Raw genomic sequence first — 57,671 nt, 5'->3', positions numbered from 1 at the left:
ATATGTTACTCCTTCTTGTAAAAGTTGTGAGCTAGACAAAAGATTACCTGCAGTTAATGCATCATACCAAACAACAGTTGTAGAAGCATTTGTATTATCTGATAAATCTTGGATTGTTGGATTATCAGTACCACAAAATTGTTCTCCTCCAGATGTTAAAACTGGAGCTGGTATTTGGTCAACTGTAACAACAATCATTGACTTTGTCGACTCACAACCATTAGCATTAATTTCAGAAACATAATAATCCCCTCCTGAAACTAATGGAGTATCTGAACTTAAAGGCACTGTTGAACTAGCGGTATCATACCAAAAATATTGGGAACCACTAGGTACTAAGTTAGCAACAGTTGGATTGTTTGACTCACAAAAAGTCTGATCCGTTGACAAAGGTGCAACTGGTAAACTGTTTATAAGAAAGACATCTGAAACATTACTTACTATTACTCCACAACTATTTACATTATTAGCCAATCCAGTTATAGTTATTGTTGTATTTCCTGTATTTGTCAAAAGTCCTTGAGGAATTGTAAAAGTAGCCCCACCACCAACTAATGTTAAATTTTCCACATTACCAGTTGAATTATTTGCTCCCGATAAATCGTAATTAATAGTAACGTTAGTCAATGTACCTAAACCTGATATTGAAACCACAACTGGCTGATTGAGACAGACTGAATTAGGAGCAGAAACATTCATTGCTATTGCTGTTGGCAATGGATTAACCATAAAAGATACTGCAACACTACTAGGCGCACTACATCCTGAAGTTCCATTTTGTATAGCGGTTATTGTTATTGAAGTAGTGCCTGAATTGGGCAATAAACTTCCCGGGATTGAAAAAGCTGAACTTCCTCCTGAAACAACAATTGTAGTAGTTTGACTAGAAGCTGTATTTGAACCTGATAAATCATAAGTAATTATGTATGTACCATCTGCTAAACCAACTAAATTGTTTAATTGAGCTATAGTTGAATTATTTTGACAAACATCATCAACCGCTAAATTTGAATTAGCAAGAGTTGGAACAGGATAAATAGTCAAATTATCTTGTATTGTTGGAATTGGATTAACACAAATCCCTAAACTATTTGTAGCTACAATATTAGTAACATTAATAGAATAAGTAACTACTGAAGGAAAATTTGCACTTGGGATATTAAAAGTCGCTATTCCGTTATTAAATGTAACAGTAATTGTAACTGGAGTAGCTTGCCCAGAAACTGTGTAAGTGACATCATAAGTTCCATTTGGTACCAAAACTGGGGATTGTGTAAGAACTCCTGTAAATGTTGATGAAGCCACTTGATTTTGACAAACATCAGTATCTACTTGGAGTAAAATACCCGAATAATCTATGGGATCTTCGATAGTAATTCTTACAACTGAAGTTTTAAAGTCACAAATAGGACTAATTGGTAAAACTTTATATGTAAATGAATAAGTTCCAGCTCCAAAATTGTTATAAATATTTTGAATATTTATAAAAGAATCTGAAGGATTAGACAATTCACCGGTTCCATTGTTATCAGTCCAAGTCCCTCCAGAATCTTCACCAGTCAACAAATTATACAAATTTACATTTGTATATAATGACAAATCGGCGTTACTACAAAGATTAATATCTTGAGGGGTTCCTGCATCAACAGGCGGAACCAAAGTCAAATTCACGCTTATTGAACTCTCTGGACAAGGCCCTAGTGCTGGTATAGTGTAAGTTAAATTGTAAACCGTAATTGCCGTAACATTAAAACTACTTGGATTAATTGTATAGCCTGCAATAGGCGTTCCAGTAGTATTATTGAACCAGTATCCATTTGTTTGAGGAGGAACATTTCCAAATTGGTAATTAAATAATTCAAATAAGTTCAATTCTGTATCATCCCCACATCGAGACCCATCTTCTCCCACACCTGCATATGGTCCAACAAGAACGGTAACCGTTGCAGTATTATCAACACATCCAGGAATTCCAGTTACCATATATGTATAAGTAAAAATTCCACTTTCTCTAATTTGATGTACATTTAGAATCCCTGTAGTTGAGTTCAATCCACCAGAACCCAAATCATCTATCCAAAAACCACCGGGTGTTGGCGTTCCTCCTAAAAGTGTAAATAGATTTAAAGATTGGTTAGTTGGATTTGTAATATCACATATAGTGATATTAGCGTCATTACCTGCGCATTGAGAATGTACAACATTTGAAGTAAAAAAAAGAGCAAGCGCAATTATTGTAGCAAAAAAATACTTTTTGCTTAGTTTGAGTATTTTTATATCCATATACAGCTGTTAACACTTACAAAAGTAATGTTAAAAAAAATAGATTAGGAAAAACCTTGATAAAAAGAAGTATAGCTGAAGACAAAAAATCGGTGAAACACCAAAAAAGAACGACAAAATAACATTTATCAATAACTTAGCAGGAGAAATTACCTACAATTATAAATCATAAAATTAAAAAAAGCCCCACAAAGTGGGGCTTAACAGTATCTAAAAAATATTTTTATGGTTTTACTACTTTACTTTTTACAGCAACTGCTTTACTTGTTGTAGTTGAAGGTTTTTTAATATCTCCTAAAATATTAATTGCTTCGTCAACATAAGCATCTTTAGAAAGCGACTCATGCCAATCTTTACGTTTTAAACCAAGAGTTGAATCTTTTGCAATTAGAGCAACTTCATCAGGTAAAGACTCAAACTTCATATTGTTTGTATAACTTGTAATAGCTTTAAACTTTTTAGTAGCTTCTTCAATGTCTGATTGTTCATGTTTGAATTTATCTATATTCAAACTTACAACGTTATTTTCTTTACGGCTATTAATCCATTTAGCATTTTCGTCAATCAATCTAAATTGCTCACTTGCTTGAATCCTTTTTTGGCTATTAAAAATCACAGCCTCAAGATTACTTATCGAACGAACTTCTTCATATTGAGCTCTATCAATTCTATCCCATTCAATTGCATTTTTTTCATCACGCTCACCTATCTTAATGTATGAATAACGATCTGGCATTGCAATATCACTAGCAACTCCTTCTAATTGGGTTGAACCTCCATTAATTCTATAGAATTTTTGTGTTGTAGTTTTTAATGCTCCGAAATCGCCTAAAGGAGAATTTCTCACAAACTGATTTAAATCTATAACATTTTGAACAGTACCCTTGCCATAAGATTGCTTACTGCCTATAACCACACCTCTCTTGTAATCTTGAATTGCTGCAGCAAAAATTTCAGAGGCTGAAGCAGAAAAATTATTAATTAAAACAACTAGTGGCCCGTCCCATTGAACTTTAGGATTATGATCATACAATACTTCTTTTTTAGAAGATGCTGATTTAATTTGAACTACGGGACCTTCTTTAATAAACAAACCAGTAATATCAACTACAGTTTTTAAAGACCCTCCTCCATTGTCTCTCAAATCCATCACAATTCCTTTAACTCCTGCTTTTTTAAGCTTTTCAACTTCAGCAGCCACATCTTTAGCAGCATCTCTATTATCGTCATTTTCAAAATCGATGTAGAACTTAGGCAGATAAATCACCCCATATTTTACACCATTTTTATTAACAACACTTGATTTTGCATAGGTTTCTTCAATTTCAACAATGTCTCGAATAATTGTGATTATTTTTATTGAACCATCAACTTTTTTAACTGTTAGAGCAACTTTAGTACCCTTAGGCCCTTTGATTTTTTTAACAACATCATCAAGTCTCATACCAACAACCTCAACTGGGTCTGCAGAACCTTGACCTACTTTCAAAATAACATCTCCAGGTTCAAGCTCTTTATTTCTCCATGCTGGCCCACCAGAAATAAGCTCTGAAATTTCAGTAAAATCTCCTTTTTTCTGTAATCTAGCACCAATTCCTTCTAGCTTACCACTAATACTAATGTCAAATCTTTCTTTTTGCTCTGGCGCAAAATAAAAAGTATGAGGGTCATATTGTGTTACAATAGAATTAATAAAAATTTCAAACCAATCATCTCTTTCTAGTTCTTCAACAAACTCAAAATAATCGTTTAAAGATTTCAAAGTTGATTCACGAGCTTCTTTTTCAAGCTGAGAAAAACTTTTTGGTGAATAATTAGGATCTTTAGCCTTTTTATCATCTTCTATTTTTTGCTTATCAACTACAGAAGCTAAAACAGAAAGTTTCATTTGAAGTCTCCATCTGTTTTTCAATTCAGAATAATTCTTAGCAAACTCATTTTTATCTGAATCAATATTGATACTTTCGTCTGAACTAAAACTAATCGATTTATCGCTTAAAGCCTTATAAACTACTTTAGATTCTGACATACGTTTTTGCAATCTTTCGTAAACCAGATTAAAAAACGATAAATCTCTAGATTTGATTAAATCATCAATTTTTGTTTCATAAACTTTAAATTCTTTGATGTCAGATTCCATAAAGAAACGCTTTGATGGATCAATTGCATCAAGGAAATCGTTATAAACACCTTTCGAAAATTCGTCATCCATTTTTTCTGGCGCATAATGCCCTTTCTCAATGACAAATTCAATAAGCTCTAGCAACATTTTATCTTTTTCAGGATCATACTGAACTTTTGGTCTAAAACTCCACAGAGTAGCTGAGATTGCTACTACAACCAACATTAGTTTATAGTTCTTTTTCATAAAAGTTAAAATTGCATTCATAATTATGACTAAAGTACATAAAAAACTATGCCAAGATATTCTTTCTTACATAATTTTTTGTTAAAGATGTAAATTTAATCAGAAGCGCATAAAAATGCTTATTTTAGCGGTACTTTTTTATGTTAAATTTTAAGCCAAAACTGTGAATAAACCTCTTATTTTAGTAACTAACGACGATAGTATTGTTGCTCCTGGAATCAGAACACTTATAGATATTGCAAAACAAATTGGAACCGTAATTGTTGTAGCTCCAGACAGTCCGCAAAGTGGCATGGGACATGCTATAACAGTCAACAATACTCTTCAAATAAATAAAATCTCTGAAGACGGATCTGAAGTTACAGAATATACTTGTTCAGGAACTCCTGCAGATTGTGTAAAAATTGCAAAAAATGAGATTCTTAAACAAAAACCTGACCTTTGTCTTTCGGGAATAAATCATGGGTCAAATTCTTCAATTAATGTAATTTATTCAGGAACGATGAGTGCCGCTGTAGAAGCTGGTATCGAAGGAATTCCCTCTATTGGATTTTCATTAGCTGACTTTAGCTGGAAAGCTGATTTTGAACCCATTAAAGATTATGCTAAAAAAATTATTGAAGAAGTATTAAATAAAGGACTACCTCAAAACGTTGTTCTTAATGTAAACTTCCCTAAATTAAAAAAAGAAGAAATTAAAGGTATCAAAATCTGCAGACAAGCCAATGCGAAATATGAAGAAAAGTTTGACAAGAGAATATCACCTTTTGGAAAAGAATACTATTGGCTTTCGGGAGAATTTGTAAATAATGACAAAGGAGAAGATACAGATGAGTGGGCACTTAAAAATGGTTATATTTCAATTGTACCAGTTCAGTTTGACTTAACTGCTCATCATGCTATCCAACAACTTAACACTTGGAATTTATGAAAAAAACAGATCTTTTAATTGGTGCATTAATTGGTTTACTCACCACTTTTATCGGTGTTTTTATTTATTTAAAACTAACAACAGATTTAGGTTTTATCGAAGCAATTCAAACTATGAAAAGCCAAGGACTTCTGGGTAAAGTAATAACCCTGGGAGCTATTTTAAACATTATAGCCTTTTTTGTTTTGCTAAAATTAAATAAAGAACTCATGGCAAGAGGTGTTGTAATGGCAACTATTTTACTAACTGTTTTCACATTATTAGTTTAAAAATGAAATACTATATAATTGCTGGTGAAGCTTCGGGAGATTTACACGGATCGAACCTGATGAAAAATATTTTCAAAGAAGATCCAAACGCAGAAATTCGCTTTTGGGGAGGTGACTTGATGCAGCAAGCAGGAGGAACACTTGTTAAACACTACCGCGACTTAGCATTTATGGGTTTTATTGAGGTTGTCGCTAATTTAAAGACAATTCTAAATAACATTAAAATTTGCAAGTCAGACATTTTGAAATTCAATCCTGATGTTATCATTTTTATAGACTATCCGGGCTTTAACATGAGAATTGCTAAATGGGCCAAGAATCTAAATATTAAAACACACTATTATATTTCACCTCAAATATGGGCATGGAAAGAAAACAGGATTAAATCGATTAAGAGAGACATTGATAAGATGTATGTTATTCTTCCTTTTGAAAAAGATTTTTATGAAAAAAAACATAATTATCCTGTAGAGTTTGTAGGACACCCGCTTATAGATGCTATTCATAACAGATCGAAAACAGACCCTTTACTTTTTAAAAAAGAAAACAATTTAGAAGAAAAGCCAATTATAGCATTATTACCTGGAAGTAGAAAACAAGAAATTTCAAAAATGCTTTCCGAAATGCTTTCTGTTGTTGAAGATTTTAGCGACTATCAATTTGTAATTGCTGGAGCTCCAAGTCAAGATTATGAATTTTACAAGCAATTTTTGACCAATAAAAATGTTCGTTTTATTTCAAATAAAACATATGATTTGTTAAGCGTTTCTCATGCTGCATTAGTAACTTCCGGTACAGCTACACTAGAAACTGCATTATTTAAAGTCCCTGAAGTAGTATTGTATAAAGGAAGTTGGGCTTCTTATCAAATCGCTAAAAGAATTATTACTTTAAAGTATATTTCTTTAGTTAACCTCATTATGGATAAAGAAGTTGTTACTGAGTTAATTCAGGATAACTGCAACAAGAAACAAATTAAAAAAGAACTTAACAAAATACTTACTGAAGACCACAGAAAAGTTTTACTTGAAGAATATAATTTATTAGAAGAAAAATTAGGAGGTGAAGGGGCAAGCTCTAAAACAGCCCACTTAATTTACTCTCAAATAAAATAATTTTTAAGTTTTTTCTTACATTTTTGTATTTTCGATTTATGAAAATACAAGATTTCCCTATTGCAAAAATAACTGCTTCTTTTATTCTTGGAATATTAATATCCAACTATCTAGAAATTGGATTAGAATACTATCTGGTTTCTACAATATTTTGTTTGACACTCTTTTATTTTTCCTTTTATAAATCAAATAAGAAAATTCGCCAAACAAATACTTTTGGTATTATTACGATACTTTTATTTTTTTCAATTGGTGCATTAACTACAGTTTTACATGATGACAGAAACAATAAAAACCATTACAGCCATATTAACAACTTAGAAGATAAACATAAAATAGTCCTCATTACAAGAGAAAAACTAAAATCAACTACAAAAAGCCATCGCTACTACGCAGATGTTATAAAAATTGGCACAAAAAACTGTTTCGGAAAAGTAATACTAAATTTAAAAAAGGATAAAAATGAGTCCACAATTGTTTCTGGAAGCAAAATATATGTTCTTGGAACTTTAACCGAAATTCAAAAACCAAACAATCCTAATCAATTCGACTACTCAAACTATCTTAAACATAAAAACATATATGCTCAGATTTACAGCTCAACAAACGATATTAAAGTTGACAAACAATTATATAAAGATATTTATCATTATGTTTTTGAGTTAAGAGAAAATATAATTCAAAGACTTAAAATCAACGGTTTTCAACAAGAAGAATTAGCAGTATTAAATGCTTTAATTCTAGGTCAAAAGCAAGACATTTCTCCAGACACTCAAAAAGATTATCAGAATGCAGGAGCAGTGCATATTTTATCAGTTTCTGGAATGCATGTAGGTTTTATTATGTTGTTTATTACTTTTTTACTTAAGCCTTTACCTAACAATAAAAAGTCAAACTTATGTAGAATTTTCATAATTCTTATTTCGTTATGGATATTTGCCTTTATCGCGGGGCTTTCTCCTTCTGTAGTAAGATCCGTTACAATGTTCAGTTTTATAACATTTGGCTCATTAATTAACAGACAGAACAACATGTTCCATACTATTATTGTTTCATTATTTATTATTCTACTAATTGAGCCTGGATTTCTATTTGACATCGGATTTCAACTAAGTTATCTAGCCTTATTTTTTATAATTTGGTTTCAACCTATGTTGAAAAATTTATGGAGTCCTAAACAAAAAATCAATATTTATCTTTGGGATATATTAACCGTTTCCACTGCAGCCCAAATAGGCACTCTGCCTCTAAGTATTTATTATTTCCATCAATTTCCTGGATTATTCTTTGTGACAAATTTAGTTTTAGTTCCAATGATTTTTATAATAATGATTCTAGGAAGTCTATTAATGATTTTTTCACTTTTTGATTACCTTCCAATTATACTTTTAAAGTTAGTTGAGGGATTAATATATTGTATGAATGTATTTATAAACAAAATAGCATCAGTTGAACTATTTGTTTTAAAAAATATACCGCTTAGTGTTGCAATGCTTATTACATCCTATATAATTGCAATAACAATTATAAATCTCTTGAAAAAATTCAACTATGTAAGGTTTGCATTAACACTTTCATTTTTAATCCTATTTCAAATTTTACTAATTCAGAAAAATTGGGAGACCAAAAAGGGAAATAACTTAATTGTATTCAGCTCCAGAAATAAGACTATCATAGGGTTTAAAAAAGGAGAAACGCTAGAAATTGCCAGCAATTCAAAAATAGAAAATAATAGCTTTGAAAAAAATACCATTGACTCTTATGTTATTGCGAATTTTATCACTAATACAAAAACAGAAAATCTTAAAAATTTCTATTATTTCGATGACAAAAAAATAGTTGTACTAGATTCGAATATACCTCATGAGACAATTAAAGCATCAGAAGTTATTATTTTACGAAACTCACCTAAAATCAACTTGGAACGGTTACTGGAAAATTCAAACCCAAAAATTATAATAGCTGATGGATCAAACTATAAAAGCTATATAAAATTATGGGCAGAAACTTGTAGAAATAAAAATATCCCTTTTCATAGTACCTACGAAAAGGGATATTATAAATTATAAAGAGTTTATGACTTTGTTTTTAAGTTTTTACTCATTGCTTTTTTCTCTTCTTTAGTATAAGGTATAAATTTAGCTATGATTTGATTTGCACCTGACAACCAAGCCGAAGGTCCTCCAGCCACATAGCCAGTACTACCCAATTGCTCGAAATTAATTTTACCTTCTTTATCAGTTGCTTTTACAAACCAAACCGTAGGAAAACCTCTAATAGCAAACATTTGTTGTAATTGAGCATTTTGTATTTTTACTTCTTCTGTTTGAGGCACTCTTTTTGGATAATCAAGTTCTACTAAAACAACTTTTTCTTTGGCCCAAGCTTCAAATTCAGGTGTTTTAAAAACTTCTTTTTGTAAACGAATACACCAACCACACCAATCACTTCCAGTGAAAAACATGAAAATTGGTTTATTTTCTTTATTTGCTATTTCTACAGCTTCTTTGACATTTGTATGCCATTTTAAAGATTCCCCATTAGTGTTTTTTTGATTAAAACTAAAAATCAAAAAAAGAGGCAATACAAACAGTAAATATTTTATTTTTTTCATAGCCTTATCTTAAAAACCTTAATAACTCTTCTGGAGTCTTAAATCCAGTTGTTTTTTCTTGAACTTCTCCGTTACGATTAAGTATGTAAATAGAAGGATACCCTTCAACCTTTAAAAATGATGTTAATTGATGAGCGCTATTTCTACCTTTTCTATTAGGATCAAAGTTTGGATTATTAAAACTAGTCCCCTTGTAATTTACTACAGAATTACCTTCAGCATTAAACTTAACAGCATAATAATTTCTGTTAATTAAATCTGAAACCTCAGGATTTTGCAAAGTATTTGTTTCAAACATTTTGCATTGAGAATACCAATCAGTATAAACTTCCATGAAAATAGGCTTTGGATTCTTTTTTTGTTTAGCCAATGCCTCTTCTAACGACATCCATCGTATTTCTTGAGCTTGAATACTAAGTGATCCAAAAATTAAAAACAATGCTAAAAGTAGCTTTTTCATCATGTGCATTTTATTTTTTTCAATATCTCAAAAACAATGCCGAAGTTACAAATTATTTTACATCTTGCATTAATTTTCTAACTAATGGTGAAATTGCAATTAAAACTACACCTGCAATCAATGCATACAAACCTAATTGTTGGTATCCATCTGCATAAGTATTTAACTTTTCAAGGTTTGATGCGTTCTCTGAAGCCTCTGCAATTCCTGCACCCAACAAACCTGCAAAATATTGACCATAAGCACTAGCTAAGAACCACATACCCATAATAACTGCTTGAGTCTTTTGCGGTGATAACTTGGTCATAGCACTCATTCCAATTGGAGACAAACATAATTCTCCAAAGGTGATAATAAACCATCCGAAAGTAAACAAGTCTAAAGAAGTCTTTCCGTCTGACCCGGCAAAGAATTTAGTGTAATAAAAAACCCAAAATCCTCCTGCTAAGAATAAAAATCCTAAACCAAACTTAACAACAGTATTAGGTTCTATCTTCTTTTTAGCCATCCACAACCAAACCATACCTACTAGAGCAGCAAAGGCTATAACAAATAATGAATTAGCTGAATTATTCACCCCATTAGGATCTAATCTAATTCCTAGAACATTATTATTCAAATTATCCGCAGCAAAGGCACTCAAGGAACCACCGCTTTGTTCAAAAAAAGCCCAAAACCCGATAGAAAACAACATGAAAATTACAGCTGCCACTAATTTTTTATTTTCCGCAATTGAAAAATTTTTCATTTCATAAATCAAATACAAAAGAGAGGCTGGCCCTATAATATACATAAACCAGTCCGTATATACAGTATTTGAAACCATTATCATAATAATCGGTATAATCAAAATGGAAGCAATGTAGGTAGCAACTTCATAAGTTCTTCTTTTAGAGACATCAATTGCTAAAAGCGGAGACAATCCAATTTCTCCTAAACTTTTTTGCGTTTGAGTGAATGTCAATAAACTTATAATCATAACTATAGAAGCAAAACCGAATGCAGCATTCCAACGTAAATTTTCTGGAATAAATGACGACCATAATTCACCTTTAGCCACAGCAATACAAATATACCCACCTATTAATGCTCCTAAATTAACCCCTGCATAAAACAATGAGAATCCAGCATCTGTTCGCGGATCACCTTCTTTATATAACTTTCCAACCATTGACGAAATGTTTGGTTTAAAGAAACCTGTCCCAACGATAGTGAAACTAACTCCTACAAAAAAGAAATTCTTAGGATCGACAGAAAGAATAACACTTCCAACAATCATCAATAATCCTCCCCAAAAAAGAGATTTTCTAAAGCCGAAAATTTTATCAGCAAACAGTCCACCAATAAATGTAAAAGCGTATACCCAAGCTTGAGTTGCACCATATTGCAAATTTGCTACAGTATCTTTCATTAGTAATTCATTTACCATAAAGTAATATAGCATTCCTCTCATTCCGTAGAAACTGAAACGCTCCCACATTTCACTAAAAAATAAATACCAAAGTTGTTTTGGATACTTTCCTTTAAAATTTTGAATTTCTTCTATAGTTGTAGCCATACTAATTGATTCCTTTTTCTTTCATTACTTTATTCAACTGTTTCAATAAGGCAAACATCAATAAAGTCGCAAACATTAATAATCCAAAATTTACCCAAAAGAAATCTGCTTTATCGTCGTATTTATCCCACATCGAAGCTAATACTCCAGATAATTTATTCCCTATAGATGTTGCTAAAAACCACCCTCCCATCATTAATGAAGTAATGTTCACTGGGCTTAATTTAGACACAACAGAAAGTCCCATTGGTGACAATAACAACTCTCCAATTGTGATTACTCCGTAATTAGCAAATAACCACAAAACAGAAACTTTTTCTGAACCATTTTGTCCAGCTTTTACAGCCAACACCATAACTAAAACTGATAATGCAGAGATTAACAATCCAAAAGCGATTTTTGTAGGTGTCGAAGGTTCTTTTTTACGACTTCTTAAATAAGTAAAGAAGGCTACTATTAGTGGTGTTAGAGCAATTACCCAGAAAGGATTTATGGACTGACTCAAGTTAGAGGCCCAGACCGAAACTTTTCCACCTTCTTTTGGTAATTTCTCTTTAGCTACATTTCTAAAATACAATGGATAATTAACCTCTTTAATAACTTCTCCATTCTTCTTTTGAATTCTAAAAGCATTATCATACAATGCAACTGAATCTTTTTTGTACTCCAATTCTTTAGTTAAATAAACATTATCTGTCACGGTTTTAGCAATACCAGTAACTTCTCTATCTGTATACTTATCTCCCCAGTTATTTAATGCCGAACCGTTTAATTTAAAAACAGCCCAAAATAAAATCACAACTGCAAAAATTGCCAATAACGCACCAATAGGTCTTTTGTCTTCAGCTTTAGCTTTAAAGTATAAGCTTGAATAGAATAAAACAACCGGAATACATGCAAAAATAAAAGCATCGGTACTATCAGAACCAAAAATTGCACTATCTAGATTGGTATCCGAAGCTACCCCTTTAATTAACCAACCAATAATTCCAAAAACTACTGACGGTACTAATATGAACATTACAATTTTCCAAAATGGCATATCTCCTTCTTGTGTACCTTTTTTAGCAGTTTTATCTCCGTAGTGTTTTGTTCCTAAAACAAACACTATCACCCCGATAAACATTCCAACTCCAGCAACTGAGAAAGCCGCAGCCCATCCAAATAAGTTCTCAAAAACTGCCCCAAAGAAATTACAAATAAAGGCTCCTACATTGATTCCCATATAGAAGATATTGTAACCTTCATCCTTTTTGGCTTTGTATTGCTCGTCATTATAAAAGTTTCCTAATAAAGTAGAAATATTAGGTTTAAAAAATCCGTTACCAACAATTACAAGAGTCATCGCTACATATAACATTGGTAAACTATGAATTCCCATCATTAAATAACCAGCACCCATCATTAATCCACCAGCAACAATAGAAGATTTATATCCTAAATATCTATCTGCAACTAATCCTCCAATAAATGGAGTTAAGAAAACCAAAGCAATAAAAGTTCCATATAAGTCAGACGCTTCGCTTTCGGTCATTGCAAAACCAGTTTCAACGTCTTTTAAATAAAGGGTAAAAATCCCAATCATTAGATAATAACCGAAACGCTCCCACATTTCAGACAAAAACAAAAAAGGCAGAGCCTTAGGATGTGATTTCCACATAATCTGTATTCTATTTGGTAGTTATAAAAAAAGCCTGCAACACTTGTTTACAGGCTTGAAAGATATAAAAATATTTTTTAATGGAATTATCTTACTCCGTGCATCATTTTTTTCAATTTTGGAGTCAATGCAAACAAAATGATAGATGCAATACCACACAATACAACAAATACCATAAAGAATTCATATAAATTATGAATTTCAAAACCTGCAAACACAGGGTTTTCAGCACTGATTTGATTATCTGATAATAACTTCAATTGCTCAGCTGTTGGAGTAACAGTTTTATCTAACACACCTTGTAAATCAATTCCAAGTTCTTCCGCTTTTTTAAACTTATCTCCTGTTGCAGGTAAAATAGAACCTAAAGTTCCTGATAACGCATAACCCGCTGCATTTGATATGAAGAATACTCCATAAGCTAAAGAAGCAAAACGTTTAGGAGATAATTTACCAACTAAAGATAATCCGATTGGTGACAAACATAACTCTCCAAAAGTTTGAATTAAGTATAATAAGATTAACCAATAGATTGCTAATAATCCGCTATTTCCTAAATCTTTTACATTGTGTGCAATAATGAAATAACTCAAAGCGATTAACGCTAAACCAAACGCTTGTTTCACAGTTGAAATTGGTTCTTTCCCAGCAGCTCTTAATTTATCCCATAAGATACTGAATGGAAAAGCAAACATTACAACGAATAAACCATTGAAAATTTGAACCATTGAAGGTGGCATATTCCAACCAAAGAAATTACGATCTGTTTGGTTATCTGCTATGAAAGTCAATGAAGATCCTGCTTGTTCAAAAGCAGCCCAAAAGAAAATAATAAAGAATGACATGATATAGATTACCCAAATACGTTGAGTCTCTACTTTTGTCAATGTTTTATCTAAAAGAATTAATAACGCTAATGAGATACCACTAGAATAAATAATAGGGTAAATAATTGTTTTAACAACATTATCTCCTTCAGTTGTGTAATGGAATGCTAAAAATAACGCTACAAATACTCCAATAGCAGTAAAAATAGAAGTCATAGTAAAATGAGCTTTTTGAGACTCACCTTCTTCATAATCAGCAGCATCATTTCCTGATGGCAATCCACCAATTGGTTTTCCTTCTGGAGTTACTACATATTTGTTTTTTAACACAAAGAAAACCGCAGTTCCTATCATCATAGCAATTGCAGCAGCTAAGAATCCCCATTTAAAAGCATGGATATCTCTAATACCTCCTGCATCTTTAACATCTCCTACAAAAGGACAAATAAATTGACCTAAGAAAGCACCAATGTTAATTCCCATGTAGAAAATTGTAAAGGCTGTATCCAATTTAGTTTTTTCTTGTTTTGGATACAAACTTCCTACCATTGAAGAAATATTTGGTTTGAAGAAACCATTACCAAAAATAATAATTCCTAATGCTGACCACATTAAAGTATTAGCAAGACTCAAGTTAGAACCAAAAACACTTGCACTAAAAAACAACAATAACTGGCCTATCGCCATCATTGTTCCTCCTAATAAGATACAATTTCTATTTCCGAAAAAACGATCAGAAATAAATCCTCCCAATAATGGAGTTAGATAACATAATCCTAAGAAACCCCCGTAGATTAATGAAGCATCTGCTTCTTTCATCATTAGTGAATTTACCATGAACAATGTTAAAATTGCTCTCATCCCGTAGAAGTTGAAACGCTCCCACATTTCGGTTCCAAATAACACCCACAATCCTTTAGGATGTCCTTGTTTTGCTGTTTCGCTCATTTTATAGTTTTTGGTTAGTAATATTTAAATTAAAGTTTCTCTTTAATAAAATTCGTCATCTTAGTATACAATTGTAAACGTGTTTTCCCTCCAAAAATACCATGATTTTTATCTGGATAAATTGCCCAATCAAATTGTTTATTAGCTTGAACTAAAGCTTCAACCATTTTCATGGTATTTTGCACATGTACATTATCATCAGCCGTTCCGTGAATTAATAAAAAGTTTCCTTTTAATTTACCCACATGTGTTATAGGCGAGTTATTGTCATAACCACTTGCATTCTCCTGAGGTGTTTGCATATAACGCTCAGTATAAATACTATCATAATATCTCCAAGAGGTTACTGGTGCAACTGCAATAGCCGTTTTAAACACATCTGCACCTTGAAAAATACAGTTTGAAGCCATAAAACCTCCAAACGACCAGCCAAATATACCAATTCTAGATTTATCTACATAAGAATATGTTCCAAATACCTTTGCAGCATCAATTTGATCTTCTACTTCATATCTACCTAATTCTTTCTGTGTACACTTTTTAAATTCAGCTCCTTTAAAGCCTGTCCCTCTTCCATCTACACAAGCAACAATATATCCTTGTTGTGCTAACATCATAAACCAATAGTCATCTGTCCCATTCCATCCATTATCAACTTGCTGAGAACCAGGGCCAGAATATTGATACATAAATACAGGATACTTTTTATTGGGATCAAAATCTTTCGGTTTTATCATCCAAGCATTTAATTTATGTCCCTTTTCTGTAGTTAACTCGAAGAACTCTTTTGAAGGCAAGTTGTAAGCCGCTAATTTTTCTTCTAACTTCTCATTTGAAGCAATAACTTTAATTTCTTTACCAGATTTAGTTTCATTCAAAGTATACTTTGGCGCATTTTTAGCACTTGAGAACGAATTAATGAAATATTGGAAGTTTGGACTAAATGTCGCTGCATTAGTACCAGTTTGAGTTGACAAACGTTTTTTACCACTTCCATCTAATTTGATGGCATATACATCACGGTTGATTGAACCATTTTCAACTGATTGATAATAAATCATCCCGTTTTTCTCATCAAAACCATAATAGTTTGTTACTTCCCAAGCTCCTTTTGTAACTTGCTTTTTCAACTTACCTGCCTTGTCGTAATGATAAATATGGTTGAAACCATCTTTTTCTGAAGTCCAAATAAAACTGTTATCCTTTAAGAATGTCAAGTTATCTGTTACATCCACATACGCTTTATCTTTTTCATTCAAAGCAACTTTCGTTGCGCCAGAATTTCCATCTACAAACAATAAGTCTAAATTATCCTGATGACGATTTAATACTTGTGCAGACAATACATTTGCATCATTAGTCCATTTAAGGCGAGCAATATAAAAATCATTGTATTTGTCTAAATTTATTTTTTGTGTACTTCCTGTTTTAGAATCATAAATATGAAGAGAAACTAAAGCATTTTTCTCTCCAGCTTTGGGATATTTAAATACATCTTGTGTTGGATACAACCCTTGATTGTATAAATCCATAGAGAATTGAGGAACATCAGTTTCATCAAAACGAATAAAGGCAATTTTATCTGAACCTAAATTCCAATCGTATGCCTTTACAAAAGAAAACTCTTCTTCATACACCCAATCAGTCACACCATTTATGATGCTGTTTTTCTTTCCATCTGTAGTAATTTGAGCATGTTTTTTCGAAGCAAGATCATACACATACAAATTATTTTGATACACATAAGCAACTTTAGACCCATCAGGTGAAAAGGTTGGTTCTTGTACTTTATACTCAGCTAATTTTGTTAATGATTTTGTTGCGATATCATAGATAAAGTAATCAGCAACAAATGAATGACGGAAAATTTGATCACTGTTATTAGCAACCAAAAGTTTCTTTTCATCTTTACTAAAAATGTAAGAATCTATACCTTCTAATTGTTTAAAATCTTTACTATCTAGCAAAGTGGCAACTTTATTTAAAGTAGCAAAGTCATATAAATTAATTTGAGAAGATTTAGAAGCTCTGTCAAAATCCAAAACAGTATACTGATTTGTATTTTTCATAGCTTCAAGAGCAGTCATACCTTGAGCTCTAAAAGCTCCTGTCCAAATTTCTTCTAAAGTTAATTGCTTTTGTGCCAACATTGAAAAAGATGCAAAAAGCAAAATAAAAACAGAGGTTATTTTATTTTTCATTATAGAATTGATGATTAAAGGGCCAATTTTAAGGAAAAAAACCGAAATATTGACTTATTTTTTTGTTAAATACACATTCTAACCTAAATCTTCTACCCAATTCGACTACTAATTCTATCTTTGCAACTGTAAAAATGAATTAAGATGACTAAAGCTGTTAGCGGGTTTTCAAAATTAACGAAAGAAGAAAAAATCAACTGGATTGTTGAAACCCATTTTTCAAACACAATAGAAGCAAAAAATATCATCAAACAATATTGGAATGATGATGCAACGTTACAAAAATTACACGACGAGTTTATTGAAAACACAATAACGAATTTTTATCTTCCGCTAGGTGTTGCACCAAACTTCACTATTAATGGAAAAAACTATACTATCCCTTTTGCGGTTGAAGAAAGTTCTGTAGTTGCAGCAGCCAGTAAAGCAGCTAAATTTTGGGGTAATCGTGGTGGATTTAAAACTACAATTATCAATACTGAAAAAATTGGCCAAGTTCATTTTATTTACAAAGGAGACAAACAAAAATTAGAGCAGTTTTTTAATGAAGTAAAACCTAAATTTTTCTCTGAAACCGAAAGCATCACTAAAAACATGCAAAAAAGGGGTGGTGGTATTTTAGATATTAAACTTAGCGACAAAACTGTTGACTTAGAAAACTATTACCAACTTCATGCTACTTTTGAAACGAAAGATTCAATGGGAGCCAACTTTATTAATTCGTGTTTAGAGCAATTTGCCAAAACATTGAAAGAAGAAGCGCTGAACTTTACTTCATTTACAGAAGAAGAAAAAAACATTACCGTAGTAATGAGTATTTTATCCAACTACGTCCCTAATTGTTTAGTTCGTGCCGAAGTTTCTTGCAAAGTAGAAGATTTAGCAGAAAAGCACATCGAAAACCCACAAGAGTTTGCCGAAAAGTTCGTGCAAGCCGTTCGCATAGCTGAAATAGAACCTTACAGAGCTGTTACACACAACAAAGGCATCATGAATGGTATTGATGCTGTTGTAATTGCTACTGGAAACGATTTTAGAGCTGTTGAAGCTGGAGTTCATGCCTATGCCTCTAAAGATGGTAAATATTCTAGTTTATCACATGCTAAAATAGAAAATGGTATTTTTACTTTTTGGATGGAAATCCCTTTAGCATTAGGAACTGTAGGCGGACTAACTAGCTTACATCCATTGGTGAAAGTTGCTTTAGAAATGCTTGAAAAACCAAGCGCACAAGAATTAATGCAAATAGTAGCTGTTGCTGGATTAGCTCAAAATTTTGCTGCCTTGCGTAGTTTGACAACAACTGGTATTCAACAAGGTCACATGAAAATGCACTTGATGAATATTTTAAATCAGTTCAATGCAACTGAAGAAGAACGCAAACAAGTAGTAAAACACTTTGAGAGAAACACAGTTACACATAGTGCAGTTGTAGATTATTTAGCAGAAATAAGAAAATAGTTTTGAAAAAAACCTACTACAGTAACGGAAAACTATTAATCACTGGGGAATATGTGGTTCTTGATGGCGCGAAAGCATTTGCACTACCTACGAAATTTGGCCAGAATCTTATTGTAGATAAAGGTATCTCAAACACCTTTCAATGGACAAGTTTTGATAGTGACGGAAGTATTTGGTTTGAAGATAAATTTAGTTTTGAAGATATAATTCAAAAAACAGAATTTGGAGACAACAAGATAAAAACTACTTTGATTGAAATATTGCATCATGCTTATTTGTTAAATCCAGATTTTATAAAATCGGATTCAGGTTATAAAATTACAACCGAACTCACATTTCCTAAGTTTTGGGGATTAGGTACGTCATCCACCTTAATCAACAATATAGCCAAATGGCTAGAAATTGATGCTTTCAAGCTACTTAAAAACAGTTTTGGAGGTAGTGGATACGACATTGCATGCGCACAAAACAACTCCCCTATAATTTATCAATTAATAAATGGAACACCCAGAATAACTAATGTAGACTTTGACCCTGATTTTAGCGAAAAGCTATTTTTTGTGTATTTAAACCAAAAACAAAATAGTAGAGCTGCAATAAACAATTACTACAACAAACAAGGCAATATTCAAAAAACAATACCTATTATTGACAATATCACCAATACAGTAATTCATTCTAAAGATCCCAAAAATTTTGCTGTAGCATTACAGGAACATGAAATCGAGATGAGTGCCATTTTAGAATCACAAACTATTCAAGAAGCCCTTTTTAGTGATTTTGATGGAGTGATAAAAAGTCTTGGAGCATGGGGCGGTGATTTTGTATTAGCAATTTCAAAAGAAAATCCAACTACCTATTTCAAACAAAAAGGCTATGAAACAGTAGTCCCTTACAATGACATTATTCTTTAAAAAAATATTAAAAACAAATAAGGCCATCACAATGTGATGGCCTTATTTTATATTTTCTAATCTAAGCTATTAGTTGAACTCAGCTCTGTTATCTTGAATATCAGCATTTTTTCTTAAAGCTCCATAAACTCTTCCGGCTGCAGAACCTTTAGATTGTGAATTTACTCTTGAAGCAACTTCGTTGTAATCTTTAACAGCTGGTGCTTTTACAGTTGATTTCACTTTAATTTTGAAAACTCCAGAATTACCAGCAATTGTTTGAGAAACAACACCTGTTTTTAATGAGAATGCAGTTCCAACCACTTTTGGTTCAGGACCAATAGTTTCGATAAATGAACCAGAAGCAGCAACATCTTTAGCCTCTTTAACAGGAGATCCTGTAGCTTTAGAAACCGCTTCTAAAGTTGTCCCAGTCATTTTAACTTCAATTAACTTAGCTTTTTTCTCGTTTCTTAATTTCATACCAAAAGCATTTTTTGCATCTTCAATTGGCATTAAACCTTCTTCATTAATTTTTTTCAAACGTGCAACAACACTTCCTGCTTGAGTATTAAATCTTTTGATTTCTCCTTCTTTAGCACTAAATGCCCATCTAACGATTTCTCTTTGGTTACCAATTCCTTGAATATTCTCATCTAAAGCTAATACTTTTGCAAGCGGAGCAATAGTTAATTTGTTATCTTTTGCAGCAGTTTCAAAATCTTTTTCATTTGCAGCCATTTCAAACTTTGTTGCTTTTGTAAATACAGCATCACTAGTTGCTTCTGAAGGAATAATCTTTTGAGCGATGGTCGCTAAACGAATTCCATCTTGTTTGTCAGTTACATTAATGATATGGTAACCAAATTCAGTTTCAACTAAACCAATTTTCCCAACTGGATTTCCAAAAACAAAGTTTTCAAAGTTTTTAGTCATTTGTCCTTTAGAAAAGTAACCTAAATCTCCACCTTGTTGTTTAGATGAATCATCAGAGTTAGTAAATGCTAACATTGCAAATGATCCAGGATTTGCCTGAAGTTGAGCTAACAATTCTTCTGCTTTAGCTTTAGCTTCTTCTTTAGTTCTTGTAGCTTGAGATCTTGCAGCACCTTTGTAAGACAACAAAATGTGACTTGCTTTAGCATTGATTGCTGATTTTTTTCCTAATGACTTCGAAATACAATAGTAATCACCAAACATATAAGGCCCATAAGTTCCACCTTGAGGCGTATTAAAAATTGCTTCAGCATGTTCAACTGGCAAATCTTTTTTAGCTATATACGTAGAATCGTATTTAATATCAGAATTTGTATTTACAAAATCAATTACATTAGTAGTATTACGGAAACCAGCAACAGTGTCATTTTTACCTGTAGTAGCATTGTAAACTACAGAAGAATTCATTAAAGCATTAACTTTATCTTTAATCGCTTTTTCATCTTCAGCAGATGGTTTGTCTTCTATTAAAACAAATTCGATTTCACGAGATTCTTCAGCTTTATACTTTTTTTCATTCTTTTTCATGTAAGCTAAAACTTCCTCATTTGTCAACTCAACTTTTTTATCATCTATAGTTGAATAAGGCACAGATACTAAATCAAAAGTAACTTTATTATTTTCTAATTCGTAGTTAAATTTACCTTCTGATTGAGTAGTATAAAAACCTGATTTCACCATAGTGTTATACATTTGCTCAACAGCAAACTGTGACAAAGATTTTTCGTAAGCTAACCATTGTTGCCATCTTTCAGGTGAAGAATTTTTTATAGAGCCGATAAACTCATTAAACTTTGCTTTATCAAACTTACCAGCAGCATTTAAAAATTGAGGGTTTTGCGCGAATTGAGGATCTTCTTTGATTAAGTTAATCAATTGATCATCACCTATGCGTAATCCTAATTTTTCATATTGTCCTTCAAGCAATACTCTTCTCACTTCTTGCTCCCAAACACCGTTTGTAGCTTGCATCATAGTTACACCTTGTTGGCTTTTTTGTGCATTATCAACTTTAATTCTAAAGTCTTCAAAAGGAATATCAACACCGTTTATAGTACCCGCGTTTCTTGTTCCTGTTCCAAAACCTTTATTTTCGATTAAAGCTCCAATAATGAATGCAAATAGTGATAATCCCACAATTGCAATTACTAGTAATGAACGCTGTCTAATTTTAGATAAAACTGCCATTATATTATAATATTTTTTTATTCAGTGGGCGAAAATACAATTATCTATGAAATAATAAAAGATGTTCGCATTTATTTTAAAAGAAAGTTTAATTTTTTATTGATTATTGTTTCTGTCTTCAAATTTTTTAGCAAATTTTTTTCTAAAAAGAAACATCACAACAGACATTGCGGCTAAGAAAAAACTCAAATAAGCTTGATTTGCATTCGTATTTAGCTTTGAAACCCCATCGTAAACAAAAAAAGCTCCAGCTAATAAATATGCGTATTGTGTGTATTTTAAATAATTCATTCTGTTTTTTTTTATTAAAGACTGTATACTCCGTTAATTTTTTGTGTGTCTAAACTTTTAAAATCTTTACTGAAATCAATTCCTTCTCCGTTTATAACATTCCCTTTATCTGTGAATATGTATTTTTTTTGTGTAAAAAACCACTCATTTTGCTGATCATAATACAATTGATCGGTCTCTAATTTTTTCCCATCATGTGTTATTATGGTTACTTGACCTCTTAAATCTATAAGATTAGAAACTGAGTAAGAAATTGCATATTTTGATGTCACAAAACTTTGATTTCCTTTTTCATCATATATTGTCACTTTAATACCTTTAGGAAACTCTGTATAAGGAAATTCTAGATGCGAATAATCCAACATCTGTGGAGAAATCAAAACTGCCTTTATCTTTCCAGAATCAGTGTATTTTAAATCAAAATCTTGAGCCTCCCCTACTGGATTCAATTCAGTAATATTAATTTTTCTAACTTCGTTAAAATTACTTTCGCAGGAAATAAAAAAAAGTGTTACAACCAAAGGAAGTATCACTTTTTTATGTATATTTTCAAACAAAGTTAACTGCATTAATTAGTCGTATTTGCGCTTATTAAACCATTTATCATTAAATGATAATCCAATAGAAAAATTTTGATAATTCTCTTGAATTAAACCAGAGGAAATGGTTCCTCTTTTCCCTAATTCATAACTAAAATTTACATTGGAAAAACCTCCCAAAGGAAAACCTAAACCTAAAGTTAAAGCTTTATCTTTTATTGATTTTGAATTAAGAACCAAACCAATATTTTCATATCTATAACCTGCTCTATACACTATCTTTTTGAAATAATTAGAGTAAGAATTATAATTTGGAATATAATAACCTCCAAGTGAAATCTTAGAAGTACTTTCATATGAAACATTATCAATTACATCATCTGGATACTTACCTTTACCTTGAAAAGTAGACTCAACACCCACGAACCATTTTTTATCTTGTCCTATACCTGATCCTATTGAAAATTTTGGAGAAACACTAACTTTTGAATCTGGAACACTTACCTCTTCAGTATCATTACCCCTTTGGGTACCTACAAATCTTGTATGTTTATATTTCAATTTTGATGTTGGTGAAAAAGTGGCATTTGAAATAAAATCAATTTTTTTAAATTTAGTTTTAAAATTCAAACCTGCTTTAACATTAAGACCAGATATTTGGTAATTATTTGTTTCAAAAGAACTGTATTGAACACCGTCTTTATCAACATTAGAACTTTTATCAATATCTCCAAAATCATAAGCCAAATCAAGACCTAAACTAAATTTAGTATTTAACTGATATCCAGCTCCAACAAAAAATCTATTAACCCCACCTTTTCCTTCATAAACACTGTATTGCGAACTTTCTCTTTTCTGTATTTTATAACCCACACTACTATATGGCATTAATCCAAAGCTAACTCCCATTTTTCCAACAGGGAAAGCAACACTTAAATAATCAAAAGTAGTACGCTGTGAATTCTCTTCTGCAACGGAGCCCTTTAATTTACTAGGAGAAAAAGTGCCTGACACAGTAAAAGTTGTTAATTTTAAAGCTGGTAATGATGCAGGATTTTGTAAATTCAAATGAATACTATCCGTTACAATTCCCAACCCTCCCATAGCTCTATTTTCTACGGTACCTTTAAATTTAATTTCTCCAATTCCATAAAACGAATACGGAGATGCAGTTCCTTCTTGTGCAAATGTATGTAACGAAAATAGCATGATGCTACCTAATAAAATCTTTTTAATCATTGTTGATTTGATATTGATATAAACTATTCAAACTTTCTAGTAAAAAATTTGAATTGGCAAATATGGTATTTTTTAATCGTTTAGCCAAAAAATTAGCATCTCCACCCGTTAAAATTATGATAAAGTTTTCCTTTTCTGCCTTTATAGCATGAATATAGCCATCAATTTCAAAAGTCAAGCCATTAACAACACCAGAATGCATCGAATTATCAGTAGAATTCCCGACAAGATTTTCAATATCTTTTAGCTCAAGCAAAGGAAGCTTGGCTGTGTAATTATGCATTGCTTCATATCGTAATCTAAAACCAGGAGAAATTGCACCACCATAGTAAACATCATTTTCATCTACAAAATCATACGTAACACAAGTACCAACGTCAATGATTAATCTATTTTGAGATGGGAATTGCAAAACAGCACCAGCAGTTAACACCAATCTATCTATTCCTAATGTTGTAGGTGTTGCGTATTTATTTATAAAAGGCAGTACTTTTTCTCTATCAATAAAGTAAATTTTCACCCTTTGAGAAAACACTTCAAGTTGCTCTTTTTCAATTTTTCCTACTGATGCAATGACTAAAACAGAAATTTTTTTAAATTTTTTTAAAATATTTTCGATCGAAATTTGAAAATTAGAAAGGCTAAAAATTTCCTTTTCAATTAATGTATTTTCCTCAAAAACAGCACTTTTAATTTGGGTATTCCCCACATCTATAGTTAAAATCATAACTCGAATTATTGATTGGGCTAAGGTACAAATAGATTTTTTTAAAAAATTGTTTTGGATAAATGAAAAATGGTTCTATATTTGCACCCGCAATCAACAAGCAGAAATGCTCAAATGAAAGCAACCAAAGGTGCCTTAGCTCAGTTGGTAGAGCAACGGACTGAAAATCCGTGTGTCCCTGGTTCGATTCCTGGAGGCACCACCTTCAAAAAACCCACTCAATGAGTGGGTTTTTTAGTTATATAAAAAAGCCAATCTTAAGGATTGGCTTTTTTTATTGTATCATTAGTAGATTCATCATACTCTGTTTCTTCTAAATCATCTGATTTTTTTCCTATTTTAACAATTGGCTTGTCTTGAGTTCCTGTTATCTTTAAAGGAATTCCGATAATACCTAACGGCGGCAAACCTAATCTCATTTTAAGGTTTAGTTTTCCATCTAAAGAAGCTTGTCCTGCAATTCTTGGTCGGAAGCCAGCTACTTTAAATTTAAACTGATCAATTGTCATTATATTATTTTTTACCGCTGTTTTAATGTCAATTTCTGACAAATCTGGATTTTTAAGCCCTTCATGCTCTGTTGTTTTACTAACCGCATTAAATAACTTAAAACCTTTCATTTTTATTTTTTTAACTGATAAAACACCTCCTCCTTTCAAGGAAGGATATACTGGCTTCATGTTTTGATCTAAATAACCACCAACTTTATAATCCAAAGATACAATCCCTTCTGCCGATTCTGCTGCTGGCACCATATCACGAAACATTTTCACTTCGTTATATGCTTTTTTTACATCAAAATCTTTAGCTACAATCTTATAATCAAAAAGTGCCTTTTGAGTACCAATGTTTTTATACGAAGCATTCATTTTTGTCAAGCAACCAATTAAATTAAAACCGGTGTTCTTCAATTGCAATTCGCCTTTATCCATTTTTAGGTAACTTGACAGATTCGTGAGATTTAAGCCATCAAAATTTACTTTATTGATATTCGTCAATAAACTTAAATTAAAATTCGTTGGCACCACAACAACTCCATTAGAAGTTACTGTATTGCTCTGCGACTCTTGAGCACCTGAACTTACATCAACTCCCGACATAAATTCATCTACATTTATAAAATTAGATTCGACTTTAAATTCTCCTTTTAAAATCGCTTTATCAGACATCACAAAATTGATAACATTTTGCATTTGCCCATTCATTTTAAAATCAGATTGACCGTAAGTAGCCAAAAAGTTTTTAAACGACATATTATTTTGGTTAAAAGCAAACAGCCCCTCTTTAATCACAAAAGGCTTTGACAAATAGGCTGAAGTTGTACTTATATTTTGCAGAAAAAGAGTTCCACTGTTTTGTAATCGATTGTAGTTCCCGTTAGTAGCGTCACTTTGCTTTCCTTTTAGTGATAAATCAGCTTTTACAAAACCTTCAATATCTAAATCTTTTTGCGAGAATACTTTATAGATTCTTCCTAAATCTATTTCCCCTTTTGCTTTTATATCATAAAGAATATCATCAAAGTTTTCTAAAGAAGCGTTGATGTACATTTTCTTTCCTTCAAAATCAAAAGAAGCCGGTGTAATTTTTACATTCAAATCCTTGTATTGTCCTGAACTATTGCTAACATTTGCCGTTAAATCGATATTTGAAATTGGATTAGGATACCATTGTGTTTTTAAACCTCCTTTTTGCAAAAGTATATTTCCTTTGGTTATGGGAAATAATCTTTTATTTTTATCATAAACTCCATTAACATCAACATCAGCAATCAATTTTCCTGAAAAATCCATGTTTTGAATCCCTAGAGCTTGATGTAGTTTTTTTAAATCTAAATTAGATTCAATTTTAGCTTTTATATTAGGCGATGTTAAACCAACAGTTTCAATTTCTCCTTTAAAATAGTCTTTACCCATATTAAAAGTTAGTGGAGTTATTTTAACCGATAGTTGGCTTACATCCAACGAAGGTAATTTTGTATCTAATTTCAAGGTAAGATTTGAAGCTGGATTTTGAGTTTTATTGTAATTCACCAATCCTTCTCTAATGTTCATAGCAAAAGCTAAATCAGGCTTTTTATTTTCTTCTACATTATAAATCCCTTTCAAGGTTAAAAGCAAATCTGTTTTTCCTTGTATCTCTGTTTTCTCTAACCATTTTACATACTGAGGTGGCAAAGCCGTAAAGAAGTCATGCAAATTACTGTTATTTGACTCTATATTAAAATCCAAATTATAACCACTCTTTAAGAAGTTAAGTTTTCCAATGAAGTCTATAGGCAATTGGTTAATCACCAAGTTATTTTGCTGAAAAACAAACGCTAGTGAGTTTGTATTAACTAATGTAATTAATTCTGCATTTACTTTTTTATTTTTTAAATATTCTTCTCCTCCAAAAGAAAAATCAAAAGATTCAATTTTAGCTTCAGTCTCTAAATCAAAAATTGCTTTATCAAAATCTCCTTTCCCCAGATAATTAAATCCTTTTGCGTTAATAAAAACATTGGCCGATTTATCATTATATGTTAAATGGGTGTTTTCAATTTGAATACGGTCTAATCGAAGCGAAGTTTCACCTGATTTTTCATCATTAGTAGACTTTTCTGAAACATAAACATTGTAATTAGCTTGTCCTTTTTCATTAACCAAAACATTCATTTCAGCGTCTGAAACATATATTTCATCAATTTTGATGGCATTATCAAAAAGCAAACTTTTCAAATTGACACCAAAAGAAACATCTTGAGCCTTTACCAAATTTTGATTTTGATACGGTGCAGAACCATTCAGAGAAAAATCAGTCAATGTAAGTGTCAACGATGGAAAGTGACTAAAAAAAGACAAATTAGCCTCTTTAAAATTCAATTCTCCTTTCAACTTTTTATTAGCAAAAGATTTTACTTCCTGCGCTATTTTTCCCGGAAAGAGTATTGGCAAAATAAACATTAAAAATAGAACAGAACCTATCAAAATTCCACTCATCTTTAACCCTTTAATTAGTATTTTTTTGAGACTCCATTTCATACAACAAATATAGAACTGCTTTTATTTTATACTGAATTTCCCTACTTAAATTTACAAATAGTTTTCTATAAAAAAAAGGGGAATTTAATTCCCCTTTTCAATCCATTCATTAATTTTTTTCTCAAGTAATGCTAACGGCATAACTCCAGACTCTAATACTTTTTGATGAAAGACCTTAATATCAAACTTATCTTTCATTTGATTTTGAGCCTTTTGACGTAATTCCATTATTTTTAATTGACCAATTTTATATGATAATGCTTGACCTGGTATTGCCATATATCTCTCAACTTCTGAAATTATACTAGCTTCGCTTTCAGCCTCGTTTTCTAATGAGTACTTAATAGCTTGTTCGCGTGTCCATCCTTTAGAATGTAAACCAGTATCTACTACTAAACGAATGGCACGGTGCATTTCGTTACCTAGCATACCAAAGTACTGATAAGGATCCTCATACAATCCTAATTCTTTTCCTAAACTTTCTGTATAAAGTGCCCAACCTTCCCCGTAAGCTCCAAACCAATTGAACTTTCTAAAATCAGGCAGTTCTTGATTTTCCTGTTGTAATGAAATTTGAAAATGATGACCAGGAATGGCTTCGTGTAAAAACAAATCCTCATCTCCATAATAATTATACTTTGTTACATCAGAAATTGGCACATAAAATACTCCTGGACGAGAACCATCTGCAGCTCCTTGAACATACTCAGCACTTGCTGTTTTTTCTCTAAATGCTTCTACTCTTCTAACTTCAAAAGGTGTTTTTGGTTGTAATGAAAAAAGTTTGTCAACATTAGGTTTAATCTTTTTATGAATAGCCTCAAAGTTTGCAATAACCTCTTCAGGCTTTTTAAAAGGCATTAGTTCCTTCTTGTTTCTTACATAATCAAAAAATTCAACTATTGTTCCTTTAAACCCAACTTGTGCTTTTACTTTCTCCATTTCTGACTTTAAACGAGCTACTTCACTTAAACCCAACTCATGAATTTCTTCTGGAGTTTTAGTTGTTGTTGTCCATTGTTTAGCGTAAACTGCATATAATTTATTGCCTCCTGGAATACTTCCTATTCCGCTTGTACTTCTAGATGCTGGTAAATATTCGTTTTTCAAGAAATCTACCATTTTTTTATACTGAGGCATCAACTTTTCATTAATCATTGCCATATAATCGCTTTTTAAAGACGATTTAACATCGGCAGACAAATCATTTGGCATAGCCTTAATGGTAGAATAAAATATATTATCCTCTATTTTAGGTGTTATTTGATCTTCAAATTGTGGAATCAGCTTAACAGTTAATGCTTTAGGCAAAACCATTTTCTTAGCAATCCCTTTTTTCATATATACCATTGCCGAATCTATCCAAACGCTATAGGCATCCATTCTTTTCAAGAAACTTCTATAATCTTTTTCAGTCTTAAATGGCTGAGCAGCTGTACCACTAGCAAATTGTGACATCGTTAAATGAGTGCCCCAGAATTGGTGGATTGGCATTAGATTGTTATCTGTTTTTAATAGATCTTTTCCAACTGCTGTTTCCCATTTAATAATCTCGTAACTTATTTTTTCTTCTGGAGTTAAACTTTCTGAATCTATAGTAGCCAATTCAGATTCGTATTTATTAAAAAAATCAGCTTGTTTTTTTCGGTATGAATCAGTCATTTCGAACACAAATTGGTCATTAAATTCGTTTTGACCATTTAAAGTTGCGTTTAAAGGCTCTAACTGATTTTTGTCTTTAAAATAATTTTTAGTAACAGTAGCAAAATCTTCTGTTTTGGTTTCTTTTTTACAACTAGCAAACACAAATGGAAGTGCCGCCGATAAAAGAATTACTTTTTTCATAGTTTTAGATTAGGATGATTGATAGTAAAGCTAATAAAATTGATTGGTTTTAAAATAAAGAAGCCTTTAAACTTAACATTTTATTTAGGTTTAAAGGCTTTTTGATTTATCCGTGGTATACTCTAGAAGCTATTATTTTTCCATCTCTGACTTCTAACACTTCTGCTACAAGCATATCTTCTTCTCCATCCACTTGTCTTATGTATTCCATAAAAACGCGATCTGTATTTGCGGTTAAAGATGTTACTTTATAATGTAAACTAGGCAATCTTTCAAATGCATCTTGCCACCACTCTCGCATAGCTTGTTTTCCAATAACTAAACCATTAGTTTCAGGTTGTCTAATTTTTAGTTTAGGGCTAAAATGTTTTGCTTCATCATCATAAAGCGATAATAATTTTTCTAATTCTTTGTTGTTAAAGGCTTCGAACCATCTAAAGGCGATTGACTGTAAATTTTCTGGTGTCATAATTAGTATAAAAAATCCCGAACGTATCGGGATTGTATTTTATTATATATTTTTTAAATTGATTATTTCCTGATCTGTTAAAAAGCGCCAATTTCCTCTTGGCAAATTCTTTTTGGTCAATCCTGCAAAAACAACTCTATCAATTTTTATAGCATTGTATTTAAGATGTTCAAAAATATTACGAACAACTTTTACATTGGCAGTTTTCATTTTTATACCAATTTCAGATTTTGGCTCTCCATCGATATATGAAATTTCTTCAACAAAAATTCTATGATTATCAATCGTTAAACCTGAAGCAATTTTTTCAAGATCTTCAAATTTTAAATTTCTATCTAACGATACTTGATATACTTTTGAAGAACGTTGATTAGGAAGTGTAAATTTTCTAACCATATCAGTATCATTGGTAAACAACAACAATCCTGTTGTGGTTTTATCCATACGTCCTACCGGTTGAAGTTTTGCTTTTGTAGCATTGCGAACCAAATCAAGAACATTATTTGAGTTTACGTCTTCGTCTTTAGAAGTAGTAAATCCTTTTGGCTTGTTTAATAAAACATATTCTTTCTTTTCTGGTGTAAGTGTCGATCCATCGAAATTAACTATATCTCCTGGCTTTACTTTATAACCCATCTCTGTGATTACTTCACCATTTACTTTCACATTACCTGATTGAATATATATATCTGCATCACGACGCGAACAAACGCCTGAGTTTGAAATGTATTTATTTAAACGTATATCGTCAGATTTTTCAGTTTTTGCTGCTTTAGGCTTACTTACTGTCGGTTTAGGTTTAGAAAATCCTGCTTTTGAGTTGTCTTTCTTAAAACCATCTTTTGCTGCTGCGCTAGGTCTTTTCCCTCCTGTATTTGATTTCCCCCCAGAATTTGATTTTCCTGTTGTACTTCGTTTACTATTACCTCTTCCGTTATTCATCTTTCAATATTTTTTGCAAAGATAGGAAATTAAGGTTTTAGAATTACTTTCTTCTTACTTGATAAGGATACATCTCGTAAACAGCATTATCTTCATTCATTTTATACCCTTTTTCATAATCTTGAGAACCTTCATCCATAACCTTTACTGCTTCTTCTTTTTTTCCAAGTTTATATAAACAGAGTCCTTTGTATGTTTTAACATCGGAAAAATTAGGATAATTTTTTAAAGCTCTATCAAACTCTACAATTGCATCTTGATACCTTCCTTGCTCGTATTTTGATATCCCTAAATAGAATAAGGCAGAATAATGCACCCAAGTTTCACCATTTTTCTTTAGCATTTCATCCACATAATTCTGAAGTAACTTTTCTGCTTTTTCGAATTCTGTTAATTGTAGATAACTAAATGCCATGTAGAAATCAAAAGTATGATCCATAACATACCCGTTGCCAAATTTCTTTTTACAATCTTCAAAATCAGCTATTGCATCTTTATAGGTTTTTGCAAAAATACATTTAATAAAGGCTCTGTAAGGTTGCCATCTTTCAGGATTATATAACACAGCCTTGTCAATATACTGCATCCCTACTTCATACTTTCTTTCTTTAAAATACGGCATTGCTTTTTGCTGCCACAAATAGGCTATTGTACTGTCTTTCTTAAGACCTGCATCAATACAATCTTGCCATTCTTTCATTTGAAAAGTATAATTGTACCTGTGTGCACAATTTGTTAAATGTTATCTATTATTTTATTTTGCAAATCATTTTTCCCTTCATTTTGACCATAAAAAATGAAAGGAGCTAAAAGAAAAAAGAAAAATCTCACATACGCAGTACAGCTTTGCCGTGAATTAAAACAATTGGATTTATTAAAACAATACAAAAAACTCCAGCCACGATAAGCACTTTTAAAGTATTGTGAAGAAGAACATAATTTTCATGCAGATTAGATTGCCACAATTTGAATAAAAATCCAATTAAAAACAAAAAGGTCAAATAAAAATATATATCCATGTAGCCTACATCAAATTTTTCAATTAAAATGTAAACAGGAATTACTGTTGAAATAGTTAAAATCGTAATTACTTGTTTCGAAATTTTCTCACCAAATCGAACAGGAATTGTTTGGTAATCATTAGCTATATCTCCTTTCAAATTTTCAAGATCTTTAATCATTTCTCGAATTAAAATCAAGAGAAATAAAAAAGTAGCGTGAGCAAAAATTACATGATAAAAGTTTTTGAAATACAGTAAAATTCCAAAGAAAGGAAGCACTGCTAATAAGGAAGCCGTAAGGTTTCCTATTATTGGATACTTTTTGAGTTTGTGTGAGTAAAACCAAATCAAGAAGATATATACTGCAAAAAATAAAGCTGCTCTAAAGGAAATTATAAATGCTAAAGCTGTAGCTAAGAAATTCAATGCAAAATACACTTGAAGTTTTGTTTTTTGGCTCACCAATCTGTCCAACATCGATTTATTAGGTCGATTGATTAAATCTTTTTCAGAATCGTAAAAATTATTGATAATATATCCCGAAGCAATGGTTAAGGTTGACACAAACACCAAAATAAATAGTCGCCAATCCAAAATTACATCTAATGCTCTTCGTTCAGGAGCCAATATAAAAATGGATGATAAATATTGTGCTAAAGCAATGATGGGAATATTATAACCACGCACCACAGAAAACAAACTGAGAATTTTCATCAGTAATAATTTTGTTTTCCTTGTAAGCATGATTTAAAGAGATTTGAAAGTGTTTACACCTTCGAAAATAAAAATTAAAACTGATAAACCACTTCCAGTTTATAATCTTTTAACGATTCTTTAGCTTTTGCAAAGTCTTGTGCAAATCCAAGAATATAGCCTCCGCCTCCAGATCCACACAATTTTAAATAATAATCATTAGTATCGATACCACGTTGCCAAACTTGGTGAAAATGTTCAGGTATCATTGGTTTAAAATTATTTAAAACAACTTTTGAAAGTTTCTTAGTATTTGAGAAAAGTGACTTTACATCTCCATGTAAAAAGTTTTCTACACAAGCATCGGTATATTTTATAAATTGAGATTTAAGCATTTTACGGAAACCTTCTTCTTTTAGATTTTCCATAAAAATACTCACCATAGGTGCTGTTTCTCCAACCATACCAGAATCAAGTAAAAACACCGCCCCTTTTCCGTTAGCACTTTGCGTTGGAATTCCAGTAGCTTCGATATTATCTTGTGAATTGATTAAAATTGGAATACTTAAATAGCTATTTAAAGGATCTAACCCTGAACTTTTTCCATGAAAAAAAGATTCCATTTGTGAAAAAATTGCTTTTAACTGCAATAATTTTTCACGAGTTAAATTTTCAAGAACAGTTATTTTATTATTTGCGTACTTATCATAAATAGCAGCTACTAAAGCACCACTACTACCTACTCCGTATCCTTGTGGAATACTTGAATCGAAATACATTCCGTTTACTACATCAGCTTTTAAAGCTTCCATGTTAAAAGTTACCAATTCTGATTGCTCAGACTGTAATTCTTCTAAATAAACAGCAAATTTTTTCAAACTTTCATTTGACTTTACCGCTTCTAATGAAGGATTCTCCTCGATTTTTAAAGCTCCATTGTAAAAATTGTAAGGAATTGCAAGACCCTTCGAGTCTTTTATAATTCCGTATTCACCGAAAAGTAAAATTTTTGAGTAAAATAGAGGTCCTTTCATAGGGTTAATTGTTTACGGTATTCTGTTTACAATGATAAAGATACAAATTAAATTGATATGGAACCATGTCCAATTTCGTCGCAAATATATTGACCATTTTGACAATATTCAACTAATTCTTTCTTAATAAATTCTAAAACTTTTTCTTTAACATTTTGAGGATATAAAACGTGAACATTAGCCCCTGCATCAAGTGTAAAGCACACTGGAGTTTGTGTTTCATTTCTGAATTTCCAAATTTTATTTATTATTTCTAAAGTATTAGGTTTCATCAAAATAAAATAAGGCATTGAAGTCATCATCATTGCATGCAATGTTAATGCTTCGCTTTCAACAATTTTGAGAAAGCCTTCAAGATCTCCATTTTCTAAAATTGCTTTAATTTTAGAAAGGTTTTCATGAGCCTGGTCAAAACGTTTTTCAGCAAAAGGATGTCCAAACATTAAATCATGACCTACGGTACTTGACACTTGTTTTTCTCCTTTGTCTACCAACAAAATCGTATCTTGAAAATTTTTGAAATTTTCATGTATTCCAAAAAATTCAACTCCAAACAAGTTTGAACTTCCTGCAATTTCATTGTGCTCTCCCCAAACGACCACTTGACCTTTTACGCTTCGGCATGCACTTCCAGAACCCAATCGCGCCAATAAAGAAGCTTTTTGATAGAAATATTCATCAGTCATTACAGGATTTAGAACTTTTTCTAAACTCATAATATTCATCGCTAAAGCCGCCATACCTGAAGCTGAAGAAGCAATACCAGAACTATGAGGAAAAGTATTTTCGGTATCGATAGTGAAATGAAAATCTTTTAAATATGGGCAATATTCAAAAATACGCTCAAAAAATTTCTGAATTTTAGGTTTAAAATCTTCTTTGGGTTTGCCTTCAAATAACAAATCAAATGAAAAATTACCATCATTTACTTTTTTAGCAAAAGCCATTTTAGTAATGGTTTTACAGTTATTTAGTGTAAAACTAATTGAAGGATTAGCTGGGATTTGCTTATCCTTTTTTCCCCAATATTTAACTAACGCAATATTACTTGGCGCACTCCACTGAAAATTTCCATTTTCAATAGACGATATATAATTAGAAGCTATAAAATCTTTTTCAGAAATCATTGATTATGAAATTTTGGCAAAGATACTTTTTTTGTTTAGGATTGTTTATTTTTACTGTGAAACAATTTAAACAAAAGAGATTTTGAAAAACAACAATTGGATTAAGATAGTAATATCAGTAGTTATTTGTCTTTTAATTGGATTTCTATCTAGTATACCTACTCGTGAGAGCATTTTAAATTGGTACCCAACATTAAACAAACCTTTTTTTAATCCTCCAAATTGGATTTTTGCACCTGTTTGGACAATATTATACATCATGATGGGAATTTCTTTAGGTATAGTTTGGTCAAAACACACAAAAGAAAATGCCATTACAAAAAATGCAATCTGGTTATTTGTTTTCCAATTATTACTAAATGCATTATGGTCGTTGCTGTTTTTTGGCATGAAAAACCCATTCTTGGCTTTTATAGAAATTATATTGTTATGGTTAGTCATTTTTGAAACCATAAAAACATTTAAAAAAGTTGATTCAGTAGCTTGGAAACTATTAGTACTGTATTTAGCGTGGGTTAGTTTTGCAACAATTCTAAATGGAAGTATTTGGTATTTGAATCGATAATATTAAAAATTACAATTATAAAATATCACTTACAAAACACAAAGACCTAATTGAGTTTACCTATAAAAATCAAATAAAAAGAGGTTCTTAAAGAACCTCCTTCTCCCTTGAAAAATAAAAAGCTTTATTCTTTTTAAAAAATTATTCTTTTACAAGTTTTTCTTTTCTTACACCTTGATCAGTTACGATTTCAAGCACATAAATTCCTTTTCTCAAATCAGTTACATCAATGGTTTGTTCAGAAGTTGCTTTTTTAAATTCTTGTTTCTTTTGAATTCCGTTTGAAAAATCAAGTATTGAAACAGCAATGATTTTTTCTTCATTTTCTAATTTAATATTTACTATGTCTTTTGCTGGATTAGGATAAACCACTGAAGAAGTTTTCAACTTAATTGGGTCATTAGGCCATGGATCAAGCTTATTCAAACATGATTTAAATGTTTTTGTCCAAGAATAATCAGTCCATCCGTAAGCCCCATTTGGAATGTCATAAACTAAATTTTGCCCTGTAATTGTTGCACTTCTATACACCATTGAAACCGTATAAGTGGTGTTAGTATTACAATCGTAAAAACCTGAAGGATTTATGATAGTATTGTTTGGTAAATTAATGTTATTACTTAAGGCTGTTAATTTTGTATCTGCTTGTGAACAAGTACCCGCTGTATTAACAACACTCAAGTACAATTTGCTAGCATTTGTATAACTTCCTGTTGCGTTAAATCCAATGTAACCATTATATAAATTGTCTTTATTCTTTTTACAGAATGCACTTATAGACAACGACAGTGAAGGATCTGCTTCTTTTACAACTGTAACATTAATATATTTAGTTGCTATTAATTGAGATGGTAAACCACCACCACTAGCACAATAAACCTTCATAACATAACTTGTTGTCCCTAATGGCATACTTGAACTAGGAATACTAACCCCATTACTGTTTGTAGAATTAGAAACATAAGTTCCGTCTGTTTTATGTAAAGTAATAGATTTAAAATATCCAGGACCACAACTAAAAATAGTATTGTACCCTATACTAAAAGTTCCCACCATACTTGATTGATAGAACGGAATAGTAAATGTGTAATTTGTTGTAGAACCTGAAATTACAGCACCACTTGTGGCTACTGCATTAGTGTTGTTTCCATAAGTTAATGTTTGAGCCTCTGATTTGAACGAATTCAATGAAAGCAAACCAACAGCTAATAAAAGTTTGGTTGTTTTTAAAATAGTTTTTTTCATTTTAGTTTGATTTGAAATTTGAGACAAAACTATTTACTCAAATCAATCTAAAAGCAATAAATACATAAGTTTGTGACGAACACCCTATGAAATAGTGACGAAAAATATTTAATTGAAACTAAAATAAAATTCTTACAAAAATTTTCAAGTGTGAATACAGTTTTTAAAACACAATTTTATCCAACTCTTCAATAAAAGTCTCCCCAACGGGAATCTCTATTTGATTTACAAAAACAGATTTTTTTGTTTTTTGCTCTACTTTGTCTATTCTTACAATGTAAGATCTGTGCAATCTCAAAAACTCTAATGAATCGGGAATTTCATATATAAACTGACTAATCTTAGCTCTTACAGTATACGTTTTATTATTTGTAACAACATCTATGTAATTTCCTGATGACTTTACAAATAATATCTCTGAAGTATTAACCCTTATTTCTTTACCTGATTCTTTAAAAGTATAGTATTTCTCATTTCTTTTAATTTTTCTTAACCATAGCCTCAGAATTTCACGAACGATATCCTTATTATAAGTCAAAACCTTGATTCTGAAAAAAACATAAATTAAACCTATCATAAGAATTACAACAGCTATAACAAACCAGTACGTTTCCCAAAAAGGTGGATTAATAGTAAATGGAACAATCAACTTTTCTCTAGACAATAACCTTCCCCCTTCAATTATTTCAACAATAAGTTTATAATTCCCAGCTGGTAAAAATTCATAAGACAACTTTCTTTCTTTCGTATATTTCCACGATTTATCCAATCCCTCTAACTTATATCTATAGAGTAAACCTTTGTTATCAGAAAAAGAAACTGCATCAATAAAAAAATCTAGTTGATTTTCATCATATTTTAAATTTAGTTCATTCAAAAAATGATCCATGATAACGTTATTAATAGCAAGCTTTTTTAGTTTCAAAAAATACTTTTTTGATGCAAAATTCTTGTCGAATTGAGATTTAGAAATTACAGACAAGCCTTTTGAAGTTCCTACATAAATTGTATCTCTAATTACCTCAACATCTTTTATTTGATTACCTAGCAAACCATTAGAAGAAGTTATATAATCTATTTTAAATTGACCGTTTTTTAGAAATTGTATCCTATTGAGTCCATAATTGGTACAAGCCCAGATAGTCTTGTCATTTTCAACATAAACCTCAGTAACTAAATCATTTGACAATCCTTTTTCCTTATTAATTTCAATAACTTTATTATTCTGCGGATTATAAACTAAGACTCCTTTACCTAGGGTCGCCATAACAAAAACTCCTGACGATTTTATATAATCTAAATCGTCTATTCTGCAATTAAGTTGAGGCGTATTTTTTTGATAGATTTTATTTTTTTCAAAAATCCTCAAACCATCTATAGTCGCTAAATAAAATTGATTATTATTAAATGAAATATCGTGTATTCTAAAATTCAAAGTATCAGATTTAATTTTAGAATTATCAAACACCGAATAAATACCAAATTGTGAAAAAATCAAAGCGTTAGGATTATCATCTGATATTTTCAAAACACCCCGAAAATTTTTATTCTGATACCCTTTTGAACTAAAGAGTTTGTTATCTGTATAAAAAAAGACCTCGTTTTCTTTCTCAAAAAACTGAACATGTGCTTGAGTATTTATTAATCCCTTATGAAGTCTTGTAAAATTTCCAACATTAATTTTTTTATAAATATCTCCATTAATTGTACCTACATACAGATTACCAGAAAAATCACTAGTTAAAGAATTAACACCAGAATTCCCAAACGTATAAGTCTCATTCTGGTTTGATGGTAAATAAAAAACCCCAGCATCTATAGTGGTCACCCATAACCCGCCAAAACAATCTTTAAATAACTTAGATGGAGAATGATCTTCTAGGAAGCAATTTTTAAGATTTCCATCAAAATCAAATACTTTTACTCCTTTACCTCTAAACCCTACCCAAAAAAGGTTTTTATCATAAAATCCAGCTTCAAGAGGTTCGTGATTTTTAAAACCGATCTTCTTTAAAGGTTTGTTTTTTTTATGCAAGAAAACGCAACTATCTGTGACTACAAGTTTAATTTCAGATGCTATTGAGACTATCCCTCTATGCATTGCATAACAATAAGGTTGCAAAAAGCTATTGGGTTTATTTGAAAGATAATTAATCTCCTGTTTAGCATTAATCTTTTTTGTTTGGATAAATTTAGGAGTCTTATCTACTATCACATTCCCTTTTTTATCCAATTTTCTACCTTTTATTGTTGTGACAACTCCTTGTTTATCTATTTTTAATAAAACATCGTGATTAGAAACATATACTTCTCCCTTTGAATTTACAGCAATACTTTTTAAAAAAAAGGCCGAAAATCCATTCTTTTTTAGATAATCAGCAAATGCTTGATTATATTTATAAGGATAGAATTTACTCTCACCGTTTTTAAAATAAAAAATTTTCTTACTGAATGTGGAGCACCAAACGGTGCCATTTTCCTGAGGGAAAAAATCGAATACAGAGATATCTGTCAATCCGTCTTTAGGTTCAAATTTTACAAATTCATAACCATTATATTGCGCTATACCTCTATCTGTGGCAAACCAAATAAAGCCATTTACATCCTGAAAAGAATCATAGACTTCATTGCTAGGTAAGCCATTTTCTTGAGTGAAATTTTCAAAGTTCTTCTTCTGAGCATTCCCATTAACAGAGAAAAACAAACAGAGAAAAACAATAAAATAATTTTTGAGGTACATTAATTTTATAGGTTTTTACATACAAAAATATAAAAGCCTACTTATTTACCTAGCTATTTGAAAAAGATTGCGCTATAATAAATCCACCTGTCCATGCATTCTGAAAATTAAATCCACCTGTAATAGCGTCTATATTTAGAATTTCGCCAGCAAAAAACAAATTAGAATGTAATTTACTTTCCATAGTTTTAAAATTGATTTGTTTTAAATCGATTCCGCCTGCTGTAACAAATTCTTCTTTAAACGTACTTTTCCCGTTCACTTGAAATTGACCATTGGTTAATTGGTTTACCAAGTCGGTCATTTGTTTTTTAGAGATATCTGCCCATTTTACCTCTGAATTGATTCCAGAAGCAAAAAGCAAACTTTCCCATAATCGCTTTGGAAACTCAAAAGGGCAAAATTTAGAGACTAGTTTCTTAGCATTTTCTTCTTTAATTTCTTTTAGATCTTCTAGAACTGTTTCAAAATCTAAATCGTTCAACCAATTGACTTGTAAAGTAAACTGATAATTTTTATCAAATAACTCTCTAGCACCCCAAGCAGAAAGTCTTAAAATTCCGGGTCCGCTCATACCCCAATGAGTAATTAATAAGGGCCCAGAAGCTTTAAGCTTAGAGTCCTTCACTTTTACAGAGGCAAAAGCAGAAACACCCATTAAATCTTTGATCCGATTGTCTTTGATATTGAATGTGAAAAGCGAAGGCACTGGTGAGACAATTGAATGCCCTAAATTTTGCATCATTTCCCACATTTTAGGGTTACTACCCGTAGTCATAATCAGTTTATCACATTTGAATGACTGTTGATTGGTTTCTAACTTCCAATAATTTTCACCCTTAAAAATATCCTGAACACTTTGACCTGTAAGTATGTCTATCCCAAGTTTTTTAGCAGTATTTAAAAAACAATCAATTATAGTTTGTGAAGAATCGGTTACGGGAAACATTCTTCCATCATCTTCAATTTTAAGTTCGACTCCATGTCTTTCAAACCATTCGATTGTATCGCCCGAACAAAACTGATGAAATGGACCACGAAGTTCTTTTTCGCCACGCGGATAAAATTTAACTAAATCGTTAGGAATAAAACAAGCATGTGTTACATTACAGCGCCCACCACCTGAAACACGCACTTTTGAAAGTACTTCTTTTCCTCTTTCAAGAATAGCTACTTTAAGTTTGGGATTACTTTCAACGATATTAATAGCTGTAAAAAAACCTGCGGCACCACCACCCACAACAATTATATCATAATTTGAAATCATAGTCTATCAGGATAATCAGAAATTATGGCGTCTACGCCTAAATTTTTGACAAAGGTAATATCTTCGGGGTGATTTACTGTCCAAGTATGAATTTTAAATTGACTGGCATGTGCTTTTTGAACAAACTCTTTAGTAAGAGATTTGTAATTTGGGTTAATTGAAAAAGCCTTCATTTCTTTTGCAAATTGAAAAGCAGCTTCTAAATCATCTTCTATTAAAACTCCAATTTTGATTTTTGGTTCCAAAGCTTTAACTAATCTTAAAATTTCCCAATCAAAACTTGACACAACAATGTTTCTATAAAGTAAATCACTATTAAGCGTAAAATTTTCAATCAAGAGAACTGTAGGATGTGTAGCTTTTTTATCCTTAATCTCAATATTGATGAATTTATTTTTAGGTACCCAATGAAGAACTTTATTTAATGTAGGCACATCTCCTAAACGCCATAACTCCTCCGAAGTGAAATGACGTACAACACCTGATGCATTTGCAATAGTTCTATCTACCGTTTTATCGTGAATTACCACCACTTCACCATCTTCAGATAAATGAACATCAAGTTCAATCCCATCTGCTCCCAGTAAAAAAGCCTCACCAAACGAATCTAAAGTATTTTCGGCGACGTAGCCCTTTGCGCCTCTATGACCAATTCTTAGCATGCTTAAATATACAAAAAAAGCGCAAATTTGTTAAAATTTGCGCCCTTCTCAATAAAAACACCATTTAGTTAGCCAAAATTATATATTGCCAAGGTTTAAGTTCAAGTTGTTGATCCTTAACCAAGACCATTTCTTGATTATTCATGTAATCTTTATAGTTTCCTTCAGTTTGAATTTTTACATTCTGATTATCCTTAGTTAGATTAGCAATGTAGATTACTTTTTTACCTTCATTTTCTCTCTCAAATGCTAAAATTTTATCATCTAAAGATGTTTGAATTCTTCTATAAGATGCTGGATTTTTACCTCCTTTTAAAGCTGGATTTTCAACTTTTAATTTACCCAATTTCTCATAAACAGTCATCATATGACCAACTGAGTGAGGAATAGTATCTTTTTCGAAAAATCGTAATCTTTTATTTAAATCATATTCCTGACCGTTGTAAATAAGTGGCATCCCCGGCATTGTATATGTCAAAGCCGCAAAAGTTTCTACTGCATCACCCATACGCTCGTACTCAGTTCCATTCCAAGAATTTTCATCATGATTAGATGTGAAATTCATGTATATGTCATCAGGCTGAAGAGTTTTGCTTATTTTTTCAATGTATGTATCAAAATCTTTTACTGTTTTTTTACCTTGAGCTATTCCGTTTAAAATATGATGACCTTCCCATGCGTATTGCATGTCAAAAGCTTTTTTCATCAACTCAGGCTTTTCAGCTTCTGCCAACATAAAAACAGGCTTTATTTTATTCAATTCAACTGTTGCATTCTCCCAAAAATCTGTTGGTACTTCAGCTGCAACATCACATCGAAAACCATCTATATTGAATTCTTTTATCCAATATTTCATATCGTCGATCATTGCTTTTCTAAGATTAGGGTTTTTATAATCCAATTCAGCAACATCAGTCCAATCAAAAGGGGCTATCATTTTACCATCTTTATCATGTGTATAATAATCATTGTGCATAGTTACCCAAGGATGATCCCAAGCTGTATGATTGGCTACCCAGTCTAAAATGACATAAATCCCATTTTGATGAGCTGTTTTAACTAATTTTTGAAAATCTTCTTTGGTACCATAATTTGAATTTATACTTCTATAGTCTTTAACTGAATAATGACTTCCTAAATATTTTTGTTTTTCAATAGAATCTGTAATTTGCTCAATAGAAACATCTCCTTTTGCTTTTCGGTTTTTGTATCCAATTTCATGAATGGGCATTAGCCAAAGAACTTTAACCCCTAACTTTTTTAATTTAGGAATATCTCGTGTAAATGCATTAAAAGTTCCCTCTGGTGAATATTGACGGATGTTTGCTTCGTAAATAATGGCATTATCTACTAATGATTGCGAAACTGCTTCAATATCAAGTTTTGAAGTCTCAGTTTTCGCTTCCTGTTCTTTTTTGCAACTTACTAGAGATGTAAGTACCAATGCGCTAAAAACAATTTTTTTCATTTTATTTTTTTAATTCAATTATCATTGAAGATTTCGCATCAATAGATAATTCGTTTTTAAGTTCTACATTTTTATCCGAAATCACTTCATAACCTGAAGTAAAACCTGCTAAATTTTCTTCGAATCGTGACAAGTTTATTTTCTGATTATCGGCTGCATTGTTTATCACAACCATCACTGATTCCTTATCATTGTGGCGAAAATACACATAAACATTGTTTTCTGGAATATAATGCGTGAGTTTTCCTGTGTGAATTACTGATTTTGATTTTCTCCAGTTTAAAAGTTTTTTAGTAAAATTGAAGAATTGATTTTGCTCTGACGTTCTTCCAGAAGTAGTAAAAGCATTATTAGAATCACCAGTCCATCCACCAGGAAAATCTTGACGGATGTCAGCATCTCCCTTGCCTTTATCGCCAGACATACCAATTTCTGAACCGTAATACAATTGCGGAATTCCACGCATGGTTGCCATGATTGTCATTCCTAACTGGTATTTTTTAAAATCATTTTTATAAATCTGGTTAAAACGACCTGTATCGTGATTCTCTAAGAAAATCAACAAATTATTTGGATTAGCATACAAGAAATCATTCGCAAAATTTTCATAGAATTTGATCGTTCCATTACTCCAGTCAGCTCTATCTTCATTAAAAACATTTCCAAAAACATCATGTAACGTAAAATCCATTACACTTGGCAAGTACGAATTATAACTTTGAATTTTTGAAATCGGGCTATCCTTTTGCCAATACGAAATTTGCGCTTGGTCGTGCATCCAAACTTCACCTACTATATTGAAATAAGGGTATTCATCCGTAATTGCCTTCGTCCATTTTGCGATTCCATCTTTATCATTATACGAATAGGTATCTACACGAAAACCATCTAAATCAGCATATTCAATCCACCAAATCGCATTTTGAATTAGATAATTCAACACCAAAGGATTTGATTGGTTTAAGTCGGGCATACTTGGCACAAACCATCCATCCATACAATATTTTGCATCACGTTTTGAGCCATTAATATCATATTGTGTTGTCATGCGGTAATTGCTTTGTGCATAACCCGGAAACTGATGGAACCAATCATAAGTCGGCATGTCTTTGAACATCCAATGTTCAGCTCCCCAATGATTGGTCACATAGTCCATAACTAACTTCATGTCTTTTTTATGCATTTCAGTAGCCAACTGTTTGTATTCTTCATTGGTTCCGTAACGCGCATCTATTTTGTACACATCCGATTGACCATAGGTGTGATACGAATAGCCTTTATCGTTGTCTTCGCACAAAGGTGTACTCCAAATGGTTGTAGCACCTAATTCTTTGATATAATCTAAATGATTGATGATTCCTGCGATATCACCTCCGTGTCTTCCGCCAGGTAAACTTCTGTTGGCTTTTTCCTGCAATTCTGAAGAAGAATCATTGTTTGAGTTTCCGTTAGCAAATCGGTCGGGCATTAACAAATACATCACATCCGATGCATCGTAGCTTTTACGTAAAGCCGAATTTTCTCTTCTAATTTTGATTTCGTAATTTCTTTTGAATGATTTTTTACCATTGACAAACGTAAATTGCAATTGCTGTGCTTTTACATTTTTAGTATCAATGGTCACAAAAATATAGTTTGGATTTTCGGTTTTAGTCACATTGGTAACAACCACATTATTTGAAACTGAAACCGAATTTTGCGCAATGTTTTTACCATAAAACAAAATCTGAACTTCACTCTTGTTCATTCCTTCATACCAAAAAGGAGGTTCCACTCTATCAATTTGAGCTGATAGAGAAATTGTGAATAATGTGATAAAAATGTATATTATTTTTTTCATAATTATGATTCTGTAAAGCACATTAACTATATGAGATTCCTCCTTGCGTCGGAATGACAAACGGAATGTTTATTTAATTTCTTTAATACTAATTCCGAAACCTCCTCCAGCTGCTGTTTTTAATTGCAGTTTGGTTTTATTCGTTACTTTTTGTTTGGTGATTTTGTAAGCTTGGGGATTCGTTTTATAATCAGCATTTTCAGCATCTGCATAGATTGTAGCTTCGTATTTTTTACCTTTTTCTAGGAAATCCATATTAATTGTAGCTGTTCTAGCATTGTAACCGTTGGAATTCCCAACATACCAATCGTTTGATTTTTTGTCTTTTCTAGCAATTGTTAAGTAATAACCAGGCTCAGCTTCTAAATATTTTGAAGTAGCCCAATCCACAGGAACATCTTTAATAAATTGGAACGCATCTAAAAAACGGTTGTAATTTTCAGGTAAATCGGCAGCCATTTGCAAAGGACTATACATAACAACATATAAACCTAATTGGTTAGCTAATGTTGTATTTACTTGCGAATTATTTCCTGGATTTACTTTAGAAATATTTGTTTCAAAGATTCCTGGTGTATAATCCATTGGTCCACCCATTAATCTTGTAAAAGGTAAAATGGTAGTATGATTTGCTTTTGATCCGCCAAATGCCTGAAATTCTGTTCCACGAGCTGCTTCATTTCCAATCATATTTGGATACGTTCTGCAAATACCTGTAGGACGAACCGCTTCATGTGCATTAATCATAATTTTATAATCAGCTGCTTTTTCAACTACATATTGGTAATGATTTAATATGGATTGACTGTAATGATGCTCGCCTAAAGGCAAAATATTACCTACATAACCTGTTTTAGCTGCTTCGTAACCATTGTCATTCATGAATTTGAATGCTTTATCTAAATGACGCTCGTAATTTCTTGTAGAGCCTGAAGTTTCATGATGCATGATCATTTTAATTCCTTTTGACTTTGCATACTCATGAATACCTTTTACATCAAAATCTGGATATGGCGTTACGAAATCGAACACATAATCTTTTTCGTGTCCAAACCAGTCTTCCCAACCTTCATTCCAACCTTCCACCAATACACCGTCAAAGCCATGTAAAGCTGCAAAATCAATATATTCTTTTACATGTTTTGTATTGGCAGCATGTTTCCCGTTAGGTTTTGTTTTTGTAAAATCAGTTACTCCTAAATGTACCGAAGGAACCTCATCGGTATATGCCCAAGAACTTCTACCCGTAATCATTTCCCACCAAACACCAACATATTTTACTGGTTTGATCCATGAAGTATCTTCAATTTTTGATGGTTCATTTAAATTCAATGTCATACGTGATGCCAAAACATCACGAGCATCATCACTTACAATTATTGTTCTCCAAGGTGACACACAAGGTGTTTGCAAATAACCTTTATTCCCTTTTGCATCTGGCGTTAAGTGTGATTGAAAAACAAAATTTTTGTCGTCTAAATTCAAGTGCATGCATGAATAATTAATCAAAGCCGCTTCGTGAATGTTGATGTATAATCCATCGGCTGTTTTCATCATTAATGATGTTTGTACACCTGTATCAGAAAATTGTTTTTGAGAGGCATTATCTGTAACTGCTTTTTTAAACAAACCTCTTATTTCTGAAAGCTTACTTTCGGTGTAATCGTATTCTTGTGTATCATAATCGCCTGGAATCCAAAATGCGGTATGATTTCCTGTCATGGCAAATTCGGTACGTTCTTCTTTTACGATGAAATACGTCAGATTCTTTTGTTCCGGAAATTCATATCTAAATCCTAATCCTTCATTAAATAATCTGAATTTTATAATAATATCTCTGTCGGTAGTATTTTGTTTCAGTCGTATAGCTAATTCATTGTAATGGTTTTGAATTGAATTCTCTTCGCCCCAAACCGGCTTCCAAGTTTCGTCGAAAGTACTTTCTTTGGCCTCAACAATTTTAAAATCATTCAACAATGATTTAGCATCTTTTTGCAATTCCAATCCCAGCTTACTTGGTTTTACAACTTCTTTATTTTTATAAAAAAGTTGATATGATGGTGTCCCATCATTGGCCAAAGCAAATTTAATTTTAAAATTCCCATTAGGAGAAACTAACTCCTGAGCTTGTAAACTACAAAATGACAAAAACAGTATGACTACTGAAACAAAATTTTTAAACATAATATTAATTTTTGATTAATTGTGATGTCCCATTTACAATGACTTCAAGCGAGTTATCACCCTCTACAGAAACTTTTGTTTCTTGATGGTTCACCTCAACTTTCACAATTGAATTTCTAAAATTTACTTTGAATGAATAACCTTCCCATTGAGCTGGGATTCTTGGTTCGAAAGTCAGTTGGTCTTTTTTAACACGCATTCCTCCAAAACCTTCCACTATACTCATCCAAGTTCCTGCCATTGAGGTAATATGCAAACCTTCATGTACTTCTTTGTTATAATCATCTAAATCCAAACGAGATGTTCGTAAATAAAATGTATAGGCCTGCTCCATACGGCCTAAAACGGCAGCTTGAATTGAATGCACACAAGGCGACAATGAACTTTCGTGAACAGTAAACGGTTCGTAGAAATCAAAATGACGTTCCAATTCTTCTTTTGAGAAATGATCTTCAAAGAAATAGAAACCTTGCAATGTATCGGCTTGTTTAATATACGGCGAACGTAAAATACGATCCCAAGACCATTTTTGATTAATAGGTCGTTGTGATTTATCTAAATCGGCCACTGTGATAAGTTCTTTGTCCAAGAAACCGTCTTGTTGCAGATACACATGATGCTCTTTTGAATACGGGAAATACATGTTATTCGCAACTTCTTTCATGCTTTGCATTTCCTCATTTTGAAGATTTACTTTTTGCATCACACGAGCATAATCATCTGCATAATGCTCTTTTACTTTTTCGATTTGTTCTAACGTATAGCTAATACACCATTTGGCAATATAATTAGTATACCAATTGTTATTTACGTTATTTTCATATTCATTAGGACCTGTAACACCTAGAATCACATATTGTCCTTTTTTAGTAGAATAGGTCGCTCTTTGATGCCAAAAACGTGCAATTCCAATTAAGACTTCCAATCCTTTTTCTGGAATATAGCTATAATCACCTGTATAACGATAGTAATTATAAATTGCAAAAGCGATCGCACCATTACGATGAATTTCTTCAAATGTGATTTCCCATTCGTTGTGGCATTCTTCTCCATTCATAGTAACCATTGGATACAAAGCCGCTCCGTTTTTGAAACCTAACTTTTCAGCATTTTCAATCGCTTTATCTAATTGGTTATAACGGTATGCCAGCAAATTTCTCGCTACCTGCTGGTCTTTGGTCGCCATGTAAAACGGAATACAATAGGCTTCGGTATCCCAATACGTAGATCCACCGTATTTTTCGCCTGTGAATCCTTTTGGACCAATATTTAAACGAGAGTCTTTTCCTAAATAGGTTTGGTTTAACTGGAAAATATTAAAACGAATACCTTGTTGAGCCTTAACATCACCATCAATGGTAATATCACTCATTTCCCAGATTTTTGCCCAAGCTTGTTTTTGATTATTCGATAAAGCAACAAAGCCTAACACATTGGCTTTTGCCAAAATTGCTTGTGCCGCAGGAATTAAATTATCTAAAGAATGATTGGTAGAAACGGTATATCCGCCCAGTTTTTGAATACTGGCAGTTTGTCCTTTTGTTAACCCAACTTCATACGAAAAAATGATTTTATCTATGCTTTCTTCTACATTATCGTGAATTCCTTCTTGCAGAACACCATCAATATAGATACTGTTTTGCATGAAAGTCGTTGCCGTAAAATGTGTTTTGAAAGTTCGTGCTGTCACAAAAGCCTGATTATCGCCATGTTTCACTCCTTTTGGTTCCCAGAATTTCTCTTCCCAGTTGGTATCTTCGTTTTCAATTCCGGCATCTAAGAAAGGTTTGAATACAATTTTTGCTTCTTTGCTTTTTGAAGTAACTTGATAATTAATAACCCCTAATTCATCAATATTAAGGGAAAGAAATCTAGTAACATTAACACTTATCTCGGTTCCATTTTGTAAAACTGCATCGAAAGAGCGATAATAGATACCTTCTTTCATATTCAATTCACGTCTAAAATTCGAAACCGATTGGCATTTTGCCAAATCTAAATTTTCTCCGTTTATCTCTACATTGATTCCTATCCAATTGGGTGCATTCAATACTTTTGCAAAATATTCTGGATAACCGTTTTTCCACCATCCCACTTTAGTTTTATCAGGATAATAAACCCCTGCGATATAACTTCCTTGAAATGTTTTACCTGAATACGCTTCTTCAAAATTAGCACGCTGCCCCATAGCACCATTACCAATACTGAACAAACTTTCAGATGATTTTACTCTGTCTGCATCAAATCCTTCCTCAATGATGGACCAATTATCAGGTTTTATATAATCTTGGTTCATTTTTTTAAATCTTAATTCTTATTTTTTAATCAGTGTTTCGATAAAACTAGTATCCATGTGCAAGAAATTTGGAAAACAATATTTTGCTTCCTTTAGCACATTTTTTTCACCAATTCCAATGCTAAGCATACCTGCGATATTGGCTGCTTGTATACCTGCCACTGAGTCTTCGAAAACAATCGCATTCTCGTTACTAACACCTAACAATTTTGAAGCTCTAACAAAAACTTCTGGATCTGGTTTGGCATTTGTCACGTCGTTACCATCTACTATAACATCAAAAAAATGTAATAGCCCAACTTTTTCAAGAATAGGCCTTGCATTTTTACTAGCCGATCCTAATGCAATGTGTTGACCATTTTCTTTAATAAATTCTAAAGTTTCTCTAACCGCTGGCAAAATTTCAGATTCGTCCATTTTTTCAATATATGATAGATAATCTTCATTTTTTTGTGTTAGCCACTTCTGTTTTTCTTCCTCAGATGCAGTTACATTGCCTAATTGTAAAATTATTTCTAGAGAACGTACTCTGCTAACTCCTTTTAGTTCCTCGTTGTGTTCAGGTGTAAATAAAATATCTAAACTATCTGCTAATTTTTGCCAAGCCATAAAATGATACTTGGCCGTATCTACAATTACACCATCTAAATCAAATATGAAAGCTTTTTTACTCATTACCCTTTTATTACTCTTTCTTCAGTGATTAAAAAATTACTAATTCCTGCTAGAACAAGTGATGAACCTGCTAATAACATTGGCGCAATTGCTGTTTCGCCAAACAATCTTGAAAGACTGTTTACACCTCCCAATGCAGCAATGATTTGAGGAATTACAATAAACATATTGAATAGTCCCATCATCATTCCCATTTTGTTTTCATCAACAGAACTTGAAAGCATGGCATATGGCATTGATAATATGCTACCCCAAGAAAGTCCAATTAGCAAGAAACATACATTAAGCATAGATTGATCTTTAATAACACCCATCAATAAAAATCCTAATCCACCTGCAACTAAAGAGAACATATGAACATATTTTCTATTCACACTTCTTTTAGCAGCATAAAAAGTTAAAAACAATGCAAAAGCCATTGATGACAAACCATACAAGCCCATTGCAGAACCTACTTTATCTGAAGCGGTTTGGAACAATTTATTTGCAGCATCAAATGCTTCTTGCTGTCCTGCAATTGCAAAATTAAAAGCTTCCTTGTTTGGCGCAGGAGCATTAAAAATATGTTCTGTTAATGCTGGAGTAGCCATACTCCACATTGTAAAAAAAGCGAACCAACTAAAAAACTGGATTACTCCCAATTTTTTCATAGTGGATGGCATTAATCTCAATGATTGAAATAAATCTTTAAAAAAAGTATTTTCCTTTTTTTGTGACTTAAAAGCTTCTAAATCTTTTGGAGGATATTCTTTTGTAGTTAAAATGGTATAAAGAATACTAATTAAAAAAACCAAGGCACCTATTCCGAATGCGATTTTTACATATTCAGGAATAACCCCAGGAGCAGCTGTATCTTCAAATCCCATTTTATTAACCAACCAAGGTAAATTTGAAGCAATCCAAGTTCCAATACCAATAATTAGAGTTTGCAATACAAATCCATATGATCTTTGCGAATCTGGCAATTTATCAGCAACTAAAGCCCTAAAAGGCTCCATACTAATATTTATGGACGCATCTAGAATCCATAGAAAACCTGCTGCAATCCACAAAGTAGATGAATAAGGAACAAAAAACAGAGCAAATGAACTTAAAATAGCTCCAATTAAGAAATAAGGTTTACGACGACCAAAGCGTGTTGACCATGTGTTATCACTTAAATAACCAATGATAGGCTGAACTATTAATCCAGTCAAAGGCGCTGCAATCCACAGTCCTGGTATATCGTGTGACTCTGCCCCTAATGTTTGGAAAATTCTTGACATAAATCCTCCTTGCAAGGCAAAACCAAACTGAATCCCTAAGAAACCGAAACTCATGTTCCAAATCTCCCAGAAACCTAATTTACGCTTTTCCATTATCGTAATTTAAAGTTTATACTACGATAAGCGTTATGTGCTTATCAATACATATTTTTAGTTTCGAAGTAAAAAAGTATGTGCTTGATAATATTAACGTAAATATAATAAAGATTTAAATTAGTTGTATACGCTAAAAATGGAATACCCTTAAAAATAAGGCACTACAACGTTATAGTCTTAATAACTTTTATTTTGTCGACTCTCTTTCTACTAGATGTGTGTCTACAATTTCTGTAGTATAAAACTCATCTTCTTCATCATTTTCTAGTCTATCAATAAGTAATTTGGCCGCTTTTTGCCCCATAATAACCCCGTCTTGACTAACAGTTGTAATTGAAGGTGTGGAATAATTTGAAATAATCCCATCTGTAAATCCAATTACTGATAAATCTTCTGGAACTCTCTTACCTAACTTTCTTGCTGCTTTTATTGCAGTAACAGCAAAAAGTTCATTTACAGCAAAAATACCGTCTATATCATTTTCTTTTATGTATTTCTCTATTTCAATTGCGCAATTGTCAATATCTTCAATTTTTAAAATGAGTTCATCCTTAACAATTAGATTGTTTTGTCTAAGTGCCTGCATGTAACCATCAGTTCTGTACTTCCCTACACTTACATAATCTACAGTAGTAATTAAACCTATTTTCTTTTCTCCTTTAAATATTAGATAGTTAACCGCATCTTGAGCCGCAGTTTTGTCATCAATAATTACTTTATCACAAAATATGTCATTCGTAATTCGGTCAAACATTACAACAGGCATACCTTGATTAATAACCTCTTGTATGTGATGAAAATCTCCTTTAGACTGGGTTCCTTTTGATAAAGACATAATAAAACCATCTATACTGCCTCCAGCAAGCATCTCCATGTTGATCACTTCTTTATCAAATGACTCATCTGAAAGACAAACAATAACATTATATCCATTTTCATTCGCAACACTTTCTATACCACTAATAACAGTAGCAAAAAAATGATGCACAATTTCAGGTATTATTACCGCTATAGTCTTAGTTTTTCTATTCTTCAAACTCAAAGCAATGTTATTAGGTTTAAAATTATACAATTTTGCAAAAGCTTGTACTTTTTCGCGAGTGTCCTCACTAATTTCTGTGCTATTTCTTAACGATTTAGAAACCGTTGATATTGAGACATCTAACTCTTTAGCAATTTGTTTTAAAGTGATTTTCTTTTTCATTAATAGTTTTTAGAAAATAGTGATTCTAAAATAAAAGTAAATTATATTTTTTGGAATGGCAATTTTACCTACAAAAAAATGATTTTTATCAAAAGTTTTTAACACGAAAACGTTTTCGGTGCACAATTAACAAGTGTTCGTGAAATTTATTAGAAATTTTAACTAAATTTAACAATCGAAGTAAAAAATATGTGTTTTAAAATCAATTTTTAACCTAAACAAATTGTATGAAAACATTGTATAATAAGTTTTTACTTTTACTACTCATGCTACCAGCTACTTTGCTCGCTCAGAGTAAGTTATCAGGAATTGTTACCGACAAAAAATTAGGCGAACCATTACCTGGAGTAAATGTACTTGTAAAAGGAACAACTAATGGAGTTTCCACAGGATTTGACGGAAGCTTTACATTAACAAATTTAAAACAAGGAGATATTATCACCTTTTCCTATTTAGGATTCACAGAAGAAGCAATCACCTTCACTGGACAAAACAATATCACAGTAGGCCTACAAGAATCATCTTCTAAATTAGATGAAGTAGTTGTGATTGGTTATGGTTCTGTTAAAAAGAAAGACGCTACTGGATCAGTAGATTTAATTACAAGTAAAGACTTTAACAAAGGACCGGTTGTTTCTGTAGATCAGTTACTAACTGGTAAAGCTCCTGGAGTTAGAATTACTACTGCGGGTGGAGCACCAGATTCTGCGCCTAATATTCGTATTCGTGGAGGATCATCTTTAAGTGCACAAAACAATCCACTCATTGTAATAGACGGCGTGCCAATCGATTTGGTTAATGCTGCTGGAAATGGTAATCCACTTTCATTAGTAAACCCTAATGACATTGAAACTTTCAGCATTTTAAAAGATGCTTCTGCAACTGCAATATATGGTTCAAGAGCTTCAAACGGAATTATCATCATTACAACTAAAAAGGGAACTTCTGGCAAGCCTGAATTTAATTTCTCAAGTAGCGTAGCTATAGGTAATGCTAGAGATAGAGTTAAAATGATGGGAGGTCCCGAATTTGCAGAATTTGTTAGAAATAACTTTCCTACGTTAACCAACAATTTAGGTATTGATGACCCAAGTAATACGTTAACAGATGACCCATCAACCCCACAAATTGAAGGAAGAATTTTGTATGACACAAACTGGCAAGATGCCATATACCAAAACTCTGTAACATCTGACAATCATTTTAGTGCTAGAGCTAATTTATTCAAAAAAATACCTTTCAGAGCTTCTGTAGGCTATACAAATGCTGAAGGATTGGTTAGAACTAATGAATTCGAAAGAGTTACAACTTCATTAAAAATGAACCCTACCCTTTTAGACAATCATCTTAAAATAGATTTTAATGCTAAAGGGCAATGGTCAGAAAAAAACACCATTGATGAAGGTGGAATTTTTGGCGGTGCAATAAATATGGATCCAACAAAACCAGTTTATGCTTCAAGTCCAAATAATATATTTGGAGGATACTATCAAGGATATCGATTCGATACAGGTTTAAATGCTTATACTCTTGACGGACCTACAAACCCATTAGCTATTATTGAACAAAGAAAAAGACCTGAGGAAATTAAAAAGGTTTTAGGAAATGTTGAATTTGATTACAAACTTCACTTTTTCCCAGATTTAAGAGCTGTTCTAAATCTAGGAATTGAAGCATCAAGATCAAACATCAAAGAAGAATACTTTGGAAATGCAATTCAAACATACAGACCTCAAAGTGGTGGCATATTTAATCCAGGGGTAAATTATAGTGAAAGACAACATATCACAAATAAAACAATGGATGGCTATTTAGTTTACACAAAAGAACTAAATGGATTTTTGAAAAAATTTGACATACAAGGTGGCTATTCTTATCAAAACTTTAAAAATGACGGAAATCAAACCAGATACCAATACAATGCTACAACTGGTTTAAGAGAAGTAGTCATTAACGCTCAAAATCCAACTAATAGATATTATAATGTTCTAAACTTGCAATCATTCTTTGGAAGAGCTAACATTGATTTAGCAAATAAATATTTATTTACTTTTTCTTACAGAGCAGATGGATCCTCACTTTTTAGAGAAAACAAACGTTGGGGTTATTTCCCTTCTGCAGCTTTTGCTTGGAAAATTAATGATGAGTCTTTCTTAAAAGAAAATAAAATTGTAGACAATCTAAAACTTCGATTTGGCTGGGGTAAAACTGGTCAACAAGATATCACAGGAGCCGTGGGATATTATCCATCAGTTCCATTGTTTAGTGCTGCAGGAAGTAGTAGTCAGTATTTACCTGGCTTTAACTCATATTCAGCTTTACCATTTGATCCAAATTTAACTTGGGAAAAAACAACTACTTATAATGTTGGACTAGATTTTGGTCTATTTAAAGACATTATATCAGGAAGTGTTGATCTTTACAAACGAAAAACAGATGATCTTTTAGCTAGAGTTCAAGCTTCGCCTGGCCAATCCCTTACAAACGAGTTTGTTTCAAATGTAGGGTCCACTGAAGGAGAAGGTGCAGAAGCAAGTTTAAGCATTAAACCTATATCTAATGATAACTTTACTTGGGAATTAAATGGAAATCTTGCATTTAATCATTCAGAAGTTACTGACTTAAAAGGAAGAAGTTCTGTATCTGCAGATGAATCTGGATTACCAATAGGAACAGGTGTTAGATTAGCTAGACATGCAGTAGGTTTTCAACCCTATTCAGCCTGGGTTTTTGAACAAATTTACGATTCAAACGGAAAACCAATTGAAGGTGCATTTGTAGACAGAAATAACGACAATGTAATTAATGATGAAGATAGAGTATATAGAGCAATGCGTCCCAACTGGACATTTGGTTTTGGTACAACTGTTACTTATAAAAACATTGATTTAACTGCTAGTTTTAGAGGTCAAGTTGGAGGTTTAACTTACAATGCTAGAGCAATGCAAAGCGGTAATGCTAATCAAGTAGTTCCAGTAAATAGTAATGCTTTGACTAATATTCTAAGTGGAGAAACATTATTTCAAGACAATAATGACCCGCGTTATTTTTCAGATTATTTCCTTGAAGATGCCAGTTTCCTGAGATGTGAAAACATTACGTTAGGATATAAAGTAAACAATGCTATTAAAAATGGATCATTACGTCTTTATGTTGCTGCAAACAACTTGTTTTTAGTTACTAAATATTCGGGACAAGATCCAGAAAATTTTAACGCAATTGATAATAATTTCTATCCAAGACCACAAGTATATAGTTTTGGTGTAAATGTTAATTTTTAAGAATTGAAAATGAAAAACATAAAATTAAAACTCATAGGATTTAGCTTAATTGGATTGCTATTCACCTCTTGTTTAGATGAATTAGAAACAAAACCAGTAGTTGAGTTATCTTTAGAACAATTGCTAGCAAATGATCCACAAGCTATAGAAGGTCTCTTATCAAAAATGTATGGAACCTTTGCTTTATCAGGACCAAATGGCCCTGGAAGTGCTGATATTTCAGGGCCAGACCCTGGAGAAACTGCTTTTTTAAGAGGTATTATAAATCTTCAAGATTTTACCGCTGATGCCATTAAAAATAGATGGGGTGATGATGGACTTGATCAGTTAACAACAACCAAAGGTTGGACTCCGAACAATAAATTCTTCCGATATTTATACGATAGAGTATATTATACAGTTCCTCAAACTAATAATATAATTAAAGTTTTAGAAGAAGGAGTTGATGTTGCCAACGAAGAACAGTATGTTAGTGAATTACGTTTTTTAAGATCACTAGCTTATTACTATATGATTGATTGTTTTGGAAAAGGCGTTATTGTTACAGAAGACGACTTAGGAAACACGACTCCTAAACCACAAGCAACGCGTACAGAAATGTTTAACTTTGTAGAAAGTGAACTTTTAGATATTGAAGGGAAAATTTTTGCAACTAACACGTATGGTAGAGCTAACAAATCAGTTGTACGTATGTTGTTAGCAAAACTTTATATGAATGCTGAAGTGTATACTGGAACTTCAAGATATAACGATGCAGCTACATACATTAAAAAAGTAATTGATGAAGGTGGGTATAGTTTAGCTCCTAATTTCTTAGCTAATTTTTCAGGTGATAATAATACTTCTCCAGAAATCATTTTCCCTTTATTAGCTGATGCTGTATCTAGTCAAAGTTATGGTAATACAACATATATAGTTAATGGAAGTTTAAGCACTGACACCATGACCTTAAGTGATTATGGTGCATTACAAGGTTGGGGAGGTCATAGAGCTACAAAAGCTTGGTATGGTCTTTTTGGTAGCACACCTACTGCATTAGATGCATCTCCTGACTCAAGAGCACACCTTTTTTGGAAAAATGGACATTCATATGAAATGAATGATTATAAAGTTTGGACAAATGGTTATCCAGCAATAAAATTCAGAAATTCAAATCTTTCTGGTGCTTCGGGATCAACTGATTTTTCAGGTACTGATTTTCCATTATTTAGATTAGCAGATGCTTATTTAATGTATGCTGAATGTGCGCTTAGAGGAGCTACTGGAACTACAACTGCTCAAGGATTAACTTATGTAAATCAAGTGAGAACTAGAGCTGGTGCTTTACCGATAACTCTTGCTGAATTAAATTTAGATTTTATTATCGATGAAAGAGGTAGAGAATTAAACTTTGAAGGACACAGAAGAACTGATTTAATTCGTTTTGGAAAATTTGCCGGAAATACATATATCTGGCCATGGAAAGGTGGTGTTGCTGCCGGACAACCAATTTCTGCAACATACAACTTATTTCCAATTCCAACTACTGCTTTACAAGCTAACCCTAATTTAACACAAAACCCTGGCTATTAATTTTTTAATATAAAGAACAATGAAAAAAATATTTAAAATAGTTTCGATAATGGCTTTACTAGCAGGTTTTACTGCTTGTGAAGTAGAAGATAAAAATCCTGTTGTTGAACCAGGAGATGCTCCTGTTCTTGTATCACCAGAAGAAGGAACATCATACGTACTTGATCCTGCAAATCCTGCAAATCCTGCAATCACTGTAGTTTGGAACCATGCGAAGTACTCAGTAAATACTGAAGTAAACTATGATGTTGAAATCGCTCAAGCAGGTACTGATTTTGCTGATCCAAAATCATTACAAATAACGAATGCGAGACAAATTTCTTTAAGTAATGAACAGTTTAATGCTAAAGTTCTTGAAGCAGGACTAATCCCTTTTTCAGTTGGAGGTATAGACATTAGAGTAAAAGCTTCATTAGGAACTTCAAATGTAATGGAAGTTATTTCAAACAAATTAACTATCAACGTTACTCCTTTTACAACTGATTTGCCTAAACTTGCGGTTCCTGGAAATCATCAAGGTTGGGATCCTCCTACAGCACCTTTATTAGCTTCATCTGCTTATGGCGCAACTGATTACGAAGGATATGTGTGGTTAGACGGAGAATTTAA

Annotated in this window: 42 protein-coding genes and 1 tRNA gene (2 of these 43 only partly in view); 11 read left to right on the top strand and 32 right to left on the bottom strand. The window is 32.0% G+C overall.

The genetic code is table 11. From position 1 onward, the window contains the following. Together BUC09_RS03850 and BUC09_RS03845 are read right to left on the bottom strand one after the other, a co-directional pair. A protein-coding gene (locus BUC09_RS03850) for a gliding motility-associated C-terminal domain-containing protein (protein WP_073308840.1) crosses the window boundary here: on the bottom strand, window positions 1-2,283 show its 5' portion. Its footprint begins 375 nt before the window's first position; the window shows 2,283 of its 2,658 coding nt (coding positions 1-2,283); the start codon lies at window positions 2,281-2,283; its stop codon lies beyond the left edge, outside the window. 223 nt (window positions 2,284-2,506) lie between these two features. Continuing rightward, window positions 2,507-4,672: a carboxy terminal-processing peptidase gene (locus BUC09_RS03845; RefSeq protein WP_073308838.1), complete on the bottom strand. Its 2,166-nt coding sequence runs from the start codon at window positions 4,670-4,672 to the stop codon at window positions 2,507-2,509. Between the two features lie 142 nt (window positions 4,673-4,814). On the opposite strand from BUC09_RS03845, the gene surE reads away from it, so the two are divergent. From surE to BUC09_RS03825, 4 genes are read left to right on the top strand one after another with little or no spacing between them, the layout of a single operon-like run. Then, window positions 4,815-5,582, top strand: coding sequence for a 5'/3'-nucleotidase SurE (gene surE / locus BUC09_RS03840; RefSeq protein WP_073308837.1), 768 nt, complete (start codon window positions 4,815-4,817; stop codon window positions 5,580-5,582). After that, window positions 5,579-5,851 carry a hypothetical protein gene (locus tag BUC09_RS03835; RefSeq protein ID WP_073308836.1) on the top strand — a complete coding sequence of 91 codons (273 nt, stop codon included), beginning with the start codon at window positions 5,579-5,581 and terminating at the stop codon, window positions 5,849-5,851. Before surE ends, BUC09_RS03835 begins: the two co-directional genes overlap by 4 nt. 2 nt (window positions 5,852-5,853) lie before the next feature. Continuing rightward, window positions 5,854-6,966 (top strand): lipid-A-disaccharide synthase, encoded by a 1,113-nt coding sequence (gene lpxB / locus BUC09_RS03830; protein ID WP_073308835.1) that lies wholly within the window; start codon window positions 5,854-5,856, stop codon window positions 6,964-6,966. Between the two features lie 38 nt (window positions 6,967-7,004). Continuing rightward, window positions 7,005-9,035: a ComEC/Rec2 family competence protein gene (locus BUC09_RS03825; protein ID WP_073308834.1), complete on the top strand. Its 2,031-nt coding sequence runs from the start codon at window positions 7,005-7,007 to the stop codon at window positions 9,033-9,035. Between the two features lie 5 nt (window positions 9,036-9,040). On the opposite strand, the gene BUC09_RS03820 is transcribed toward BUC09_RS03825, so the two are convergent. From BUC09_RS03820 to BUC09_RS03795, 6 genes are all read right to left on the bottom strand, one after another. Beyond that, entirely contained in the window at window positions 9,041-9,580 is a 540-nt protein-coding gene (locus tag BUC09_RS03820; RefSeq protein ID WP_073308833.1) for a thioredoxin family protein, read from the bottom strand. Window positions 9,581-9,584: 4 nt separating this feature from the next. After that, window positions 9,585-10,040, bottom strand: a complete 456-nt coding sequence (locus BUC09_RS03815) for a thioredoxin family protein (RefSeq protein ID WP_073308832.1) — start codon at window positions 10,038-10,040, stop codon at window positions 9,585-9,587. A 52-nt stretch (window positions 10,041-10,092) separates the two neighbouring features. Next, the gene (locus BUC09_RS03810; protein ID WP_073308831.1) at window positions 10,093-11,598 is read right to left on the bottom strand and encodes a peptide MFS transporter; all 1,506 of its coding nucleotides are present in this window, start codon (window positions 11,596-11,598) and stop codon (window positions 10,093-10,095) included. Between the two features lies 1 nt (window position 11,599). Then, complete coding sequence (locus tag BUC09_RS03805; RefSeq protein WP_073308829.1) at window positions 11,600-13,258, bottom strand: peptide MFS transporter; 1,659 nt, start codon at window positions 13,256-13,258, stop codon at window positions 11,600-11,602. Window positions 13,259-13,344: 86 nt separating this feature from the next. Beyond that, complete coding sequence (locus tag BUC09_RS03800; RefSeq protein WP_073308828.1) at window positions 13,345-15,033, bottom strand: peptide MFS transporter; 1,689 nt, start codon at window positions 15,031-15,033, stop codon at window positions 13,345-13,347. Between the two features lie 29 nt (window positions 15,034-15,062). Then, window positions 15,063-17,234, bottom strand: coding sequence for a S9 family peptidase (locus tag BUC09_RS03795; RefSeq protein ID WP_073308827.1), 2,172 nt, complete (start codon window positions 17,232-17,234; stop codon window positions 15,063-15,065). Window positions 17,235-17,378: 144 nt separating this feature from the next. Here BUC09_RS03795 and BUC09_RS03790 point away from each other — a divergent pair, with 144 nt between their 5' ends. Together BUC09_RS03790 and BUC09_RS03785 are read left to right on the top strand one after the other, a co-directional pair. Further along, complete coding sequence (locus BUC09_RS03790; protein WP_073308826.1) at window positions 17,379-18,695, top strand: hydroxymethylglutaryl-CoA reductase, degradative; 1,317 nt, start codon at window positions 17,379-17,381, stop codon at window positions 18,693-18,695. Window positions 18,696-18,697: 2 nt separating this feature from the next. Then, window positions 18,698-19,609 (top strand): GYDIA family GHMP kinase, encoded by a 912-nt coding sequence (locus BUC09_RS03785; protein WP_073308825.1) that lies wholly within the window; start codon window positions 18,698-18,700, stop codon window positions 19,607-19,609. A gap of 69 nt (window positions 19,610-19,678) precedes the next feature. On the opposite strand, the gene BUC09_RS03780 is transcribed toward BUC09_RS03785, so the two are convergent. The 5 genes from BUC09_RS03780 to BUC09_RS03760 form a co-directional block, all read right to left on the bottom strand. After that, window positions 19,679-21,772 (bottom strand): peptidylprolyl isomerase, encoded by a 2,094-nt coding sequence (locus BUC09_RS03780; RefSeq protein ID WP_073308820.1) that lies wholly within the window; start codon window positions 21,770-21,772, stop codon window positions 19,679-19,681. Between the two features lie 96 nt (window positions 21,773-21,868). Beyond that, complete coding sequence (locus BUC09_RS03775; protein WP_073308818.1) at window positions 21,869-22,063, bottom strand: hypothetical protein; 195 nt, start codon at window positions 22,061-22,063, stop codon at window positions 21,869-21,871. Between the two features lie 14 nt (window positions 22,064-22,077). Next, window positions 22,078-22,632, bottom strand: coding sequence for an LPS export ABC transporter periplasmic protein LptC (gene lptC, locus BUC09_RS03770; RefSeq protein ID WP_073308816.1), 555 nt, complete (start codon window positions 22,630-22,632; stop codon window positions 22,078-22,080). 3 nt (window positions 22,633-22,635) lie between these two features. Beyond that, on the bottom strand, window positions 22,636-23,841 hold the full coding sequence (locus BUC09_RS03765; RefSeq protein WP_073308809.1) for a BamG family beta-barrel-assembly machinery protein: 1,206 nt from the start codon (window positions 23,839-23,841) through the stop codon (window positions 22,636-22,638). Next, window positions 23,834-24,568, bottom strand: coding sequence for a type III pantothenate kinase (locus BUC09_RS03760; RefSeq protein WP_073308807.1), 735 nt, complete (start codon window positions 24,566-24,568; stop codon window positions 23,834-23,836). The genes BUC09_RS03765 and BUC09_RS03760 overlap by 8 nt, the downstream gene beginning before the upstream one ends. Before the next feature lie 129 nt (window positions 24,569-24,697). Here BUC09_RS03760 and BUC09_RS03755 point away from each other — a divergent pair. Beyond that, window positions 24,698-24,770 (top strand) — tRNA-Phe (locus tag BUC09_RS03755). Between the two features lie 55 nt (window positions 24,771-24,825). On the opposite strand, the gene BUC09_RS03750 is transcribed toward BUC09_RS03755, so the two are convergent. The 8 genes from BUC09_RS03750 to BUC09_RS03715 all read right to left on the bottom strand — a co-directional run bounded on the left by BUC09_RS03750 (window position 24,826) and on the right by BUC09_RS03715 (window position 34,702). Then, a complete protein-coding gene (locus tag BUC09_RS03750; protein WP_234972514.1) occupies window positions 24,826-27,549 on the bottom strand; it encodes an AsmA family protein in 2,724 nt (907 codons plus the stop codon). A 126-nt stretch (window positions 27,550-27,675) separates the two neighbouring features. Beyond that, the gene (locus tag BUC09_RS03745; RefSeq protein WP_073308803.1) at window positions 27,676-29,436 is read right to left on the bottom strand and encodes a DUF885 domain-containing protein; all 1,761 of its coding nucleotides are present in this window, start codon (window positions 29,434-29,436) and stop codon (window positions 27,676-27,678) included. Window positions 29,437-29,542: 106 nt separating this feature from the next. Continuing rightward, window positions 29,543-29,905 carry a nuclear transport factor 2 family protein gene (locus tag BUC09_RS03740; RefSeq protein ID WP_073308802.1) on the bottom strand — a complete coding sequence of 121 codons (363 nt, stop codon included), beginning with the start codon at window positions 29,903-29,905 and terminating at the stop codon, window positions 29,543-29,545. 42 nt (window positions 29,906-29,947) lie between these two features. Beyond that, window positions 29,948-30,847, bottom strand: coding sequence for a pseudouridine synthase (locus tag BUC09_RS03735; RefSeq protein ID WP_073308800.1), 900 nt, complete (start codon window positions 30,845-30,847; stop codon window positions 29,948-29,950). Between the two features lie 43 nt (window positions 30,848-30,890). Then, window positions 30,891-31,547, bottom strand: a complete 657-nt coding sequence (locus BUC09_RS03730) for a tetratricopeptide repeat protein (RefSeq protein ID WP_073308798.1) — start codon at window positions 31,545-31,547, stop codon at window positions 30,891-30,893. 127 nt (window positions 31,548-31,674) lie between these two features. Then, a complete protein-coding gene (locus BUC09_RS03725) occupies window positions 31,675-32,592 on the bottom strand; it encodes a geranylgeranylglycerol-phosphate geranylgeranyltransferase (protein WP_073308796.1) in 918 nt (305 codons plus the stop codon). Window positions 32,593-32,636: 44 nt separating this feature from the next. Further along, window positions 32,637-33,575, bottom strand: a complete 939-nt coding sequence (locus BUC09_RS03720; protein WP_073308794.1) for a mevalonate kinase family protein — start codon at window positions 33,573-33,575, stop codon at window positions 32,637-32,639. A 47-nt stretch (window positions 33,576-33,622) separates the two neighbouring features. Beyond that, entirely contained in the window at window positions 33,623-34,702 is a 1,080-nt protein-coding gene (locus BUC09_RS03715) for a diphosphomevalonate decarboxylase (RefSeq protein WP_073308791.1), read from the bottom strand. 82 nt (window positions 34,703-34,784) lie between these two features. Here BUC09_RS03715 and BUC09_RS03710 point away from each other — a divergent pair, with 82 nt between their 5' ends. Beyond that, on the top strand, window positions 34,785-35,267 hold the full coding sequence (locus tag BUC09_RS03710; RefSeq protein ID WP_073308789.1) for a TspO/MBR family protein: 483 nt from the start codon (window positions 34,785-34,787) through the stop codon (window positions 35,265-35,267). A 141-nt stretch (window positions 35,268-35,408) separates the two neighbouring features. On the opposite strand, the gene BUC09_RS03705 is transcribed toward BUC09_RS03710, so the two are convergent. The 11 genes from BUC09_RS03705 to BUC09_RS03655 form a co-directional block, all read right to left on the bottom strand. Next, window positions 35,409-36,512, bottom strand: a complete 1,104-nt coding sequence (locus BUC09_RS03705; RefSeq protein ID WP_073308788.1) for a T9SS type A sorting domain-containing protein — start codon at window positions 36,510-36,512, stop codon at window positions 35,409-35,411. Between the two features lie 163 nt (window positions 36,513-36,675). After that, window positions 36,676-39,252, bottom strand: coding sequence for a ligand-binding sensor domain-containing protein (locus tag BUC09_RS03700; RefSeq protein ID WP_073308787.1), 2,577 nt, complete (start codon window positions 39,250-39,252; stop codon window positions 36,676-36,678). A 49-nt stretch (window positions 39,253-39,301) separates the two neighbouring features. Next, the gene (locus tag BUC09_RS03695) at window positions 39,302-40,519 is read right to left on the bottom strand and encodes a BaiN/RdsA family NAD(P)/FAD-dependent oxidoreductase (RefSeq protein WP_073308786.1); all 1,218 of its coding nucleotides are present in this window, start codon (window positions 40,517-40,519) and stop codon (window positions 39,302-39,304) included. Further along, a complete protein-coding gene (locus BUC09_RS03690; protein WP_073308785.1) occupies window positions 40,516-41,181 on the bottom strand; it encodes a glycerophosphodiester phosphodiesterase in 666 nt (221 codons plus the stop codon). Before BUC09_RS03690 ends, BUC09_RS03695 begins: the two co-directional genes overlap by 4 nt. A gap of 64 nt (window positions 41,182-41,245) precedes the next feature. Continuing rightward, on the bottom strand, window positions 41,246-42,649 hold the full coding sequence (locus tag BUC09_RS03685; RefSeq protein ID WP_073308784.1) for an alpha-amylase family glycosyl hydrolase: 1,404 nt from the start codon (window positions 42,647-42,649) through the stop codon (window positions 41,246-41,248). Between the two features lies 1 nt (window position 42,650). Then, on the bottom strand, window positions 42,651-44,489 hold the full coding sequence (locus BUC09_RS03680) for an alpha-amylase family glycosyl hydrolase (protein WP_073308782.1): 1,839 nt from the start codon (window positions 44,487-44,489) through the stop codon (window positions 42,651-42,653). A gap of 69 nt (window positions 44,490-44,558) precedes the next feature. Further along, complete coding sequence (locus BUC09_RS03675) at window positions 44,559-46,673, bottom strand: glycoside hydrolase family 97 protein (RefSeq protein ID WP_073308780.1); 2,115 nt, start codon at window positions 46,671-46,673, stop codon at window positions 44,559-44,561. A 4-nt stretch (window positions 46,674-46,677) separates the two neighbouring features. Then, window positions 46,678-48,969: a glycoside hydrolase family 65 protein gene (locus tag BUC09_RS03670; protein ID WP_073308778.1), complete on the bottom strand. Its 2,292-nt coding sequence runs from the start codon at window positions 48,967-48,969 to the stop codon at window positions 46,678-46,680. Window positions 48,970-48,987: 18 nt separating this feature from the next. After that, a complete protein-coding gene (pgmB, locus tag BUC09_RS03665; RefSeq protein WP_073308776.1) occupies window positions 48,988-49,644 on the bottom strand; it encodes a beta-phosphoglucomutase in 657 nt (218 codons plus the stop codon). Next, the gene (locus BUC09_RS03660) at window positions 49,644-51,002 is read right to left on the bottom strand and encodes an MFS transporter (protein WP_073308774.1); all 1,359 of its coding nucleotides are present in this window, start codon (window positions 51,000-51,002) and stop codon (window positions 49,644-49,646) included. The genes pgmB and BUC09_RS03660 overlap by 1 nt, the downstream gene beginning before the upstream one ends. Before the next feature lie 190 nt (window positions 51,003-51,192). Then, complete coding sequence (locus BUC09_RS03655; RefSeq protein ID WP_073308772.1) at window positions 51,193-52,209, bottom strand: LacI family DNA-binding transcriptional regulator; 1,017 nt, start codon at window positions 52,207-52,209, stop codon at window positions 51,193-51,195. 227 nt (window positions 52,210-52,436) lie between these two features. Here BUC09_RS03655 and BUC09_RS03650 point away from each other — a divergent pair, with 227 nt between their 5' ends. The 3 genes in view from BUC09_RS03650 to BUC09_RS03640 are tightly spaced (at most 19 nt apart) and all read left to right on the top strand, a layout consistent with a single transcriptional unit that may run on beyond the window. Continuing rightward, on the top strand, window positions 52,437-55,490 hold the full coding sequence (locus BUC09_RS03650) for a SusC/RagA family TonB-linked outer membrane protein (RefSeq protein WP_073308770.1): 3,054 nt from the start codon (window positions 52,437-52,439) through the stop codon (window positions 55,488-55,490). A 9-nt stretch (window positions 55,491-55,499) separates the two neighbouring features. Continuing rightward, the gene (locus BUC09_RS03645; protein WP_073308768.1) at window positions 55,500-57,062 is read left to right on the top strand and encodes a RagB/SusD family nutrient uptake outer membrane protein; all 1,563 of its coding nucleotides are present in this window, start codon (window positions 55,500-55,502) and stop codon (window positions 57,060-57,062) included. A gap of 19 nt (window positions 57,063-57,081) precedes the next feature. Then, window positions 57,082-57,671, top strand: partial view of a SusE domain-containing protein gene (locus BUC09_RS03640; RefSeq protein WP_073308767.1) — the 5' portion only. It continues 466 nt past the right edge of the window; 590 of the gene's 1,056 nt are visible here — the first part of the coding sequence; its start codon is at window positions 57,082-57,084; its stop codon lies beyond the right edge, outside the window.

Source organism: Flavobacterium terrae, assembly GCF_900142035.1.
Lineage (GTDB): Bacteria > Bacteroidota > Bacteroidia > Flavobacteriales > Flavobacteriaceae > Flavobacterium > Flavobacterium terrae.
The sequence above is the reverse complement of the archived record's forward strand: the minus strand, read 5'-3'. Positions and strand labels throughout refer to the sequence as shown.

Bases quoted from the DNA above. Each gene is read 5' to 3' on its own strand.
- BUC09_RS03680 (WP_073308782.1), bottom strand. From the start codon at position 44,489: ATGAAAAAAATAATATACATTTTTATCACATTATTCACAATTTCTCTA.
- BUC09_RS03805 (WP_073308829.1), bottom strand. From the start codon at position 13,258: ATGTGGAAATCACATCCTAAGGCTCTGCCTTTTTTGTTTTTGTCTGAA.
- BUC09_RS03835 (WP_073308836.1), top strand. From the start codon at position 5,579: ATGAAAAAAACAGATCTTTTAATTGGTGCATTAATTGGTTTACTCACC.
- pgmB (WP_073308776.1), bottom strand. From the start codon at position 49,644: ATGAGTAAAAAAGCTTTCATATTTGATTTAGATGGTGTAATTGTAGAT.
- BUC09_RS03800 (WP_073308828.1), bottom strand. From the start codon at position 15,033: ATGAGCGAAACAGCAAAACAAGGACATCCTAAAGGATTGTGGGTGTTA.
- BUC09_RS03730 (WP_073308798.1), bottom strand. From the start codon at position 31,547: ATGAAAGAATGGCAAGATTGTATTGATGCAGGTCTTAAGAAAGACAGT.
- BUC09_RS03760 (WP_073308807.1), bottom strand. From the start codon at position 24,568: ATGATTTTAACTATAGATGTGGGGAATACCCAAATTAAAAGTGCTGTT.
- BUC09_RS03675 (WP_073308780.1), bottom strand. From the start codon at position 46,673: ATGTTTAAAAATTTTGTTTCAGTAGTCATACTGTTTTTGTCATTTTGT.
- BUC09_RS03765 (WP_073308809.1), bottom strand. From the start codon at position 23,841: ATGATTAAAAAGATTTTATTAGGTAGCATCATGCTATTTTCGTTACAT.
- BUC09_RS03685 (WP_073308784.1), bottom strand. From the start codon at position 42,649: ATGAAAAAAATTGTTTTTAGCGCATTGGTACTTACATCTCTAGTAAGT.
- BUC09_RS03715 (WP_073308791.1), bottom strand. From the start codon at position 34,702: ATGATTTCTGAAAAAGATTTTATAGCTTCTAATTATATATCGTCTATT.
- BUC09_RS03815 (WP_073308832.1), bottom strand. From the start codon at position 10,040: ATGAAAAAGCTACTTTTAGCATTGTTTTTAATTTTTGGATCACTTAGT.
- BUC09_RS03795 (WP_073308827.1), bottom strand. From the start codon at position 17,234: ATGAAAAATAAAATAACCTCTGTTTTTATTTTGCTTTTTGCATCTTTT.
- BUC09_RS03690 (WP_073308785.1), bottom strand. From the start codon at position 41,181: ATGCTAAGAATTGGTCATAGAGGCGCAAAGGGCTACGTCGCCGAAAAT.
- lptC (WP_073308816.1), bottom strand. From the start codon at position 22,632: ATGCAGTTAACTTTGTTTGAAAATATACATAAAAAAGTGATACTTCCT.
- BUC09_RS03825 (WP_073308834.1), top strand. From the start codon at position 7,005: ATGAAAATACAAGATTTCCCTATTGCAAAAATAACTGCTTCTTTTATT.
- BUC09_RS03670 (WP_073308778.1), bottom strand. From the start codon at position 48,969: ATGAACCAAGATTATATAAAACCTGATAATTGGTCCATCATTGAGGAA.
- BUC09_RS03810 (WP_073308831.1), bottom strand. From the start codon at position 11,598: ATGGCTACAACTATAGAAGAAATTCAAAATTTTAAAGGAAAGTATCCA.
- BUC09_RS03660 (WP_073308774.1), bottom strand. From the start codon at position 51,002: ATGGAAAAGCGTAAATTAGGTTTCTGGGAGATTTGGAACATGAGTTTC.
- BUC09_RS03735 (WP_073308800.1), bottom strand. From the start codon at position 30,847: ATGAATAACGGAAGAGGTAATAGTAAACGAAGTACAACAGGAAAATCA.
- BUC09_RS03720 (WP_073308794.1), bottom strand. From the start codon at position 33,575: ATGAAAGGACCTCTATTTTACTCAAAAATTTTACTTTTCGGTGAATAC.
- BUC09_RS03705 (WP_073308788.1), bottom strand. From the start codon at position 36,512: ATGAAAAAAACTATTTTAAAAACAACCAAACTTTTATTAGCTGTTGGT.
- BUC09_RS03750 (WP_234972514.1), bottom strand. From the start codon at position 27,549: ATGAGTGGAATTTTGATAGGTTCTGTTCTATTTTTAATGTTTATTTTG.
- BUC09_RS03740 (WP_073308802.1), bottom strand. From the start codon at position 29,905: ATGACACCAGAAAATTTACAGTCAATCGCCTTTAGATGGTTCGAAGCC.
- BUC09_RS03745 (WP_073308803.1), bottom strand. From the start codon at position 29,436: ATGAAAAAAGTAATTCTTTTATCGGCGGCACTTCCATTTGTGTTTGCT.
- BUC09_RS03700 (WP_073308787.1), bottom strand. From the start codon at position 39,252: ATGTACCTCAAAAATTATTTTATTGTTTTTCTCTGTTTGTTTTTCTCT.
- BUC09_RS03650 (WP_073308770.1), top strand. From the start codon at position 52,437: ATGAAAACATTGTATAATAAGTTTTTACTTTTACTACTCATGCTACCA.
- BUC09_RS03790 (WP_073308826.1), top strand. From the start codon at position 17,379: ATGACTAAAGCTGTTAGCGGGTTTTCAAAATTAACGAAAGAAGAAAAA.
- BUC09_RS03725 (WP_073308796.1), bottom strand. From the start codon at position 32,592: ATGCTTACAAGGAAAACAAAATTATTACTGATGAAAATTCTCAGTTTG.
- BUC09_RS03820 (WP_073308833.1), bottom strand. From the start codon at position 9,580: ATGAAAAAAATAAAATATTTACTGTTTGTATTGCCTCTTTTTTTGATT.
- BUC09_RS03655 (WP_073308772.1), bottom strand. From the start codon at position 52,209: ATGAAAAAGAAAATCACTTTAAAACAAATTGCTAAAGAGTTAGATGTC.
- BUC09_RS03695 (WP_073308786.1), bottom strand. From the start codon at position 40,519: ATGATTTCAAATTATGATATAATTGTTGTGGGTGGTGGTGCCGCAGGT.
- BUC09_RS03645 (WP_073308768.1), top strand. From the start codon at position 55,500: ATGAAAAACATAAAATTAAAACTCATAGGATTTAGCTTAATTGGATTG.
- BUC09_RS03775 (WP_073308818.1), bottom strand. From the start codon at position 22,063: ATGAATTATTTAAAATACACACAATACGCATATTTATTAGCTGGAGCT.
- BUC09_RS03780 (WP_073308820.1), bottom strand. From the start codon at position 21,772: ATGGCAGTTTTATCTAAAATTAGACAGCGTTCATTACTAGTAATTGCA.
- lpxB (WP_073308835.1), top strand. From the start codon at position 5,854: ATGAAATACTATATAATTGCTGGTGAAGCTTCGGGAGATTTACACGGA.
- BUC09_RS03845 (WP_073308838.1), bottom strand. From the start codon at position 4,672: ATGAATGCAATTTTAACTTTTATGAAAAAGAACTATAAACTAATGTTG.